Annotated in this window: 42 protein-coding genes, 2 tRNA genes, 1 other RNA gene and 2 pseudogenes; 31 read left to right on the plus strand and 16 right to left on the minus strand. The window is 68.0% G+C overall.

The window, feature by feature from the left end; genetic code table 11:
* Positions 1-83 precede the first annotated feature (83 nt).
* Positions 84-160 (minus strand) — tRNA-Ile (locus KCI33_RS15530).
* A 107-nt stretch (positions 161-267) separates the two neighbouring features.
* Here KCI33_RS15530 and purM point away from each other — a divergent pair.
* The 3 genes from purM to rnd all read left to right on the plus strand — a co-directional run bounded on the left by purM (position 268) and on the right by rnd (position 3,140).
* The gene (purM, locus tag KCI33_RS15535) at positions 268-1,314 is read left to right on the plus strand and encodes a phosphoribosylformylglycinamidine cyclo-ligase (protein WP_212525722.1); all 1,047 of its coding nucleotides are present in this window, start codon (positions 268-270) and stop codon (positions 1,312-1,314) included.
* Positions 1,311-1,904 carry a phosphoribosylglycinamide formyltransferase gene (gene purN / locus KCI33_RS15540; RefSeq protein WP_212525723.1) on the plus strand — a complete coding sequence of 198 codons (594 nt, stop codon included), beginning with the start codon at positions 1,311-1,313 and terminating at the stop codon, positions 1,902-1,904. Before purM ends, purN begins: the two co-directional genes overlap by 4 nt.
* An 84-nt stretch (positions 1,905-1,988) precedes the next feature.
* Positions 1,989-3,140 (plus strand): ribonuclease D, encoded by a 1,152-nt coding sequence (rnd, locus tag KCI33_RS15545; protein WP_212525724.1) that lies wholly within the window; start codon positions 1,989-1,991, stop codon positions 3,138-3,140.
* A 32-nt stretch (positions 3,141-3,172) separates the two neighbouring features.
* Here the strand turns inward: rnd and KCI33_RS15550 are convergent, their stop codons facing one another.
* On the minus strand, positions 3,173-3,649 hold the full coding sequence (locus KCI33_RS15550; RefSeq protein ID WP_212525725.1) for a hypothetical protein: 477 nt from the start codon (positions 3,647-3,649) through the stop codon (positions 3,173-3,175).
* A gap of 128 nt (positions 3,650-3,777) precedes the next feature.
* Between KCI33_RS15550 and KCI33_RS15555 the strand changes: the two genes are divergently transcribed.
* Positions 3,778-4,212: a SufE family protein gene (locus tag KCI33_RS15555; protein ID WP_212525726.1), complete on the plus strand. Its 435-nt coding sequence runs from the start codon at positions 3,778-3,780 to the stop codon at positions 4,210-4,212.
* A 25-nt stretch (positions 4,213-4,237) separates the two neighbouring features.
* On the opposite strand, the gene KCI33_RS15560 is transcribed toward KCI33_RS15555, so the two are convergent.
* Together KCI33_RS15560 and KCI33_RS15565 are read right to left on the minus strand one after the other, a co-directional pair.
* Positions 4,238-4,885, minus strand: coding sequence for a DUF1638 domain-containing protein (locus tag KCI33_RS15560; protein ID WP_212525727.1), 648 nt, complete (start codon positions 4,883-4,885; stop codon positions 4,238-4,240).
* A gap of 3 nt (positions 4,886-4,888) precedes the next feature.
* On the minus strand, positions 4,889-5,482 hold the full coding sequence (locus tag KCI33_RS15565) for a hypothetical protein (protein ID WP_212525728.1): 594 nt from the start codon (positions 5,480-5,482) through the stop codon (positions 4,889-4,891).
* Positions 5,483-5,577: 95 nt separating this feature from the next.
* Between KCI33_RS15565 and KCI33_RS15570 the strand changes: the two genes are divergently transcribed.
* Positions 5,578-6,042, plus strand: a complete 465-nt coding sequence (locus tag KCI33_RS15570) for a cupin domain-containing protein (protein ID WP_249139102.1) — start codon at positions 5,578-5,580, stop codon at positions 6,040-6,042.
* 12 nt (positions 6,043-6,054) lie between these two features.
* Here KCI33_RS15570 and KCI33_RS15575 read toward each other — a convergent pair whose 3' ends face one another.
* The 3 genes from KCI33_RS15575 to KCI33_RS15585 all read right to left on the minus strand — a co-directional run bounded on the left by KCI33_RS15575 (position 6,055) and on the right by KCI33_RS15585 (position 8,403).
* The gene (locus tag KCI33_RS15575) at positions 6,055-6,759 is read right to left on the minus strand and encodes a B12-binding domain-containing protein (protein WP_212525730.1); all 705 of its coding nucleotides are present in this window, start codon (positions 6,757-6,759) and stop codon (positions 6,055-6,057) included.
* Between the two features lie 143 nt (positions 6,760-6,902).
* Positions 6,903-7,916 (minus strand): betaine--homocysteine S-methyltransferase, encoded by a 1,014-nt coding sequence (bmt, locus tag KCI33_RS15580; RefSeq protein ID WP_212525731.1) that lies wholly within the window; start codon positions 7,914-7,916, stop codon positions 6,903-6,905.
* A 172-nt stretch (positions 7,917-8,088) separates the two neighbouring features.
* Complete coding sequence (locus KCI33_RS15585; RefSeq protein WP_212525732.1) at positions 8,089-8,403, minus strand: DUF1476 domain-containing protein; 315 nt, start codon at positions 8,401-8,403, stop codon at positions 8,089-8,091.
* A 204-nt stretch (positions 8,404-8,607) separates the two neighbouring features.
* On the opposite strand from KCI33_RS15585, the gene purC reads away from it, so the two are divergent.
* The 10 genes from purC (at position 8,608) to KCI33_RS15635 (ending at position 21,305) form a co-directional block, all read left to right on the plus strand.
* Positions 8,608-9,369 carry a phosphoribosylaminoimidazolesuccinocarboxamide synthase gene (gene purC / locus KCI33_RS15590; RefSeq protein ID WP_212525733.1) on the plus strand — a complete coding sequence of 254 codons (762 nt, stop codon included), beginning with the start codon at positions 8,608-8,610 and terminating at the stop codon, positions 9,367-9,369.
* Positions 9,370-9,486: 117 nt separating this feature from the next.
* Positions 9,487-9,726, plus strand: coding sequence for a phosphoribosylformylglycinamidine synthase subunit PurS (gene purS / locus KCI33_RS15595; RefSeq protein ID WP_212525734.1), 240 nt, complete (start codon positions 9,487-9,489; stop codon positions 9,724-9,726).
* Positions 9,727-9,730: 4 nt separating this feature from the next.
* The gene (locus KCI33_RS15600; protein WP_212525735.1) at positions 9,731-10,771 is read left to right on the plus strand and encodes a zinc-dependent alcohol dehydrogenase family protein; all 1,041 of its coding nucleotides are present in this window, start codon (positions 9,731-9,733) and stop codon (positions 10,769-10,771) included.
* 14 nt (positions 10,772-10,785) lie between these two features.
* On the plus strand, positions 10,786-11,454 hold the full coding sequence (purQ, locus tag KCI33_RS15605; RefSeq protein ID WP_212525736.1) for a phosphoribosylformylglycinamidine synthase subunit PurQ: 669 nt from the start codon (positions 10,786-10,788) through the stop codon (positions 11,452-11,454).
* A 45-nt stretch (positions 11,455-11,499) separates the two neighbouring features.
* Positions 11,500-13,266: an ATP-binding protein gene (locus tag KCI33_RS15610; protein ID WP_212525737.1), complete on the plus strand. Its 1,767-nt coding sequence runs from the start codon at positions 11,500-11,502 to the stop codon at positions 13,264-13,266.
* Between the two features lie 31 nt (positions 13,267-13,297).
* Positions 13,298-14,629, plus strand: a complete 1,332-nt coding sequence (locus tag KCI33_RS15615; protein WP_212525738.1) for a sigma-54 dependent transcriptional regulator — start codon at positions 13,298-13,300, stop codon at positions 14,627-14,629.
* A gap of 424 nt (positions 14,630-15,053) precedes the next feature.
* On the plus strand, positions 15,054-17,795 hold the full coding sequence (locus KCI33_RS15620; RefSeq protein WP_212525739.1) for a ribonuclease E/G: 2,742 nt from the start codon (positions 15,054-15,056) through the stop codon (positions 17,793-17,795).
* A gap of 136 nt (positions 17,796-17,931) precedes the next feature.
* Entirely contained in the window at positions 17,932-18,690 is a 759-nt protein-coding gene (locus tag KCI33_RS15625; RefSeq protein ID WP_212525740.1) for a cytochrome c biogenesis protein CcdA, read from the plus strand.
* A 60-nt stretch (positions 18,691-18,750) separates the two neighbouring features.
* Entirely contained in the window at positions 18,751-19,962 is a 1,212-nt protein-coding gene (locus KCI33_RS15630; protein ID WP_212525741.1) for a hypothetical protein, read from the plus strand.
* Complete coding sequence (locus tag KCI33_RS15635) at positions 19,959-21,305, plus strand: cytochrome P450 (RefSeq protein ID WP_212525742.1); 1,347 nt, start codon at positions 19,959-19,961, stop codon at positions 21,303-21,305. Before KCI33_RS15630 ends, KCI33_RS15635 begins: the two co-directional genes overlap by 4 nt.
* Positions 21,306-21,330: 25 nt before the next feature.
* Here KCI33_RS15635 and KCI33_RS15640 read toward each other — a convergent pair whose 3' ends face one another.
* The 7 genes from KCI33_RS15640 to KCI33_RS15670 all read right to left on the minus strand — a co-directional run bounded on the left by KCI33_RS15640 (position 21,331) and on the right by KCI33_RS15670 (position 26,276).
* Positions 21,331-21,570: a ribbon-helix-helix domain-containing protein gene (locus tag KCI33_RS15640; protein ID WP_212525743.1), complete on the minus strand. Its 240-nt coding sequence runs from the start codon at positions 21,568-21,570 to the stop codon at positions 21,331-21,333.
* On the minus strand, positions 21,567-21,746 hold the full coding sequence (locus KCI33_RS15645) for a DUF4169 family protein (protein ID WP_212525744.1): 180 nt from the start codon (positions 21,744-21,746) through the stop codon (positions 21,567-21,569). The genes KCI33_RS15640 and KCI33_RS15645 overlap by 4 nt, the downstream gene beginning before the upstream one ends.
* On the minus strand, positions 21,746-23,140 hold the full coding sequence (gene fumC / locus KCI33_RS15650; protein WP_212525745.1) for a class II fumarate hydratase: 1,395 nt from the start codon (positions 23,138-23,140) through the stop codon (positions 21,746-21,748). The genes KCI33_RS15645 and fumC overlap by 1 nt, the downstream gene beginning before the upstream one ends.
* Positions 23,141-23,222: 82 nt before the next feature.
* A complete protein-coding gene (locus KCI33_RS15655; protein WP_212525746.1) occupies positions 23,223-23,687 on the minus strand; it encodes a ClpXP protease specificity-enhancing factor SspB in 465 nt (154 codons plus the stop codon).
* An 86-nt stretch (positions 23,688-23,773) separates the two neighbouring features.
* A complete protein-coding gene (gene chrA / locus KCI33_RS15660; RefSeq protein ID WP_212525747.1) occupies positions 23,774-25,030 on the minus strand; it encodes a chromate efflux transporter in 1,257 nt (418 codons plus the stop codon).
* Positions 25,031-25,192: 162 nt separating this feature from the next.
* Positions 25,193-25,543, minus strand: a transfer-messenger RNA (tmRNA) gene (ssrA, locus tag KCI33_RS15665).
* Positions 25,536-26,276, minus strand: coding sequence for an FCD domain-containing protein (locus tag KCI33_RS15670; RefSeq protein ID WP_212525748.1), 741 nt, complete (start codon positions 26,274-26,276; stop codon positions 25,536-25,538). The genes ssrA and KCI33_RS15670 overlap by 8 nt, the downstream gene beginning before the upstream one ends.
* An 86-nt stretch (positions 26,277-26,362) precedes the next feature.
* Between KCI33_RS15670 and KCI33_RS15675 the strand changes: the two genes are divergently transcribed.
* The 14 genes from KCI33_RS15675 to KCI33_RS15740 all read left to right on the plus strand — a co-directional run bounded on the left by KCI33_RS15675 (position 26,363) and on the right by KCI33_RS15740 (position 40,307).
* Complete coding sequence (locus tag KCI33_RS15675) at positions 26,363-27,142, plus strand: DUF2182 domain-containing protein (protein ID WP_249139103.1); 780 nt, start codon at positions 26,363-26,365, stop codon at positions 27,140-27,142.
* Positions 27,143-27,153: 11 nt separating this feature from the next.
* A complete protein-coding gene (locus tag KCI33_RS15680) occupies positions 27,154-27,792 on the plus strand; it encodes a DUF1326 domain-containing protein (protein WP_212525749.1) in 639 nt (212 codons plus the stop codon).
* On the plus strand, positions 27,789-28,298 hold the full coding sequence (locus KCI33_RS15685) for a DinB family protein (protein ID WP_212525750.1): 510 nt from the start codon (positions 27,789-27,791) through the stop codon (positions 28,296-28,298). Before KCI33_RS15680 ends, KCI33_RS15685 begins: the two co-directional genes overlap by 4 nt.
* Before the next feature lie 9 nt (positions 28,299-28,307).
* Positions 28,308-29,300, plus strand: coding sequence for an acryloyl-CoA reductase (gene acuI / locus KCI33_RS15690; RefSeq protein WP_212525751.1), 993 nt, complete (start codon positions 28,308-28,310; stop codon positions 29,298-29,300).
* 155 nt (positions 29,301-29,455) lie between these two features.
* Positions 29,456-30,679 (plus strand): aminotransferase class V-fold PLP-dependent enzyme, encoded by a 1,224-nt coding sequence (locus tag KCI33_RS15695; RefSeq protein WP_212525752.1) that lies wholly within the window; start codon positions 29,456-29,458, stop codon positions 30,677-30,679.
* A 37-nt stretch (positions 30,680-30,716) separates the two neighbouring features.
* Positions 30,717-32,138 (plus strand): deoxyribodipyrimidine photo-lyase, encoded by a 1,422-nt coding sequence (locus tag KCI33_RS15700; RefSeq protein ID WP_212525753.1) that lies wholly within the window; start codon positions 30,717-30,719, stop codon positions 32,136-32,138.
* A 74-nt stretch (positions 32,139-32,212) separates the two neighbouring features.
* Positions 32,213-33,430 (plus strand): cyclopropane-fatty-acyl-phospholipid synthase family protein, encoded by a 1,218-nt coding sequence (locus KCI33_RS15705; protein ID WP_212525754.1) that lies wholly within the window; start codon positions 32,213-32,215, stop codon positions 33,428-33,430.
* On the plus strand, positions 33,427-33,873 hold the full coding sequence (locus KCI33_RS15710) for a TrgA family protein (RefSeq protein ID WP_212525755.1): 447 nt from the start codon (positions 33,427-33,429) through the stop codon (positions 33,871-33,873). The genes KCI33_RS15705 and KCI33_RS15710 overlap by 4 nt, the downstream gene beginning before the upstream one ends.
* 6 nt (positions 33,874-33,879) lie before the next feature.
* On the plus strand, positions 33,880-35,007 hold the full coding sequence (locus KCI33_RS15715; protein WP_212525756.1) for an NUDIX domain-containing protein: 1,128 nt from the start codon (positions 33,880-33,882) through the stop codon (positions 35,005-35,007).
* A gap of 49 nt (positions 35,008-35,056) precedes the next feature.
* A complete protein-coding gene (locus KCI33_RS15720) occupies positions 35,057-36,088 on the plus strand; it encodes a cysteine synthase A (RefSeq protein WP_212525757.1) in 1,032 nt (343 codons plus the stop codon).
* Positions 36,085-38,577: a DUF3772 domain-containing protein gene (locus tag KCI33_RS15725; RefSeq protein ID WP_349252217.1), complete on the plus strand. Its 2,493-nt coding sequence runs from the start codon at positions 36,085-36,087 to the stop codon at positions 38,575-38,577. The genes KCI33_RS15720 and KCI33_RS15725 overlap by 4 nt, the downstream gene beginning before the upstream one ends.
* Positions 38,577-39,296 (plus strand): alanyl-tRNA editing protein, encoded by a 720-nt coding sequence (locus tag KCI33_RS15730; RefSeq protein WP_212525758.1) that lies wholly within the window; start codon positions 38,577-38,579, stop codon positions 39,294-39,296. Before KCI33_RS15725 ends, KCI33_RS15730 begins: the two co-directional genes overlap by 1 nt.
* Positions 39,297-39,392: 96 nt before the next feature.
* Positions 39,393-39,482, plus strand: a tRNA-Ser gene (locus KCI33_RS15735).
* A 123-nt stretch (positions 39,483-39,605) separates the two neighbouring features.
* Positions 39,606-40,307 (plus strand): IS6 family transposase, encoded by a 702-nt coding sequence (locus KCI33_RS15740; RefSeq protein WP_212525759.1) that lies wholly within the window; start codon positions 39,606-39,608, stop codon positions 40,305-40,307.
* A gap of 54 nt (positions 40,308-40,361) precedes the next feature.
* On the opposite strand, the pseudogene KCI33_RS15745 reads toward KCI33_RS15740, so the two are convergent.
* A pseudogene (locus tag KCI33_RS15745) lies at positions 40,362-40,820 on the minus strand (recombinase family protein); the annotation flags it as partial.
* Positions 40,821-41,141: 321 nt separating this feature from the next.
* On the opposite strand from KCI33_RS15745, the gene KCI33_RS15750 reads away from it, so the two are divergent.
* Positions 41,142-41,453 carry an XRE family transcriptional regulator gene (locus KCI33_RS15750; protein WP_212525760.1) on the plus strand — a complete coding sequence of 104 codons (312 nt, stop codon included), beginning with the start codon at positions 41,142-41,144 and terminating at the stop codon, positions 41,451-41,453.
* 40 nt (positions 41,454-41,493) lie between these two features.
* Here the strand turns inward: KCI33_RS15750 and KCI33_RS15755 are convergent.
* Positions 41,494-42,039, minus strand: a pseudogene (locus tag KCI33_RS15755) (transposase); the annotation flags it as partial.
* A 373-nt stretch (positions 42,040-42,412) separates the two neighbouring features.
* Here KCI33_RS15755 and KCI33_RS15760 point away from each other — a divergent pair.
* On the plus strand, positions 42,413-44,257 hold the full coding sequence (locus KCI33_RS15760; RefSeq protein ID WP_212525761.1) for an SLC13 family permease: 1,845 nt from the start codon (positions 42,413-42,415) through the stop codon (positions 44,255-44,257).
* The last annotated feature ends 96 nt before the right edge of the window (positions 44,258-44,353 follow it).

Genomic DNA, 44,353 nt, shown 5'->3' on the forward strand with positions numbered 1-44,353 from the left:
GGAATTGCAAGGTGCCCTGCATTGAAATTCGCGCAGGGCACAATTGCGAAAAATCGTGTGAAATCAGCATCATATTTTGGCGGTGGTAGGCCCGGCAGGACTTGAACCCGCAACCAAAGCGTTATGAGCGCTCTGCTCTAACCAATTGAGCTACAGGCCCGCCTGAGCCCCGTGATTAGCAGAGAAAACACCGTCGTCAAGCGCGGGGCGTGGACAGAGCGCATGCTATGGTCTATCGCAGCGCGCAAGATGATCGGGGGAAAAGCGATGAGCGATGGAAAGAACGGGCTGACCTATGCCGATGCGGGCGTGGATATCGACGCGGGCAACGCGCTGGTCGATCGTATCAAGCCGGCGGCGAAACGCACCGCGCGGCCGGGCGTGATGGCGGGCCTGGGCGGCTTCGGCGCCCTGTTCGACCTCAAGGCCGCGGGCTACACCGACCCGGTGCTGGTGGCCGCGACCGATGGCGTGGGCACCAAGCTGCGGATCGCCATCGACACCGGCGAGGTCGGCGGCGTCGGCATCGACCTGGTGGCGATGTGCGTCAACGACCTGGTGTGCCAGGGGGCGGAGCCGCTCTTCTTTCTCGACTATTTCGCCACCGGCAAGCTGTCGGTGGACGAGGCCGCCCGCGTGATCGAGGGCATCGCCGAGGGCTGCGCGCAATCGGGCTGCGCCCTGATCGGCGGCGAGACCGCCGAGATGCCGGGGATGTATCACGACGGCGATTTCGACCTCGCCGGTTTCGCCGTGGGCGCGATGGAACGCGGCGGCGAACTGCCGGCCGATGTCGCCGAGGGCGACGTGTTGCTCGGGCTGGCCTCGAACGGGGTGCATTCCAACGGCTATTCGCTGGTCCGCAAGGTGGTGGAGATGACCGGCCTCGGTTGGGACGCCGACTGCCCCTGGGCCGAGGGGAGCCTCGGCGCGAACCTGCTGACGCCGACGCGGCTTTACGTCAAGCCGGCGCTGGCGGCGGTGCGGGCGGGCGGCGTGCATGCGCTGGCCCATATCACCGGCGGCGGTCTGACCGAAAACCTGCCGCGGGTGCTGCCCGAAGACCTGGGCGCCGATATCGACCTGTCCGCGTGGGAGCTGCCGCCGGTCTTCCGCTGGCTGGCCGAGACCGCCGGCATGGCCGAGGCCGAGCTGCTGAAGACCTTCAATTCGGGCATCGGCATGGTGCTGGCCGTGGCGGCCGACCGGGCCGAAGACATCGCCGCGCTGCTGCGCGAAGAGGGCGAGACCGTCACCCGCATCGGCACCGTCACCGCGGGCGCGGGCATGCGCTACGAGGGCAAGCTGCTGTGAGCAGGCGCGTCGCGATCCTGATCTCGGGCGGCGGCTCGAACATGGTGGCGCTGGCCGAGAGCATGACCGGCGACCACCCGGCGCGCCCGGTGCTGGTGCTGTCGAACGACCCCGCGGCGGGCGGGCTGGAGAAGGCGCGCGCGATGGGCATCCCCACCGCGGCGGTCGATCACAAGCCCTTCGGCCGCGACCGCGCGGCGTTCGAGGCCGCGCTGAACGCCGAGCTGGAGAAGGCCGCGCCGGATATCATCTGCCTTGCCGGATTCATGCGGATCCTGACGCCGGGGTTCATCTCCAAATGGCAGGGGAGGATGCTGAACATCCACCCCTCGCTCCTGCCCAGATACAAGGGTCTCAACACCCATGCCCGCGCGATCGAGGCGGGCGACGCCGAGGCCGGCTGCACCGTGCACGAGGTCACTGCCGAGCTCGACGACGGGCCGATCCTGGGCCAGGCGCGCGTGCCGATCGAGCCGGGCGACACCCCCGAGACCCTCGCCGCGCGCGTCCTGCCCATGGAGCACCGGCTCTATCCGGCGGTGCTGCGCCGTTTCGCCGAGGGCGACAGAACGCCGGTGATGCTGCCCTGAGCCCTTTCCTTTCGTGGCGTGATTGCCTATGACATGCCGATCGGGCCCCCAGAAGGCCCCTTCCGGACAGTAAGACGGGCCTGAATGAGAACGCTGACCAAGACCGAAGAGCTGGCCGCTTTTTGCGAACAGGCGAAAGCCGGCCCCTATGTCACCGTCGATACCGAGTTCCTGCGCGAACGCACTTATTACGCCAAGCTTTGCCTCGTGCAGCTCGCGCTGCCGGGCGAGGGCGAGGCGGTGCTGGTCGATCCGCTGGTGGATGACCTGTCGTGGGAGCCGCTCTACGACCTCTTCCGCGACACCAATGTGGTCAAGGTGTTCCACGCGGCGCGGCAGGATCTGGAAATCTTCTTCACCGAAGGCAACGTCTTTCCCGAGCCGCTGTTCGACACCCAGGTCGCGGCGATGGTCTGCGGCTTCGGCGAGCAGGTCGGCTACGAGACGCTGGTGCGAAAGATCGCCAAGGCGCCGCTGGACAAGACCTCGCGCTTCACCGACTGGTCGCGCCGCCCGCTGACCGACGCGCAGAAGACCTACGCCATCGCCGATGTCACCCATCTGCGGGTGATCTACGAATTCCTCGACGCCGAGCTGGAAAAGAACGGCCGCCAGAAATGGCTGGGTGAGGAACTGGCCGTGCTGACCGATCCGGCGACCTATGTGGTCAAGCCGTCGGAGGCATGGAAACGAGTCAAGACGCGCACCCATTCGGGCAAGTTCCTGGCCCTGGTGCAGGAACTGGCGCGGTTCCGCGAGGGCTATGCCCAGGCGCGCAACATTCCGCGCAACCGCGTGTTCAAGGACGACGCGCTGCTTGAGCTCGCCTCGACCAAACCCGCGAATCTGCAGGAGCTGAGCCGTTCGCGGCTGCTGCTGCGCGAGGCGCGCCGGGGCGAGATCGCCGAGGGCATCCTGGCCGCGGTCCAGACCGCGCGCGAGATGCCCGCCGACAAATACCCCCGCGCCGACAACAGCCGCGAGAAGCTGCAGGTCAACCCCGCGCTGGCCGACCTGCTGCGCGTGCTGCTGAAGGCCAAGGCCGAGAATTCCGGCGTCGCGCAGAAGCTGATCGCCACCGCCGCCGATCTCGACGCGATCGCCGGGGGCGAGCGCGACGTGATGGCGCTGAAGGGCTGGCGGGCCGAGGTGTTCGGCAATGACGCGCTGCGCCTGTGCAACGGCGAGCTTGCGCTCTGCGCCCGCGGCAGTAGCGTGCAGGTGGTCGAGCTGTAAGGCCGCGCCGGCTCAGTTCAGTTCAGTTCAACTCAGTTCCGGCGGCTGGTCCGCTGGTTCTGCGCGCCGCGCACCACGATCGTGCGCACCGCCTGAAGATCCTGCTGCGACAGGAACAGCCCCGCCGTGATCTCGCGCGAGGGCTGGGCGCCCTGCGGGGTGGCCTCCAGCGGCTGGTAGGCGCGGAAGCTCAGCACCAGAACGCCCTTGTCGTCTGGCCGGCCGTCATTCTCGGCCACCAGCGCCGCCTTCCAGTAGCCCTGGCGCGGCGGCAGGCCCATTGCATGCACGATCGCGCCGGTCGGAACAGGCTCCACCCGCATCTCCAGAACCTGCTCGACCAGCGGCCGCGGATCGGCGGGCTGCGCGCCCGGCGTCACCGTGGCCGCCACCTGCTGCTCGGTCGAGCGGCCGAACCAGTTGAACGGGTTGAGCCGCGAGTCGCGGACCGGGCCGCAGGCGCCGAGCAGGAGGGCAGCGGAGAGAACGGCAAGAAGCGGTTTGCGCATGGGACTACCTCGAATTGCCTCTTCGGGTTAGCTGAAAGCGCGCGGCTTGAAAACCCGTCACGGGGCCGGTCTGGACCTTTCGCGCGCGAGGCCCTAGGTCAGGGACGGAACAGAACTGAGGTAGGTGCATGGCCCGGGAAACCTTTGAAGAGATCGTAGAGACGTTCGACTTCCTCGACGACTGGGAGGACCGCTATCGCCATGTCATCGACATGGGCAAGGCCATGCAGCCGCTGGAGGATGCCTTCCGCGTGCCCGCCACCAAGGTCGAGGGCTGCGCCAGCCAGGTCTGGCTGGTGCCGCAGATCGAGGGGCAGGGGCCGCAGGCCGTCCTCACCTTCCGCGGCGACAGCGACGCAATGATCGTGCGCGGGCTGATCGCGGTGCTGGTCGCGCTTTACAGCGGGCTGAGCGTGAGCGAGGTGCTGAAGGTCGACGCGCCCGCCGAGCTGGCCCGGCTGGGGCTGCACGATCACCTTTCGGCGCAGCGCTCCAACGGGCTGCGCGCGATGGTGGAGCGGATCCGCGAAACCGCGGCCGCGGCGGCGGGCCAGGTGTCCTGAGAAAGACGCTTGGCGGAATTCTTGTTCAAGGGGTTTGCGCCCAGTCCCGCAGCGTGGTCTCCAGGTCGCCATAGCCGGTGAAGCGGCGCGCGTAGGCGAGGCCCAGCCGGCGCGCGCAGTCGCGCGCCTTGTCGTCGAGGTCGGGCCGGTCGGTCTGGGCGAGATAGACCAGCGTCTCGTAATTGCCGAAATACATCTCCAGCAGCTCCGGGTGGCGGTCCAGCCCCAGCGGTTTCCACACGAAGGCATCGAACTGGCGCACCAGGAAATCGGTCAGGTAGAAGCTGGTGGTCTCCTCCCGCGCGGCGAAGGCGGCGTTGCCCTCGAAGAAGGAGTAGCAGTGCGGGCCCTCGACCATCTCCACGCCCAGCTCGGCGCAGAGGCGCTGCAATGCGCCGCCGGTGCCGCAATCGGCATAGACGACATGGATGGAGTCGTAGCGGCCGCGCTGCGTCTCGACCGCCGCGCGCACGGCTGGCGCGATGCGTTCGGGGTGGTTGTGCAGGATCGCGGGCAGGCATTGCAGGGTGATGTGATCCCAGCCATTGGCCCGGATCAGCGCCAGGATCTCATGCGCCAGCGCGCCGCAGGCCAGCAGCAGGACGCGGCCCCGCGCGCCCTCGGGGGCGAGGCCCTGTTCCGTCAGCGTTCGGTCGTCGGGCGGTCTTTGCATGGCTCAGGCGGGTCCTAGATATCGGTCGAGAAGCGCATCGGCGATGGCCAGCACCGTTGCGCGGGCGCGATCGGCATCGGCGCCGGCCACGTCGCGCAGGGCGATGACCGCCTCGATACCAGTGGCCGTGGCCAGCGCAAGCACAAGTTCACGGGTGGCCTCGGCGCCCAGGGCTGGGCGGGCCTCCTCCAGTGCGGCCTCGAACATCGCGATGCGCCTGGCACCGCGCAGCGTGCCAGGGCGCCTGTCCGCGACCGAGGCGTCCAGCACCCTGGCCAGGAACCGCCGGAAAGCGGCCTCGTGCGCAAGGGCGAGGTCGAGGGTGTAGAGGCTGACCGCGCGCACCTTTTCGCGCGCGCCTGAGGCGCCGGCCACGACCTCCGCATAGGGCTTCACCTCCAGCGCCAGCCCCGCCTCCAGCGCCAGTGCGGCCGGGTCCGAATAGTAGCGATAGGCGGTGGCCTTGGAGATGCCGCTTTCGGCCGCGGCGGCGGTGACGGTCACGCTCTCGCCGCGCGCGATCAGGGCGCGCGCGCCTTCGAGGATCGCCTCGCGGGTGCGGGCCTTCTGGGCGCGGCGGTCGTGGGTCTGCGTCATGGGGGCTCCTTGGAGGGCTTTCATGATACACTTGTCTCATGGTGAGACTTAAGTATCATAATCTCCCGACTCGGGTCATTCAAGGGAGAAACATGATGCCGACGGAACGGGCCAGAACATATGACGTCCTGGGAATCCTGATGCGCTTCCACGCCTTTCCGGAAGAGGTTCAGGGCAAATATTGCCTCGTGGAGGCCGTCGTGCCCCCCGGGCGGGGCGCGCCGCCGAACCACCATGCCGGCGAGACGGAGGCGTTCTTCGTGCTCGACGGCGCGATCGAGTTCATGGTGGACGGTGAGTTGCGCCGGGCGGGGGCGGGGACCCATGTCGCGATCCCGGACGGCGCGGTCCACGCCTTCACCTCGATCGGCGACCGGCCCGCGCGGGTGCTGATCCTGAACGCGCCGGGCCGGATGCACGACGCGTTCTTCACCGGGATCGGCACGGTCCTGCCGGAGGAGACCGCAGCGCCGCCGGCGCCCGCCGGCCCGCCCGATCTGGTTCATGTTCTGCAGGTCGCCGAGGCGGCGGGCATGACCATCCTGCCGCCGCCCGGCTGAGGCGCGGCGGGCTCAGCCCGCCGCCATCTGGTTGTGCTTGCGCGCGATGAAGTCCTTGGCGGTCTCGACCGCCACCGCAGCGTCGCGGCAATAGGCGTCGGCGCCGATCGCGCGGCCGAATTCCTCGTTCAGCGGCGCGCCGCCGACCAGCACGATGTAATCGTCGCGCTTGCCCTGTTCGGCCAGCGTGTCGATCACCACCTTCATGTAGGGCATGGTGGTGGTCAGCAGCGCCGACATGCCCAGGATGTCGGCCTGTTCGGCCTCCAGCGCTTCGAGATAGGCCTCCACGGCGTTGTTGATGCCGAGGTCCACGATCTCGAAGCCCGCGCCCTCCATCATCATCGCCACGAGGTTCTTGCCGATGTCGTGGATGTCGCCCTTGACGGTGCCGATCACCATCTTGCCCATGCGCGGCGCGCCGGTTTCGGCCAGCAGCGGCTTGAGGATCGCCATGCCGCCCTTCATCGCGTTGGCCGCCAGCAGCACCTCGGGCACGAAGAGGATGCCGTCTCGGAAATCGTTGCCGACGATGGTCATGCCGCCCACCAGCGCCTCGGTCAGCACCTTGTAGGGGGTCCAGCCGCGGCCGAGCAGGATCTCGACGCCTTCCTCGATCTCCTCCTTGAGCCCGTCATAGAGGTCGTCGTGCATCTGCTGGACCAGCTCGTCATCCGGCAGTTCGGAAAGGATGATGTCGTCGTCTTCCTCGGCCATGTCCCAATTCTCCTACGGGGCGCGCGCGCACGCATGGGCGGTCGCACGGTGTTCAGCGTTATTTGGTCGGAATGCCGCACCCGCGGTTGGCGGATTGCGACAGGGCCCGCGCCGGTTCCGACCTGCGGGCGTGTTTGGCGGGCTCAGCTCCGGCGGCGGCGGCGCGGGCGGCCGGCGGCGGCGGCGTCCTCGCCCAACCCGTCGGAGGCCGACGAGAACCCGCCCAGCTTTTCGGCGATGGTCTCCAGCGTCGGGCGGTCGCCGCGCGGGCGGGTTTCCAGCGCCTCGCGCATGGCCCTCAGGTGTTCGGGCGTGGTGCCGCAGCAGCCGCCGATGATGGTGGCGCCGCAATCGCGCGCCAGCACCGCGTAATCGGCCATCAGCTCCGGCGTGCCGTCATAATGGATGTGACCGTGCACATATTTCGGGATGCCGGCGTTGCCCTTGGCGATGATCGGCCGCTCGGTGCCCGAGGCGGCGAAGCCCAGGATGGTACGCAGCAGGTCGGCCGCGCCGACGCCGCAATTGGCGCCGAAGGCGACCGGCGGGTAGGCCAGTTTCTCGACCATCTCCACCATCGCGGCCGAGGTCACGCCCATCATGGTGCGCCCGGCGGTGTCGAAGCTCATGGTGCCGCACCAGGGCATGCCGGCGAGCTGCGCGGCCTCGGCGCCGGCCCGGAATTCCTCGGGGGCCGAGATCGTCTCCAGCCACAGCACGTCGGCGCCGCCCTCTTTCAGCCCCTCGGCCTGCTCGTGGAAGATCTCCACCGCCGACGCATGGCTGAGCGCGCCGATCGGCTCCATGATCTCGCCGGTGGGGCCCATCGAGCCCGCCACCACCACGCTGCGGCCCGAGGCGTCGGCGACCTCGCGGCCCAGCTCGGCCGAGATTCGCGACAATTCGCGCGCCCGCTTTTCTGCGCTGTGCAGCTTCAGCCGCGCGGCGTTGCCGCCGAAGCTGTTGGTCAGGAACAGGTCCGAGCCCGCCTCGACCGCGCCGCGGTAAAGCGCGCGGATCTTGTCGGGCTCCTGCTCGTTCCACAACTCCGGCGCGTCGCCCGAGCTGAGCCCCATGTTGAACAGGTTGGTGCCGGTCGCGCCGTCGGCCATCAGCCAGTCGCGGGTTTCCAGAAGGCGGGACAGGGCGTTGGTCATCGGGGTCGTCCTTTCGGGATCTCGAGGGCGCGGGCGCCGGTTTGCGCGTCAGGTGCCAGAAACCGGCCGCCTGCGCAAATTCATTCTGGTCATAATGATGTTGAGGCAGGGCGTAGAAATACAAGAGGCGCGCCCGGGGCCGGACGCGCCTCGACCGTGTTTTCCCGAGGGATCAGGCCTCTTTGACAAGCTGCTCCTTGGCCAGCGCCAGGAACTCGACCATCTTGGTGCGGATCGTGGTCTCGTCGGCCTTGCCGCCCAGATCGCCGGAAACCTTGCGGAACACGTCCTCGTGGCCGGCTTCCTCGAAATCCGCGTGGATCACTTCCTTGGCATAGGCGTCGGCCTCGGCGCCGGTCTTGCCCATCAGCTCGGCCGCCCACAGGCCCAGCAGCTTGTTGGCGCGGGCCTGCGCCTTGAACTGCATCTCCTGGTCATGGGCGAACTTGTTCTCAAACGCGTTTTCGCGATCATCGAAGGTGGTCATCGGCCGTGGCCCTCCTGTTTCCATTCGGGGCGGTTTTACGCAATTGCGAAGGCGCTGCCTAGGGGGCTGCGTCCATTGGGGGGCCATTTTGCCGCCGTTACCGCTGCCAGCGCCGGCCACCTTGCCCTGAACCCTGCCATGGAATAAGAGAAACGCCAGAACGGGCGGGGCGAAGCGGCCCTGGGCCCATGGATCGGAGACCTCATGGCACGTCGCAAGAAGATTTACGAAGGCAAGGCGAAGATTCTGTATGAAGGCCCCGAGCCGGGAACCCTCGTGCAGTATTTCAAGGACGACGCCACCGCCTTCAACGCCGAAAAGAAGGCCACGATCGAAGGCAAGGGCGTGCTGAACAACCGGCTGTCCGAGTTCTTCATGACCGGCCTAAACCAGATCGGGGTGCCCACGCATTTCCTGAAACGGCTGAACATGCGCGAACAGCTGGTGCGCTCGGTCGAGATCATCCCGCTTGAGGTGATCGTGCGCAACTTTGCCGCGGGCTCGATGGCCAAGCGCCTCGGGCTGGAAGAGGGCCAGCCGCTGCCGCGCCCGATCGTGGAATATTCCTACAAGGATGACGCGCTGGGCGACCCGCTGGTGCCCGAGGAATACATCATCGCGTTTGGCTGGGCCTCACAGCAGGATCTCGACGACATCGTGGCGCTGGCGCTGCGGGTCAACGACTTCCTCTCGGGGGTGATGTATGGCGTCGGAATCAAGCTGATCGACTTCAAGATCGAGATCGGCCGGGTCTACGACGGCGATTTCATGCGTCTCGTGGTCGCCGATGAGATCAGCCCCGACAGCTGCCGCCTTTGGGACATGAAGACCGGGCGCAAGCTGGACAAGGACGTGTTCCGCCGCGATCTCGGCAATCTCGCCGAAGCCTATACCGAGGTCGCCCGGCGGCTGGGCGTGATGCCCTCGAACGTGACCCCGGCCAGCAAGCCCACGCTGATCAATTGAAAGGATGGGCCGCGTTTTCGGGTGGTTTCCAATACCCCCCGGGTCGGACGTGGCCGTAAACGACCCATCGGGTCCCGTTCAGATGCGACGGATGATAACGGATAAGGAACTCTGCCCATGAAAGCCCGTGTTCATGTCATGCTGAAAGACGGCGTTCTCGACCCCCAGGGCGAAGCCGTGCGCCACGCGCTCGGCACGCTCGGTTTCGAGGGCGTCGAGGGCGTGCGCCAGGGCAAGGTGATCGAACTCGACCTGGCCGAGAGCGACGCCGGCAAGGCCAAGGAAGCGGTGACCGAGATGTGCGAGAAGCTGCTCGCCAACACGGTGATCGAGAGCTACTCGGTCGAGCTGGTCTGAGCCGATGCGCGCGGCCCTTCTGACCGGATGGCGCCAGCCGCTGGAGCTGACCCGGGTCGATGACCCGGACTGCCCGGCGGGTGGCGTGGTGCTGCGGCTTCTGGCCTGCGGCGTATGCCGGTCGGACTGGCACGCCTGGACCGGCGGCGACCCGGTGCCGCTGCCGCATATCCCGGGCCACGAATATTGCGGCGTGGTCGAGGAGGTCGGCGCCGGCGTCACCCGCTGGAAGGTCGGCGACCGCGTGATCGCGCCCTTCATCCTGGCCTGCGGCCATTGCCCCGACTGCGCCGCCGGCCACCAGACGATCTGCGCGCAGCAGGAGCTGCCGGGCTTCACCCGCGCCGGCGCCTTTGCCGAACTGATCGCCGTGCCCTATGCCGACACCAACCTCACCGCGCTGCCCGCGGGGATGGACCCGGCGCTGGCCGCCGCGCTCGGCTGCCGCGTGACCACCGCCTGGCAGGCGCTGACCGGCCGCGCCGGGCTGCGCGCGGGCGAATGGCTGGCCGTCTTCGGCGGCGGCGGGGTGGGGCTGTCGGCGATGCTGCTGGGCCGGGCGCTGGGCGCGCGGGTGGTCGTCGTCGACGTGGTCGACGAGAAACTGGACCACGCAAGGGGGCTCGGCGCCGATGCCGCGGTGAACGCCGCGACCTGCGACGCCGCCGAAGCCGTGCGCGAGATCACCGGCGGCGGCGCCGATGTGGCCATCGAGGCGCTGGGCATTCCCGCCACCACGGTCGGCGCGCTGAAATCCCTGCGCAAGCTCGGCCGCATGGTGCAGGTCGGCATGCCCGCCGGCGAGCACTGCACGATGGAAATCCCGATGGATGCCGTCTATTCGGGCCAGCTGGCCGTCTATGGCACCCGCGGAATGCCCGCCTGGCGCTACCCGAGCCTGCTGTCGCTGATCGACGGCGGCCATGTCGATCTGACCCCGCTGATCGCCCGGCGCGTGGCGCTTTCCGACGCCTCGGCCGAGCTTGCCGCCTTCGACCGGCCGGCGCCTCCGGGCGTGGCCGTCATCACCGATTTTTCCGCCTGAAAGGACGTAACCCCATGAAAGCCGCCGTTCTCGTCTTCCCCGGCTCCAACTGCGACCGCGACCTCGCCGTGGCCTGCCGCAACGCAGGGATGCAGGTGAACATGGTCTGGCACAAGGACAGCACGCTGCCCGAGGGCACCGATCTGGTGGCCATCCCCGGCGGGTTCTCCTTCGGCGACTACCTGCGCTGCGGCGCCATCGCGGCGCGCTCGCCCATCACCCGCGCGGTGATCGAGCACGCGAACCGCGGCGGCTTCGTGCTGGGCATCTGCAACGGCTTCCAGGTGCTGACCGAGACCGGCCTGCTGCCCGGCGCGCTGATGCGCAATGCCGGGATCAAGTTCATCTGCAAGACGCTGGACCTGATCGTCGAGACCAGCGACAGCGCCTTCACCGCCGGCTATCGCAAGGGCCAGCGCATCGCCATTCCGGTGGCCCATCACGACGGCAACTACACCGCCAGCGACGACCTGGTGGCCCGCCTGCGCGACGAGGACCGGATCGCCTTCACCTATGCCGAGAACCCCAACGGCTCGACCGCCGATATCGCCGGCGTGCTGTCGGAAAACCGCCGGGTGCTGGGCATGATGCCCCACCCCGAGCGCATGGCCGAAGCGGCGCATGGCGGCACCGACGGGGCGGCCATGTTCCGCTCATTGGCCGATGCGATGGCCTCGGCCTGAGCGTGACCGCTTGAGCCGCGGCGGCCGGGCGCCTATTTTCTGGCAATGACCGGCGCCAGACCTCCCGCTTCTTCCAGTCCCGTGCCGCGCAACGGCGCGGGCTGGCGCGTGCGCATCGCCGTGATGACGTTGATCTGCGTGGCCGTGGCGACGGTGTGGGTCACCAACAGCTGGCTGACCGAGCGCTTCACCGAAAGCACCCGCAACCGCGCCCAGGTGCGGCTGGCGCTCTATTCGGGCAATGTGGTCAGCGAATTGCAGCGCGCCTCGGTGGTGCCGCTGCTGCTGTCGCGCGATCCCACGCTGATCGGGGCGCTGAACGCGGGGGACTACTCGAAAAGCTCGCAGCGGCTGATCTCCTATCTCGAGGAGATCGGCGCGGCCTCGCTGCTGCTGCTGGACCGCGATGGCCGGGTGGTGGCCGCCACCGACCGCAGCCTGCTGGGCGCGCAGCACGGCAAGATGGCCTATTTCATCGAGGCGCAGCGCGCCAACGACACAGTGTTCATCACCTCCGAGACCGAGGCCGGGGGGATCGAGTTCACCTATTCCCGCCGGATGATGAGCGACCGCGAGCCGATCGGCGTGATCGTGGTCGAGGTCGATCTTCAGAAATTCGAGCGCAGCTGGGCCGGCATCGCCGACGCCGTGCTGATCACCGATTCCGAGGGCAAGATCATCCTCGCGACCGAGCCGCGCTGGCGGCGCCTGACCATCGAGCAGGCGCTCGAGGAGCGCTCGGCGCCGTCGGCGATCTCGCGCGCGATCCAGGCCACCGCCGACTGGGGCGTGCTGCCGCCGGACGCCTACATCATGGGCGAGGGGGTGATGCGGAACGAGGCGCGCATTCCCTTCCAGGGCTGGCGCATTACCTCCTTCACCACCTATTCCTCGGTGCGCGAGCGGGTGAACGGCGTGCTGGCGCTGGAGATCATGGGCTTCGCCATGCTGCTGGCGCTCAGCTTCTACCTGCTCAGCCGCCGGGCGCTGTCGCGGTCGATCCTGTTCCAGCGCGAATCGGCCGAGCTGCGGCGCCTGAACGCCCGTCTGCAGCGCGAGATCGCCGAGCGCGAGAAGGTCGAGAAGAACCTTGAGGTGGCCGAGCAGACCCTGGCGCAAAGCTCGAAACTGGCCGCGCTGGGCGAAATGTCGGCCGCCGTCAGCCACGAGCTCAACCAGCCGCTCGCGGCGATGAAGACCTACCTGGCGGGCGCGCGGCTGCTGCTGCAGCGCAAGCGCCCCGAGGAGGCGCTGTCGTCCTTCCAGCGGATTGACGATTTGATCGAGCGCATGGGCGCCATTACCCGGCAGCTGAAAAGCTACGCCCGCAAGGGCGGCGAGGCGTTCGAGCCGCTGGACATGCGGGTCAGCGTCTCGTCGGCGCTGTCGATGATGGAGCCGCAGCTCAAGCAGCGCCATGTCACCATCAACCGCGTCCTGCCGCCGGATCCGGTGCCGGTGATGGCCGACCGGATCCGGCTGGAGCAGGTGATCATCAATCTTCTGCGCAACGCGCTGGATGCCACCAAGGACACCGAGGACGCGCAGATCGACCTGATCCTGTCGGCCGGCGAGACCGCCACGCTGACCGTGCGCGACAACGGCCACGGGATCGACGACCTGGAATCGTTGTTCGAGCCCTTCTACACCACCAAGCCGCCGGGCGACGGGGTGGGGCTGGGGCTGGCGATCTCCTCGTCGATCGTGGCCGATCTGGGCGGGCGGCTGACGGCCCGCAACGCCGCCGGCGGCGGCGCGGTGTTCGAGGTCCAGCTGCCTATCCTCGGCGAGGAAACCGCGGCGGCAGAGTGACGGAAGAACAAGAAAGAAAAGAGGTAAACCGATGAGCCGGACCATGAAGATCGCCATCGTCGACGACGAACAGGACATGCGCCAGTCGATCAGCCAGTGGCTGGCGCTGAGCGGCTTCGACACCGAGACCTTCGCCTCGGCCGAGGAGGCGCTGAAGGTGCTCGGGGCCGATTACCCGGGCATCGTGGTCAGCGACATCAAGATGCCGGGCATGGACGGGATGACATTCCTCAAGCGGTTGATGAGCGTCGACAGCTCGCTGCCGGTGATCATGATCACCGGCCACGGCGACGTGCCCATGGCGGTGGAGGCGATGCGGATCGGGGCCTATGACTTCCTTGAAAAGCCCTTCAACCCCGACCGCATGACCGAACTGGCCAAGCGCGCCAGCCAGACCCGCCGGCTGACCCTGGACAACCGCGCGCTGCGGCGCGAGCTGTCCGACGGCACGGTGCTGATGAAGAAACTGATCGGCAGCTCGCCGGTGATGGAGCGTCTGCGCGAGGACATCCTCGATCTCGGCCAGGCCGACGGCCATGTGCTGATCGACGGCGAGACCGGCACCGGCAAGACCCTGATCGCGCACGCGCTGCACGCGGTCGGCCCGCGCGCCGGGCGCAAGTTCGTGGCGCTGTCCTGCGCCGCCTTCGACGAGGACACGCTGGGGGCGAAGCTGTTCGGGCCCGCGGCCGAGGACGGCGGCCTGCCGCTGGTCGAGGAGGCGCGCGGCGGCACGCTGTGCCTGGAGGATATCGAGGCGCTGCCGCAGGCGCTGCAGGCGCGTCTGCTGACCTTCATCAACGACCAGGGCATCCCGCCCGAGACCCGGATCATCGGCGTGTCCAACCTGCAGGAGCAGGACAAGACCTGCGAGGACATGCTGCGCCCCGACCTCTATTACCGGCTGGCCGCGATGAAGATCACGCCGCCGCCGCTGCGCAGCCGCGGAGAGGACATCCTGACGCTGTTCACCCGCATGTCCGAGCAGTTCGCCGAGGAGTACGGCTGCGACGCGCCCGAGATCAGCGCCCAGGAGGCCGCGCAGCTGCTGCAGGCGCCCTGGCCGGGCAACGTGCGCCAGCTGATCAACGTGGCCGAGCGCGCGGTGCTGCAGAACCGCCGCGGCACCGGCTCGATCGCGTCGCTGCTGATGTCCGACAACGAGGAGACCCAGCCGGTGATGACCACCGAGGGCAAGCCGCTGAAGGAATATGTCGAGGCGTTCGAGCGCATGCTGATCGACAACACCATGCGCCGGCACAAGGGCTCGATCGTGTCGGTGATGGAGGAGCTCTGCCTGCCGCGCCGCACGCTGAACGAGAAAATGGCCAAATACGGGCTGTCGCGCGCCGATTATCTCTGAGCGGGCAGGGCGGTCCTCGCCCGGCCGGCGGGGGCGAAAAAGGCATTGTCATTCCCCCGCGTCTGCCCTTAAGGTCGATGAATGGCGGTGCGCGCGTATGTCCGCGCCCCCATGAGTTGAGTTTTTCTGTGTCCGGCCCCGCACCGGCGATGCGCCAAGGGCGGCGCGGACCAGACCGATCCGGCCAAGATGGCCAGCAAGACAGCCCGCACCGATTCAAAAGGACGGGCGATAACAACGGATGCCGGCATCGGCATCGGAGACAAACCGCGATGGAACGCGTGCGCAGTGACAGGCATCAAGCAGGCAGGCCCCCGGCCGCCCCTGACTGCCACCTTGCGCATCCCCACGCCCAAACAAGACACCACCCGCAACGTCCCCGCCCGCCAGGGCCCGGGCGATTGCCGCGGTGCAAAGAGACACAATGGCTAAGAAAATGCTCATCGATGCCACCCACGCGGAGGAATGCCGCGTCGTGGTGGTTGACGGAACCAAGGTCGAAGATTTCGATTTCGAAAGTGCGAACAAGCGGCAGCTCGCCGGCAATATCTACCTGGCAAAGGTAACAAGGGTCGAACCCTCGCTGCAGGCGGCCTTCGTCGATTACGGCGGCAACCGCCACGGCTTCCTCGCGTTCTCGGAAATCCACCCCGACTATTACCAGATCCCGGTCGCCGACCGCGAGGCGCTGCTCGCCGAAGAGCGCGCCTATGCCGAGGCGATGGACGAGGATGAGACGAAGGAGCCCAAGAAGAAGCGGTCCCGTTCGCGCTCCCGCACGCGCTCCAAGACCGCGGCCGACAAACCCGCGGCCGAGGGCGTGACCGAGGCCACCGCCGCCGAAGAGGGCGCGGTGGAAGCCGCGGCGACGGCCGAACCGGCCCCCGAAACCGTGGGCGCCGAACCGGCAAGCGAGGCCGGGGCCGAAGTCGCGACCGAGGCCAAAGCCGAGGTCGTGGCGCCCGAGACCGCGCCGGAGGCCGAAGAGGCCCCCGCCGGGGAGGCCGCCGAGGACGAGCAGCCCGCCGACGCGGGCGACGCGGACACGGGCAGGACCATGCCCATGGCCATCGACAGCAACGACCCGGTGGTCTCCAAGGCGCCCGGCGAACCGGCCGGCGTGGCGGATGCCCCCGAGGCCGCCGAGGACACGCTGGCGCCGGTGTCGATCCCCGGCATGGATGTCATCGACCTCGATGACGAGGACGAGGCGGCCGACGAGGTCGATCACCTCTCCGATGCCGCGAGCCGCGACGACGAGATCGAGGATGTCGCCGACGAGGACGTGAGCGAGGAAATCCGCGTGCGCAAGCCGCGCCCGCGCCGCTACAAGATCCAGGAGGTCATCAAGGTCCGCCAGATCATGCTGGTGCAGGTCGTCAAGGAAGAGCGCGGCAACAAGGGTGCGGCGCTGACCACCTACCTGTCGCTGGCCGGACGCTACTGCGTGCTGATGCCCAACACCGCCCGTGGCGGCGGCATCTCGCGCAAGATCACCAATGCCACCGACCGCAAGAAGCTGAAAGAGATCGCCTCGGAACTGTCGGTGCCCGAGGGCGCGGGGCTGATCATCCGCACCGCCGGCGCCAAGCGCACCAAGTCCGAGGTCAAGCGCGACTACGAATATCTCCAGCGCCTGTGGGAGCAGATCCGCGAGCTGACGCTGAAATCCATCGCGCCCGCGCCGATCTACGAAGAAGGCAACCTGATCAAGCGCTCGATCCGCGATCTCTACAGCAAGGACATCGACGAGGTGCTGGTCGAGGGCGCCGAGGGCTATCGCGTGGCCAAGGACTTCATGAAGATGATCATGCCGTCCCACGCCAAGAACGTGAAGCATTACACCGACCCGACCCCGCTGTTCGCCCGCTACCAGGTCGAAAGCTACCTGAACTCGATGTTCAACCCGACGGTGCAGCTGAAATCCGGCGGCTACATCGTGATCGGCGTGACCGAGGCGCTGGTGGCGATCGACGTGAACTCCGGCCGTGCCACCAAGGAGGGCTCGATCGAGGAGACCGCGCTCAAGACCAACCTGGAGGCCGCCGAGGAGGTTGCCCGCCAGCTGCGTCTGCGCGACCTGGCCGGCCTGATCGTGATCGACTTCATCGACATGGAGGAGCGTCGGAACAACGCCGCCGTCGAGAAGCGCCTGAAGGACAAGCTGAAGGACGACCGCGCGCGCATCCAGGTCGGCCGCATCTCGGGCTTCGGCCTGCTGGAGATGAGCCGCCAGCGCCTGCGCCCGGGCATGATCGAGGCCACGACCCAGCCCTGCCCGCACTGCCACGGCACCGGGCTGATCCGCTCGAACGAGAGCCTGGCGCTGGCCATCCTGCGCCAGCTTGAGGAAGAGGGGGTCAGGGGCCGCTCCAAGGAGCTGCTGCTCAAGGCGCCGGTGGCGGTGGCCAACTACCTGATCAACCAGAAACGCGAGCATATCGCGCAGATCGAGGCGCGCTTCGGCCTGTCGGTGCGGGTCGAGGCAGACCCGGCGCTGATCAGCCCCGATTTCACGATCGAGAAGTTCAAGACCGCGACCCGCGCCGTGCCGGAACTGGCCGCGCCGGTGATCTCGGTCGATACCTCCGAGATGCCCGAGATCGCCGAGATCGAGGAGCCCGAGGAGGCCCCGGCGAAACCCGCCGAGGAGGCCGCCGAAGAGGGGGCCGCGCCCAAGAAGCGCCGCCGCCGCCGCCGCCGCAAGAAGGGCGGAGCGAACGGTGAGGGCGGCAATGGCGAGGCCGGCGCCGAGGAATCCGCGGTCGAGGTAGAGGCCGAGGCTGAAACGCCGGAGGAGGCCCCCGCAGAGGCCGAAGAGGCCGCGGAGGCCCCCAAGAAGAAGCGCACCCGCACGCGGAGCCGGTCGAAGAAGGCCGAGGTGACCGAGGCCCCGGCCGAGGCCGTGGAAGCCGAGGCCGCCGCCCCGGAAACGGCCGAGGCGCAGCCGCCTGTGGCCGAACCCGAGGTCGCCGCCGAACCCGAGGTCGCGGAACCGCAGCCCGAACCCGCCCCCGAGGCGGAGGCGGCGCCGGAGCCCGAACCCGCCGCACCCGAGGCGGAGGAAGCCCCGCAGGCCGCGCCGGAACCCGAGCCGGCCGCCGCGGCGGAGGAAGAGTCCTCCTCCAAGCCAAAGAAACGCGGCTGGTGGTCTCTGGCACGCTGATCGGAACGCCGGGCCCTGCGCCCGGCGTTTTCCTTTCCCGCCGGCGCGCCGTGACACCCTGTCCACGCCATTGTGAGGCCCCGTGCCGTGGACGCCGCGCGCCGCATTCGCTATGTCGCGGAAAAGGGGGACGCATATGTTCGGAATAGAGCTGATCGACGCGGGGCTGCTGCCCGCCATGACCGTGGCGCTGATCGCGGGGCTGCTGAGCTTTCTCAGCCCCTGCGTGCTGCCGATCGTGCCGCCCTACCTGGCCTATATGAGCGGCATCTCCATGGCCGAGCTGACCGACGCCGGCGCGCGCCGCGCGCGCCGCCGGGCGGTGCTGACGGCGCTGTTCTTCGTTCTGGGCCTGTCCACGGTGTTCCTGTTCCTCGGGTTCACCGCCTCGGCCTTCGGCGCGTTCTTCCTGCAGAACCAGAACATGTTCAACATCGTCGCGGGGCTCGTGGTGATGGTCTTCGGCGCGCATTTCGTGGGCGCCATCCGCATCCCCTTCCTGCTGCGCGAGGCGCGGATCGACGCGGGCGATCGCGGCGGCTCGGCCTTCGGGGCCTATCTGCTGGGGCTGGCCTTCGCCTTTGGCTGGACGCCCTGCATCGGCCCGCAGCTCGGCGCGATCCTGTCCATCGCGGCCTCCGAGGCGTCCGTGACGCGCGGCACGGTTCTGCTGGCGATCTACGCCGCCGGCCTCGGCATCCCGTTCCTTCTGGTCGCCGCCTTCTTCCCCAGCCTCACCGGAGTGATGGGCTGGATGAAACGGCACATGGAGCAGATCGAGCGCATCATGGGCCTGCTGCTGTGGACCATCGGCCTGCTGATGCTGACGGGGGGCTTCTCCAGCTTCTCCTACTGGCTGCTGGAGATGTTCCCGGCGCTAGGCGCCCTCGGCTAGAGCGGCTTACCTTCGGCGAAATCGCCCGCTATGGTTCCGGGGAAACCGGATCGGCGGGCGATGACAGGCAGAGATGGGAAAAAGGTGAGGCGGCGCCGGGTGTTCTACATTCCCGGCTATGACCCGATTCACCCCCGCCGCTACCGCGAGCTTTACCGCAAGGAGGGCGCGGCGCAGGCCGCCGTCTCGGGCCACGAGATCGCGCTCAGGCCGAAAACCGGTGGCGGCCCCTATGGCTGGCACGTCGCGGCGCGGATCGAGGGCGCGCCGGTCGAGACCGATTTCGAGGTTCTGGTCTGGTCGGATATCGTGCGCGACAGCATGGCGCCGGGGATCGGCGCGACCTACCTTCAGCTTGCGCGCACCGCGTGGATCTACATCGCCTCCGGCGCGTTGCCGCGGCTGGTGCGGCTGCGCCAGGGACCGGTGATCGCGGCCTTCTACCCGGTGCTGATGCTGCTGGGGCAGCTGGCGCTGGCGCTGCTGGTCGCGCGCGGAGCGGGGGCGGCGCTGGCGCTGAGCGGGGTGCCCTTCGTGGGATGGCTGGGGCTGGCGCTGGCCTGGCCGGTGCTGGCGTGGTTCCGCAGGCACGACAACCGGCTCTACGCCTATTACCTGATGCATGATTATGCCTTCTCGGCGCGCTGGCGCGGCGCCAATCCACCGGCGCTGGAGGCGCGGCTGGAGGCGTTCCGCGACACCGTGGCCGAGGCCCTGCGCGGGGAGGTGGACGAGGTGCTGGTCGTCGGCCACAGCTCCGGCGCGCACCTGGCGGTGTCGGTGCTGGCCGATCTGATCCGCGCGGGCGCGGCGCCAAAGGGCGGCCCGGCGCTGTCGCTGCTGACGCTGGGGCAGGTGGTGCCCATGGTCTCCTTCCTGCCGCAGGCGGGGCGGCTGCGCGCCGATCTGGCCTATCTGTCCGCGCGCGACGAGATCGCCTGGGTCGATGTCACCGCCCCCGGCGATGGCTGCGCCTTCGCGCTCTGCGATCCGGTCAGCGTCTCGGGCGTGGCGCCGAAGGGCAAGCGCTGGCCGCTGGTGATCTCGGCGGCGTTCACCCGCACGCTGAGCCCCGCGCGCTGGCAGGAGCTGCGCTGGCGCTTCTTCCGGCTGCATTTCCAGTATCTTTGCGCCTTCGACCGGCCCGGCGATTACGACTATTTCCGGGTCACGGCGGGGCCGATGACGCTGGGCGCGCGCTATGCCGGGCGGGCGCCGTCGAAAAGCCGGATCGAGACGCCGCTCTCGCCCTACAGATCGGTGGCGCCATGACGCGCCCGCCGAAGCCGCCCGCGCGCCCCGACAAGGTGTCGCTGCTGCGCTACCTGCGGCTGTTCCGCAAGGACATCCTCTCGGCCCAGCCGGAAAAGCTCTACCGCGCCCGCATGGCGGAGTTCCGCACGCCCTTCTTCCGCTCCTATCTCGTCAACCAGCCCGACCTGATCGAACTGGTGCTGAAAGAGCGCCCGATGGATTTCCCCAAGTCCGGCCGGGTGGGCGAGGGGCTGCGCCCGCTGCTCGGCAACTCGGTCTTTCTGACCAACGGCGCGACCTGGGCGCGCCAGCGCCGCATCATCGACCCCGCCTTCGAGGGCGGGCGGCTGCGCGACACCTTCCCGGCCATGGTCGCGGCGGGGCAGGCGGCGGCGGCGCGGCTGCGCGAGGGCGTGGTGGAGATCGAGGAACAGACCAGCCACGCCGCGGCCGACGTGATCTTTCGCACGCTGTTCTCGATCCCCATCGAGCACGAGATCGCGGCGCAGGTGTTCAGCCAGTTCCGCGCCTATCAGCGCAGTCAGCCGATCCTGAATCTCGCCGCCTTCGTGCCGCTGCCGCGCTGGATGCCGCGCTTTCACCGGCACTCGACCCGGGCCACGGCGCGGGCGATCCGGCGGCTGATCACGGATCTGACCGCGGCGCGCCAGGCCGAGATCGATGCAGGCGCCGCGCCCGACGACCTGGCGACCAAGATCATGACCACCGCCGACCCCGAGACCGGCGCGCGGTTCGACACGCAGGAGATGGTCGATCAGGTGGCGATCTTCTTTCTGGCCGGGCACGAGACATCGGCCTCGGCGCTGGCCTGGGCGCTCTACCTGCTGGCGCTTTACCCGCAGGCGCAGGAACGGGTCGCCCAGGAGGCCGCCGCGCTGCCTGAAACGCCAGCGTTTTCAGATATGTCCGGTCTGAAGTTCACGCGTGACGTGTTCCGCGAGGCGCTGCGCCTCTACCCGCCGGTTCCGATGCTGGTGCGCGAGGCCACGCGGGCCGAACGCTTCCGCGACCGGGACATCGCGCCGGGCAGCCAGATCGTGCTGAGCCCGTGGCACCTGCATCGCCACGCCCGGCTGTGGGAGTGGCCCGACGATTTCGACCCCGACCGTTTCGCCACCCGGAATGGAAAATCCTGCCTGCGCGAGGCTTTCATCCCCTTCTCGGCCGGGCCGCGGGTCTGCACCGGGGCGGGCTTCGCGATGGTCGAGGGGCCGCTCTTGCTGGCCATGCTGCTGCGGCGCTGGCGGCTTGAGACGGTGCCGGACCGCGATCCGGTGCCGGTGGCGCATCTGACCGTGCGGTCGCGGGACGGGATCTGGCTGCGACTGACGCCGAGGTGATGCGAATTTTCCCCGAAAATTCGTTTCAAAATTCCTGCGGAATTTTGGCGCCGTCGCGGTAGTGGTTCAGCACATAGACCCGGATGGCCGAGGCGAGGCCGCGATCCACCCCACGCGCCTCGTCGATTTCGGCGGCCAGCGCGTTGATCGGGATGTCCTTTTCGGCGGCGATCGCGCGGAAGGCCTGCCAGAATTCCGGCTCCAGAGAGACGCTGGTGCGGTGGCCGCGCAGGGTCAGCGAATGTTTCTCGGGGCGTGTGCTCATTCGGGCTCGCGCCTGTGCGCCTCCCAGGTCGCGCGGGCCTTGTCCTCGGCCCGCGCCTCGCTTTCCTTCTGCGCCTTGGTGCGGCCGAATTTCGCCGCGTTCGCATCCCCCTCCGCGCGCTTTTGCGCCCGTTCGCGGGCCTTGCGTGCCGCGCGGAGGTTGATGGGCTTGCTCATCAGTCCCTGGGCCCGATCATCTGCTCGGGCCGGACCACCGCGTCAAAGGTGGCCTCGTCCACGAAGCCGAGCCTGATCGCCTCTTCCTTCAGCGTCGTGCCGTTCTTGTGCGCGGTCTTGGCGACCTTGGTGGCGTTGTCGTAGCCGATGGTGGGCGCCAGCGCGGTGACCAGCATCAGCGACTCGTGCAGCAGCTTTTCGATGCGCGGCTCGTTGGCCTCGATGCCCGCGACCATGTTGTCGGTGAAGGCCGAGGCCGAGTCGCCCAGCAGTTGCATCGACTGCAGCACGTTGTAGCTCATCATCGGGTTGTAGACGTTGAGCTCGAAATGGCCCTGGCTGCCGGCGAAGCCGATCGCCGCGTCATTGCCCATGACATGGGCGCAGACCATGGTCAGCGCCTCGGCCTGGGTGGGGTTCACCTTGCCCGGCATGATCGAGGAGCCCGGTTCGTTCTCGGGCAGGATCAGCTCGCCCAGCCCGCAGCGCGGCCCCGAGCCCAGAAGGCGGATGTCGTTGGCGATCTTGAACAGCGAGGCGGCGATGGTTTTCAGCGCGCCCGAGAACATCACCATGGCGTCATGGGCGGCCAGCGCCTCGAACTTGTTGGGGGCGGTGACGAAGGGCAGGCCGGTGATCTCGGCCATGTTGGCCGCGACCGTCTCGGCCCAGCCTTTTTTCGTGTTCAGCCCGGTGCCGACCGCGGTGCCGCCCTGCGCCAGCTCGTAGATGTCGCCGAGCGCCGATTCCACCCGCTCGATGCCCTTTTTCACCTGATGCGCGTAGCCCGAGAATTCCTGGCCCAGCGTCAGCGGCGTCGCGTCCTGGGTATGGGTGCGACCGATCTTGATGATGTCCTTGAACGCGTCAGCCTTCGCGGCCAGCGCGGCATGCAGCTTCTCCAGGCCGGGCAGCAGCACGTCGCGCGCCTGCATGGCGATGGCGATATGCATCGCGGTGGGGAAGGTGTCGTTCGACGACTGCCCCATGTTGCAGTGGTCGTTGGGGTGCACCGGGTCCTTGGAGCCGATCACGCCGCCGAGGATCTCGATCGCGCGGTTGGCGATCACCTCGTTGGCGTTCATGTTCGACTGCGTGCCCGAGCCGGTCTGCCAGACCACCAGCGGGAAGTTGTCGTCGAACCTGCCCGCGACGACCTCGGCCGCGGCCTGAACGATGGCCTTGCCGCGCGTCTCGTCCAGGGTTCCCAGCGCCATGTTGGCCTGCGCGCAGGCCTGCTTGATCACGCCCAGCGCGCGCACGATGGCGACCGGCTGCTTTTCCCAGCCGATCGGGAAATTGAGGATCGAGCGCTGCGTCTGCGCCCCCCAATACTTGTCGGCGGGAACCTCGAGCGGGCCGAAGCTGTCGGTCTCGGTGCGGGTCTGGGTCATGCGGGCCTCCTGCGGAATACGATTGTATGCGAAATACAGGGGCGGCGGGGGCAAGACAACGCCCCGCGTGCGCTAACGGGCGCTACTTGCGGAAAGAATCCAGGCTGACGACCTCGGCATCGTGCTGCTCGGGTTCGGCCTCGGCAAGTTCCAGCTCGTCCTCGTCGAGATCCTCTTCGTCCTCGTCGTCGAATTCCTGTGTCTCGAAACGCAGGCCGAACTCCACCGAGGGGTCGACGAAGGTGCGAATCGCGTCATAGGGGATGAAGAGCGGTTCCGGGCTGTCGCCGAAATTCAGCGTGATCGAGAACGCGTCCTCGCCCACCTCGAGGTTTTCGTACCAGTGCTGGACGACCACGGTCATTTCTTCGGGGTAGCGCTCGCGCAGCCAGTCGGCGATCGCCACCTCGGGGTGGGTGGTGTCGAAGGTGATGAAGAAGTGATGCTGTCCGGGCAGGCCGTGCGCAGCGACGTCCGACAGAACCTGCCGGATCAGCCCGCGCATCGCGTTGTGCATCAGTCTTCCGTATTCGATCCCGTGCGACATGGGCAGCCTCGATTGCCGTATTCGCGCTCAGCATAGGGGATTCGGGGATTTATGAAAGGGGGGGCTGCGGGCTAAATCCGCGGTGCCTATCCCAGCTGCCCCAACAGCCCCCCGGCCAGCGCCAGCGCGCCCAGAATGCCGGGCAGAGGCCAGCCCCGCCACAGCAGCAGCGCCGCCAGCCCGGCCAGCGCCAGCGCCCGCGGGTCGAGGCTCGCGCCCTGCGGCACGATCAGGCGCAGCGGCCCGGCCTGCCACAGCCCGACCTCAGCAAAGAAGACATGCGCGGCGAACCAGGCCGAGAGGTTGGCGATCACGCCCACCACCGCCGCCGTTACCGCCGACAGCGCCGCCGAGAGCCGCGGCTGACCCGCCAGCCGGTCGATGTAGGGCGCGCCGGCGAAGATCCACAGGAAGCACGGCACGAAGGTGACCCACAGCGTCACCGCCGCGCCCGCCAGCCCCAGCCACAAACCGCCCGCCTTGAACCCGGCGACGAAGCCCACGAATTCGGTGACCAGGATCAGCGGCCCCGGCGTGGTTTCCGCAAGGCCCAGCCCGTCCATCATCTCGGCCGTGCTCAGCCAACCCTGCTGGGCCACCGCCTCCTGCGTCATGTAGGCCAGCACGGCATAGGCCCCGCCGAAGGTCACCACCGCCAGTTTCGAGAAGAACAGCGCGATCTCGGCCAGCACATCGGGCGCCAGCGCCCAGAGTGCCGCGACCGGCGCCAGCCACAGTGCGGCCCAGAGCGCGATGACCGGCCCGGTCTTCGCGCGCCGCGCCGGCGGTGCGGCGGGGGCGGGCGTGGCGTCGGCGGTGGCGAAACCATAGGCGGCGGCCAGCGCGATGATCACGGGAAAGGGCAGCGAAAGCGCGAAGATGCCGACGAAGGACAGCACCGCGATGACCCAGCGCGCGGGGCTGCGCAGCGCCTTGCCCGACAGCCGGACCAGCGCCTGCAGCACGACGATCACCACCGTCGCCTTGACGCCCAGGAACAGCGCCTGCACCAGCGGCACCGCGCCGAGATGGGCGTAGAACGCGGCCAGCGCCAGCACCACCGCCGCGCCGGGCAGCACGAACAGAAGCCCCGCGATCAGCCCGCCCGCCGCCCCGCGCAGCCGCCAGCCGGCATAGGTCGCCAGCTGCATCGCCTCGGGCCCCGGCAACAGCATGCAGAAGCTCAGTGCGCGCAGGAACTGCTCTTCGCTGAGCCAGGGACGGGCCTCGACCAATTCGCGGTGCATCAGTGCGATCTGGGCGGCCGGGCCGCCGAAGGACAGCAGTCCGATGCGGCCGAAGACGCGGAAGAGATCGGAGAGCGGGGGCGAGGTCTGATCCATGGCGATGTGGGATCAGAGCTGACAGGGTTTTGCAACAGGGATGCGACGCGCAGACGGGGTCCGCCCCTGAAAATCGGGCCGGCACGGACCTGGCGCGCGGGCGCGGCCGTTCGCATGAATTGCGCGAACAGTGTGATGTAACTATCTGATAATGTGTGGTGAAGTGCAGGCTTCTGTTGCCAGGTGCCTGCGAACCCCGCCAGGCCTTGCTAGAGGACTGGGCTTTAGATTTCGGTCTGGTTACCGCTTACGCGGCAACTGCAACCGGAGCACGATTGTCGTTGGCAATTATGCTTAGCGAACCGATAACGGTGGTATCTCACCGGGACAAAGCTAACACCTTTAGACGTTCGTCGATCCTGTTTCGGCCCCATGATCCCCCAACGCGGGATGTTTGGTGGAGCCGCCGGGTACCGCCCCCGGGTCCGATCCGCTTATTACGAGCGCGTTTATGTCCATAGTCCCCGAGGGGACAGGGTGAACATAGGGCGGCGCGCGGCGCGGTTCAAGCCTCTTGCGTGCGGCGGGTGCGTTTGGCGGCCACGTCCCGGCCGAGCCGGATCGTGTAGGCGCAGAGCGCCTGGAGCGCGGCCTCCGCGGCGGCGGCGTCGCGGGCCTCCAGCGCATCGGCCAGCGCGCCGTGCCGCGCGATGATCTCGGTCCGGTCGCGTGCGGTGAAGGTGATCATGTTCATCAATGGCTGCATTGCCTCAACAGCGCCCGCCAAGTGGTATGAAAGAACGGGGTTTTCTGCCGCGTCCACCAATGCCCGGTGGAACGCCACGTCGGACGCGCAGAAGCTTTCGTCCGACAGCCCGGGCTGGCCCTGGCGGTGGATCTCGGCGCGCATGGCGGCCAGGTGATCGGCGCTGCGCCGCTGCGCCGCCAGCGGCGCGCAGGCGCGTTCCAGCGCATAGCGCGCCTCGCAGGCGGTTTCGAAACTGACGGCGTTCATCGACAGCAGCAGGGTCGAGGTGGTGATCTGCTGGCCATAGGCCTCTTCGTAGCGCAGCCGGTTGACAAAGGCCCCGCCCGAGGCGCCGCGCTGGGTGCGGATCAGGCTTTGCGCCGCCAGCCGTTTCAACGCCTCGCGCACGGTTGGCCGCGAGACGCCGAATTTGTCGGCCAGTTCCGATTCCGAGGGCAGGCGTTCGTCCACGATCAACTGGCCGGCCACGATCGCGTCGCGGATCGCCCCGGCGATCTGGGCCGACAGGTCCCGCGCGGCGTCGAGTTCGGTTTTCATGCGCGTGGCTCCGCTGTGACCAGAAATCATTTGTCAGACATTTAAATGTATGACAATCCTGAATCGACTCACCCCTGGGAGGAAGGATGCCGCTGTCCACGCGTATTCGCGCCATGCGGGCGCCGCATTGGCTGCTGGTATTCGGCCTGATTGTTGTTGGCTGGACAGTGCTTTACGCGATGTCCTTGCCATCGGACTTGAGGGCGGCTGGGCGGCTTTACGGGGCGGAGTTCTGGCGCGCCATCTGCACCGTTACCCCGGATGCCGCGGGCTATGGAAAGCTGACGCTGATGTGGTCGGCGATGGCCGCGGCGATGATGTTGCCCACCTTGCTGCCGGCGCTGGCCACCTATGAGGACCTCGCCGCCAGCGGCGCCGCCTCCGGGCGCGGCATGCTGGCACTGGTGGCGGGCTATCTGGCGGTCTGGCTGGGTTTCTCGGCGCTGGCGGCGGGGGTGCAGATGGGTCTGACCGGCGCGGGACTGGTGACGCCTCTGGGCGAGAGCGCAGCGCGCTGGTTCAGCGCGGCGCTGCTGGCCGGCGCGGGCGCCTACCAGTTCACCGCGCTGAAGGCGGCCTGCCTTTCGCAATGCCGGCAGCCGCTCACCTTTTTCATGCAATACTGGCGCCCCGGGCCGGGCCGCGCCGCGGCGATGGGCCTGCGGCTGGGCGCGGTCTGCCTGGGTTGTTGCTGGGCTCTGATGGCGCTGGCCTTCGTGGGCGGCACGATGAACCTGGCCTGGATGGGGCTGGCGACGGTGCTCATGGTCTTCGAGAAACTGCCCGGGCTGGGCCGCGTGCTGACACGGCCGCTGGGCGCGGCATTGATCGGGGCGGCGGGGCTGACCGCCGCGGGCTTGATTTGAGGGAGGAAAACATGCCGAACGACATGACCCTGGGCACCGTGCCCTGGACGATCCGGGGCGAGCTGATCCTGAACTGCAACTGCACGGTGTTCTGTCCCTGCGTGGTGTCGCTGGGCAAGCACCCGCCAACCGAGGATTACTGCCAGGCCTGGGCCGGCGTGCGGATCGACGAGGGGCAGTATGGCGACGTGGATCTGTCGGGCCTCAATGTCGGGCTGATCCTGGAGATCCCCGGCTTGATGGCGCGCGGCAACTGGAAGGCCGCCGCCTATATCGACGAGCGCGCCTCGGACGCCGCCTATGACGCGCTGCTGGCGATCTTCTCCGGGGCTGCCAAGGGCACGACGGGACTGTTCTCGATGCTGATCAGCGAGTTCCTCGGCGCCGAGCGCGCGCCGGTGCTGTTCGAGACCGAGGGCAAGACGCGGCGCCTGATGGTGGGCAAGGCGATCAAGGGCGAGGTCGTGCCGGTCTCCGGCGCCGATCCGGACAGCGACATCGTGGTCCGAAACACGCACTACTGGATGGGCCCCGACATCACCGTGGCCACCGCCAACCAGGGACGGGTCCGGGCGCATGGCCGGGTGTGGGATTTCGACGGCCGCTCGGCCGAGATCTGCCAGATCGACTGGGCGGGACCGGGGCGATGATCACCCGCGCCTATGTCCGCACCATGTCGCGCTACAACCGCTGGCAGAACAGGCAGGTTCTGGCGGCCTGCGACACGCTCACCCCGCAGGCGCTGACCGAGGATCGCGGCGCCTTCTTCGGCTCCATCCTCGGCACGCTGAGCCACCTGATGTGGGGCGACGCGCTCTGGATGAGCCGCTTCGACAGCTGGGACAAGCCGCATGTGGGGATCGCGGGCAGCGCGCGTTTCGTGCCCGACTGGCCCACGCTGCGCCGCCTCCGCCCCGAGGCCGATGCCCGGATCGCCGCCTGGGCCGACGCCCTGCCCGAGGACGGGCTGGCCGGCGATCTGGCCTGGTTTTCCGGCGCTGCGGGGCGCGAGGTGAGCATGCCGCTGACGCTGTGCGTCACACATTTCTTCAACCACCAGACCCATCATCGCGGACAGGTGCACGCCATGCTGACCGCCGCGGGCGCGCGCCCCGGCGACACCGACCTGTTCCTGATGCCTGACAGCGAAACCTGAGGAGACACCATGTTCAACGCATTGATCGTCGAGAAGGACGAGGACGGCAAGACCCACGCCGGCGTGCAGCAAATCGATGAGGATCGCCTGCCCGAGGGCGAGGTGACCGTGGCGGTGGAGTATTCCACCGTGAACTACAAGGACGGGCTGTGCATCGGGCCGGGCGGCGGGCTGGTGCGCCATTACCCGCATGTGCCGGGGATCGATTTCGCGGGAACGGTGGAGGCGTCGGAGGATGCCCGCTACAGGCCCGGCGACAAGGTGGTTCTGACCGGCTGGCGCGTGGGCGAGGTGCATTGGGGCGGCTATGCCCAGAAGGCGCGGGTGAAGGCCGACTGGCTGGTGCCTCTGCCCGGCGGTCTGAGCACGCGGCAGGCGATGGCGGTGGGCACCGCCGGCTTCACCGCGATGTTGTCGGTGATGGCGCTGGAGGATCACGGGCTGAAACCCGGCGACGGGCCGGTGCTGGTGACCGGCGCCGCGGGCGGCGTGGGCTCGGTCGCCACCGCAATTCTGGCCAGGCTCGGCCATGAGGTGGCGGCGGTGACAGGGCGGCCGGAGACGGCGGAGTATCTGACCGCTCTCGGCGCCTCGCGGATCGTGCCGCGCGAGGAACTGACCGAGGTCACCCGCAAGCCGCTGGAGCCGGAAACCTGGGCGGGTTGCGTCGACGCGGTGGCGGGCGCCATGCTGGGCCGGGTGCTGAAGCAGATGAAATACGGCACCTCCGTCGCCGCCGTGGGGCTCGCCGGCGGCGCCGCGATCGAGGGCGCGCTGATCACCCCCTTCATCCTGCGCGGCGTGAACCTCCTGGGCATCGACAGCGTGATGCAGCCCTATGAGAACCGGGTGCGCGCCTGGGAGAGGATCGCGCGCGACCTGCCCCTCGACAGGCTGGAGGCGATGATCCGGCCCGCAACCCTGTCCGATCTGCCGGGGCTGGGCGCGGATATCCTGAAGGGGCGGGTGCAGGGGCGCGTGGTGGTCGACGTGAACGCCTGAACCGGGGCGAAATCCGACTGCGCGCCCGCGCCGCCCGGTTGCCCGGGCGGCGCCGTTGTTTTGGCTATGGCCTTTTGGCCGCGGGCGGTGTGATCTGCCGGGAGGCCGTTGGTGTTTTTCAGGCCGGATCTGCGCCGGGAAAAAAAAAGGATATCATGGAACTGGATATTGAATGGGTGCGGGCCCAGTTTCCCGCCTTTGCCGAGTCCTCGCTGCGGGGCCAGGCGTTTTTCGAGAATGCGGGCGGGTCCTACACCTGCGCGCCGGTGATCGACCGGCTGACGCGGTTCTACCGCAGCCGCAAGGTGCAGCCCTATGCGCCCTATGAGGCCAGCCGCCTGGCGGGCGAGGAGATGGACGAGGCGCGCGCGCGGCTTGCCGCCATGCTGGGGGTGGAGACGGATGAACTCAGCTTCGGCCCCTCGACCACGCAGAACACCTATGTGCTGGCGCAGGCGTTCCGGCAGTGGATGAAACCGGGCGAGGCGATCGTGGTCACCAACCAGGATCACGAGGCCAACACCGGCCCCTGGCGGCGGCTGGCCGATGAGGGGATCGAGATCCGCGAATGGCGGATAGACCCCGAGACCGGGCATCTCGACCCCGCCGATCTGGAAAACCTGCTGGACGAGAAGGTGCGGCTGGTCTGCTTCCCGCATTGCTCCAACGTGGTGGGCGAGATCAACGATGTGGCCGCGATCTGCGCCATCGCGCAGTCGGCGGGGGCCTTCACCTGCGTCGACGGGGTGTCCTACGCGCCGCATGGCTGCCCCAACGTCGGGCGGCTGGGGGCCGACATCTACCTGTTCTCGGCCTACAAGACCTACGGGCCGCATCAGGGGATCATGGTGATCCGGCGCGCCCTGGGCGAGGCGCTGCCGAACCAGGGGCATTATTTCAACGCCGGCACCCTCTACAAGCGGTTCACGCCGGCCGGGCCGGATCACGCTCAGGTGGCGGCCAGCGCCGGCATCGCCGATTACTGGGACGCGCTCTACGCCCACCATATCGGCGGCGAGGCCGCACCGGCCGCGCGCGCCGAGGCGGTGCACGACCTGATGCGCGGGCATGAGATGAGGCTGTTGCAGCCGCTCTTGGATTTCGTCTCGGCGAAGAACTCGGTCCGCCTGCTGGGCCCCGCGCGGGCCGCCGGGCGCGCGCCCACCGTGGCCCTGGCCCTGCGCGGCCCTGCGGAGCCGGTGGCGGCGATGCTGGCGGAGAGCGGCATCATGGCCGGGGGCGGCGATTTCTACGCTGTGCGGGCGTTGCAGGCGCAGGGGGTGGACCCGGATCAGGGGGTGCTGCGGCTGAGCTTCGTGCATTACACCACCGCCGAGGAGGTTGACCGGCTGATGGACGCGCTAGATCAGCACCTGTGACAGGCCCCGGCAGCGGGCCGGCAGACAGGGGCAGGGCATGGCCGACGACAGACCGATCATCCTGTGGTTTCGCCGCGATCTGCGGCTGGCCGACCATCCGGCGCTGGCCGAGGCGGCGCAAAGCGGCCGGCCGGTGATCCCGCTGTTCATCCTCGACGAGGTGGCGGAGGGGCACGGCGCTGCGCCGAAATGGCGGCTGGGGCTGGGCGTGGAGCATTTCGCCGCGCGGCTGGAGGCGCTGGGCAGCCGGCTGATCCTGCGCCGGGGCCGCGCGCTGGAGGTGCTGCGCGAGGTGATCGCCGCGACCGGGGCAGGGGCGGTTTACTGGTCGCGCCTTTATGACCCGCAGGCGGTCGCCCGCGACACGGGCGTGAAAGCGGCCCTGAAAGAGCAGGGGATCGAGGCGCGCAGTTTCGCCGGCCACCTGCTGTTCGAGCCGTGGACGGTGGAGACCGGGCAGGGCGGCTATTACCGCGTCTACACGCCCTTCTGGAAGGCGGTGCAGGGCCGCGACCCAGGCGCGCCGCTGCCCGCGCCCACCCGCCTGCGCGCGCCGCAAGGCTGGCCCGACAGCGATGCATCGGCGGACTGGCGCATGGGCGCCGCCATGCAGCGCGGCGCAAGTGTCGTGGCCCGGCATGTGCGCGTGGGCGAGCAGGCGGCGCAGGAGCGGCTGGCGGCGTTCCTCGACGGTCCGGTGCATGACTATGCGGCGGCGCGTGATTTCCCCGCCCGGCCCGCCACCTCGCGCCTGTCGGAGAACCTGACCTATGGCGAGATCGGTCCGCGCGCGATCTGGCACGCCGCGCAGCGCGCCCGGCAGGAGGGCGGCCGGGGCGCCGAGACCTTCCTGAAAGAGCTGGTCTGGCGCGAGTTCGCCTATCACCTGATCCACCATTCGCCGCAGATCGCCAGCCGCAACTGGCGCGACGGCTGGGAGCGCTTTCCCTGGTCCGCCGACGCGGACGCGCCGCAGGTGCTGGCCTGGAAACAGGGGCGCACCGGCGTCGAATTCGTCGATGCCGCCATGCGCGAGATGTATGTGACCGGCACCATGCACAACCGCGCCCGCATGATCGCGGCCTCCTACCTGACCAAGCACCTGTTGGTGCATTGGCGCATCGGGCAGCGCTGGTTCGAGGAGTGCCTGATCGACTGGGACCCGGCCGCCAACGCGCTGGGCTGGCAATGGGTGGCGGGCTGCGGCCCCGATGCCGCGCCCTATTTCCGCGTCTTCAACCCCGACACCCAGGCCGCGAAATTCGACAAGTCCCGCGCCTATCGCGACGCCTGGATCGCCGAGGGCCGCCGCCGGCCCGCCGACACCGCGCTGAGCTTTTTCCGCGCCGTCCCGCGCAGCTGGGGCATCCGCCCCGAAGACCCATACCCGGCGCCGGTGGTCGGGCTGGCCGAGGGGCGCGCGCGGGCGCTCGCGGCCTATCGGGATCGCGATTTCTGACCGCGCGCGCGGCTGGGCATTGCCCGGTTGGCGCCCGTCTGCAAAACTCAGGAAAAAGACAGGGAGAACGGGGGATGATCCTGACCGACACCGGGGGGCAGAAGGGCCTTCCGCGCTATTTCGGGGTAGTGTTCGAAAAGGCGTGCGGGATGGCGCACGGGCGGCTCGATTTCGTGCTGCCCGACGGCCGCCGCTTCCGCGCCGAGGGCGCCGCGCCGGGTCCCGTGGCCGAGCTGGTGGTGCATGACCCCGACATCTTCGCCCGGCTGATCCGCGAGGGCGACCTGGGCTTTTGCGAGGCCTATCTGGAACAGGGCTGGTCCACGCCCGACCTGCAGGCCTTCATGGACCTGGTTCATGCCGACAATGATGAGATCTACGACGGCTTCCCCGGCATGGGGCTGGTGCGGGCCTTCGAAAAGCTGCGCTTCTGGCTGCAATCGAACAGCCGGCGGCAGGCGAAAAAGAACATCTCCTACCACTACGACCTGGGCAATGATTTCTACGCGCTGTGGCTGGACGACAGCATGACCTATTCCTCGGCCCTGTTCCGCACCGGGCAGGAGACGCTGGAGGCCGCGCAGCGGCGGAAATACGCCTCCATGGTCGATCAGATGGGCGTGCGCGCGGGCGAGCATGTGCTGGAGATCGGCTGCGGCTGGGGCGGTTTCGCCGAATATGCCGCCGCAGAGCGCGGGCTGCGTGTGACCGGGCTGACCATCAGCCAGGCCCAGCACGACTACGCCGTGGAGCGCATCGCGCGCGCCGGGCTGTCGGACCGGGTGGAGATCAGGTTGCAGGATTACCGCGACGCGCGCGGCAGCTATGACGGCATCGCCTCCATCGAGATGTTCGAGGCGGTGGGCGAGAAATACTGGCCCGCCTATTTCGCCACCCTGCGCGACCGGCTCAAACCCGGCAGGAACGCCACGCTGCAGATCATCACCGTGCAGGACCGGCGCTTTGACATCTACCGCGAAAGCGTGGATTTCATTCAGAAATTCATATTTCCCGGAGGCATGCTGCCCAGCCCCGCCGTGCTGCGCGAGGAGGTGCGGCGCGCAGGGCTCGCCGTGAAACATTCCATCGAATTCGGCGACAGCTATTCGCAGACGCTGCGCCGCTGGCACGACAGCTTCAACGCGAAATGGGATCAGGTCGCCGCGCTAGGCTTCGACGCGCGGTTCCGGCGGATGTGGAATTTCTATCTCACCTCTTGCGCCGCCACCTTCCACAGCGGAAACTGCGACGTGACCCAGATCACCGTCACAAGGCCAATCCGAGCTTCATGATGCCGACCGCCGCGCGCCTGTTCGCCGCCCTTGCCTATGCCGTCGTGGCCTTCGCCGCGTCGGAACGATTCAAGCCGCTGCTGCCGGAGGGGCTGGACACCGGCTATCTCAGCGAGATCAACGCGGCAATCGGGCTTCTGTCCGGCTGGTTCGTGATGGGGCGGCTGGCGGGCGACGGCTATTTGCGGGCGGTGACGCATGGCGTCCGCACCACCGCGGTGCTGGCCTTCTATGTGCTGCTGGCCCATTCGGTGCGCGAGATGTTCCGGCTGTCGATGCGGATGCGCTACGACGGGCCGTTGGAGGCGGTCGTCGGCGTCTTCGAGGTGGCGATGGATTACGGGCGGATGATCGTCACCGCGCCGGAGGTGATGGGCATCCTGCTGCTGGGCGGGGTGCTGGCGGCCTGGGTGGCGGAATTCGCGGCCCGGCGCTGGAATTGAGGTTTCATGACGTCTTTGTTTCTTTACGGCACGTTGCGGTATCTGCCGTTGCTGGAGCTTGTGCTCGGTCACGGGCTTGAGGGGGGGGAGATCACCCCGGCCCGGCTGGCCGGCTACGGCGTCTTCTGGGCCGGGGAGGAGTGCTATCCCCTGATCGTGGAGCGCCCGGGCGCGGCGGCCGAAGGGCTGCTGGTGGCGGGGCTGGCGGAGGCGGATCTCGCGCGGCTCGATTTCTACGAGGGCGGCTTCGGCTATGCGCTGAGCCCGGTCAGCGTGGAGACCGCCGCGGGACCGCGCGCGGCGCAGGTCTATCTGCCGCCCGCCGGCGGGCCGGAGCCGGGCGCGGCCTGGGATCTCGGCGACTGGGCCGCGCGCTGGGGCGCGTTGACCCTGCTCGCGGCCGAGGAGGTGATGTGGGCCCATGGCCGCCGCCCGGCCGAGGCCGTCGTGCGGCGCTTTCCCTCGATCCGGGCGCGGGCGCAGTCGCGGCTGAACGCGCGCCGTGGCGGTCCGGCCACCCTGCGCCGCGACACCCGCCCCGGCGATGTCGAGATCCTGGAGCGGCGCGAGCCCTACGCGAACTTCTTCGCGGTCGAGGATTACACCGTCCGCTACCGCCAGTTCGACGGCAGCATGGGCCCCGCGATCCACCGCAGCGCCTTCGTCTCCTGCGACGCGGCGACGGTGCTGCCCTATGACCCGGTGCGCGATCGGCTGCTGCTGATCGAGCAGTTCCGCGCCGGCCCCCTCGCGCGCGGCGACGCGCAATGCTGGTCGCTTGAGGCGATCGCGGGCCGGATCGACCCCGGCGAGACCCCCGAGGAGACCCTGCGCCGCGAGGCGTTGGAGGAGGCGGGGCTGGAACTGGGCGCGCTGCTGCGCTGCCACGGCTACTACCCCTCGCCGGGCGCCAAGACGGAATACATCTATTCCTACCTCGCGCTGACCGATCTGCCGGACAGCGCCGCGGGCCTCGGCGGGCTGATGCACGAGGGCGAGGACATCCGCGTCCACCTGGTGTCTTACGACCGCGCGCTGGCGCTTCTGGAGAGCGGCGAGATCGAGAACGCGCCGCTGGTGCTGTCGCTGCTGTGGCTGGCGCTGAACCGCGATCGGCTGCGCGCGGGCGCTTGAGTTCACCCCGGCCCGGCGGTAGCAAGAGGGTCAAACAGCGGAGGACGCCATGGACATGCGCGACGATCTGGCCGGCTTGATCGGCAACACCCCCCTGGTCCGGCTCAAGGGGCCGTCCGAGGCCACCGGCTGCGAGATCTACGGCAAGGCCGAGTTCATGAACCCCGGCCAGTCGGTCAAGGACCGCGCCGCGCTCTACATCATCCGCGACGCGGTGGCGCGCGGCGCGCTGCGCCCGGGCGGCACCATCGTCGAGGGCACGGCGGGCAATACCGGCATCGGCCTGGCGCTGGTCGGCTCCTCGATGGGCTACCGCACTGTGATCGTGATCCCCGAGACGCAGAGCCAGGAAAAGAAGGACATGCTGCGCCTCGCCGGGGCCGAACTGGTCGAGGTTCCCGCCGCGCCCTACCGCAACCCCAACAATTTCGTCCGCTATTCCGAGCGCCTGGCGCAGCGCCTGGCGCAGTCCGAACCCAACGGCGCGGTCTGGGCCAACCAGTTCGACAATGTGGCCAACCGCCAGTCGCATATCGAGACCACCGGCCCCGAGATCTGGGAGCAGACCGACGGCAAGGTGGACGGTTTCGTCTGCGCGGTGGGTTCGGGCGGCACGCTGGCGGGCGTGGCGATGGCGCTTCAGCCCAGGGGGGTGAAGATCGGCCTCGCCGACCCCGAGGGCGCGGCGCTGCACAGCTACTACACCACCGGCGAGTTGAAGGCCGAAGGCGGTTCCATCACCGAGGGCATCGGGCAGGTGCGGATCACCGCGAACCTCGAAGGGTTCACCCCCGACATGTCCTGGACCATCCCGGATTCCGAGGCGCTGCCGATCGTCTTCGAGCTGCTGGCCGAAGAGGGGCTCTGCCTCGGCGGCTCGTCGGGGATCAACGTGGCCGGCGCGATGCGGATGGCGCGCGAGATGGGGCCGGGCCACACCATCGTGACCGTGCTGTGCGATTACGGCACGCGCTACCAGTCGAAACTGTTCAACCCCGCCTTCCTGAAGGAAAAGGACCTGCCGGTGCCGGCCTGGCTGGACGCCCCCGCCCGCGCCCTGCCGGAGGTATATGAGCCGTGAGACCCCTGCATCTCCTCGCCGCGCTGATCGTGATGGCCGCGCTGGCGCTGGCCGCGCCGCAGGGCGCGCTGGCGCAAATCGCCCCTGCCGCCAGCAGCACGGGCGGCGCGGCCGGCTCGCAACGCGCCGAGGGGATCGACTACGCCGCCTGGGAGGCCACCGCCAAGCGCGCCGAAGAGGCGATCGGGACCGGCCGCGCCTCCAACGCCGCGATGGAGCAGCTGCGCGCCGAGTTGGTGGGCTGGCGCAGCCAGTTCCTGGCCGGGCAGGGGGTCAACAGCGCCCGCATCGCCACCGTGCGCGAGCAGATAGCGGCGCTGGGCCCCGCGCCGGCGGAAGGCGCGACCGAGCCCGCCGAGATCGCCGCGCGCCGGGCCGAACTGACCACCCAGCTTGAGGAATTGCGGGCGCCGGCGTTCAAGGCCGAGGAGGCCTATCGCCGCGCCGACGGCCTGATCGGCGAGATCGACGGGCTGATCCGCGCCCGCCAGGCCAGCGAGCTGCTGCAACTCGGCCCCTCGCCGCTGAACCCGGCGCATTGGATGCAGGGCTGGGAGAAGCTGAGCGGCAGCCTGCGCGCGCTGGCCAACGCGGTTGCCACGGACTGGCGCAACGATCTGCGCCGCGCCGAGTTCCGCAACAACCTGCCCGTGGTGGTGCTGTTCGTTCTGTTCGGGCTGGTGCTGCTGCTGCGCGGGCGGCGCTGGACGGTGCGCTTCACCAGCTGGCTCTACGAACGCAACGCGGGCCATTCGCGTCAGGTTCTGGCCTCTCTGATGTCGCTGAGCCAGGTGATCCTTCCCTTCATCGGGCTGATGGCGCTGGTGCAGGCGGCGCGCCAGACCGGGCTGCTGGGCCTGCGCGCCAGCCAGATGGTCGATCTGATCCCGGGGTTCGGCCTGACCATCCTTATCGCCGCCTGGCTGGCCGGGCGGGTGTTCCCCCGCTACGAGACGACCCGCCCGGTGCTGGAACTCGATGCCGCGCAACGCGCGCAGGCGCGTTTCGCGGTGGTCGGGCTCGGCCTGCTGACCGCGCTGCGCCAGCCGCTGGCCGAGATGGCGGCCTTCGACAGCTACGGCCCCGAGGCCCTGGCCGTTCTGCGCTTCCCGCTGCTGGTGGCGGCCGGGCTGCTGCTGTTCCGCCTGGCCCGGATGATGACCGCGCAAGGCGGCGGCGAGGAGGATCTGCGCCCCTATCGCAATTCCATCCTGCGCCAGCTCGGGCGCGCGGTGATGGGGGTTTCGGTGATCGGGCCGGTCCTGGCCGCCGTGGGCTATTCGCAGGCGGCCGATTTCATCGTCTTCCCCACGGCCATCACGATGGGCCTGCTGGGGGTGGTGGCGCTGCTGCAGCGCTTCGTGACCGATCTCTATGTGTTGGCCATGGGCGGAAACGAAGAGGCGCGCGAGACCCTGCCGCCGATCCTGCTCGGCTTTGCCGTGGCGATGACGGCGGTGCCGGTGGCGGCGCTGATCTGGGGCGCGCGCCCGGCCGACCTGACCGAAATCTGGGCGCGTTTCACCGAGGGGGTCGTGATCGGCGACACGCGGATTTCGCCCAGCAATTTCATCGCCTTCGCGGTGATCTTCGGGATCGGCTACACCGCCACCCGGCTGTTGCAGGGGGCGCTGCGCAACTCGGTCCTGCCGAAGACCCGGATCGACGCGGGCGGGCAGAACGCGATGGTGGTGGGCACCGGCTATGTCGGCGTGGTGCTGGCGGCGGTGGTGGCGATCACCGCGGCGGGCATCGACCTCAGCTCGCTCGCGATCGTCGCCGGCGCGCTGTCGGTCGGCATCGGCTTCGGCCTGCAGAACATCGTGTCGAATTTCGTCTCCGGCATCATCCTGCTGATCGAACGCCCGGTCACCGAGGGCGACTGGATCGAGGTCGGCGGCGTGATGGGCACGGTGCGCAACATCTCGGTGCGCTCGACCCGGATCGAGACCTTCGATCGCACCGACGTGATCGTGCCCAACGCCGACCTGATCTCGGGCGCGGTGACCAACTGGACGAAATCCAGCACCATGGGGCGCATCATCCTAAAGGTCGGCGTGGCCTATGGCACCGACACCCGCCGGGTCGAGCAGATCCTGCGCGAGGTAGGCGAGGCGCACCCGCTGGTCATGGTCAACCCGGCGCCGTCGGTGGTGTTCCAGGGCTTCGGCGCGGATGCGCTGGATTTCGAGCTGCGGGTGGTGCTGAGCGACATCAATTACGGGCTGAGCGTGCGCACCGAGCTGAATCACGAGATCGCGCGCCGCTTCGCCGAGGAGGGGATCGAGATCCCCTTCGCGCAGCGCGACATCTGGCTGCGCAACCCCGAGGCGCTGTCGGGGCGCGCCGCCGCCGGCCCCGCGTCGGCCGCGCCCGCAGCCCCCGACGCGCCGCAGGCCCCGCAGCCGCCGGCAGAGCCAAAGCCGCGCCAGGCCGGGCACGATATCGACCTTGAAGAGCCCCGCGCCGAAGGAGAGGACCCCCGCTGATGACCACGCCGCTGTTCCGAGACGATGCCTATCTGCGCGAAGCGCCCGCCCGCGTCGCCGCCCACACGCCCGAGGGCGGCGTTGTGCTCGACGCCTCGGTCTTCTACCCGCAGGGCGGCGGCCAGCCCGGAGACAGCGGCAGCCTGCGCTGGGAGGGCGGCGCGCTGGCGATCGCGACCGCGGTCAAGGGCGGGGGCGACGACATCGTTCTCCTCCCGGCCGAGCCGAGCCCGCTGCCCCCGGTGGGCGCGGAGGTCACCCAGATCCTCGATTTCGGCCGCCGTCACGCGCATATGCGCGTGCACACGGCGCTGCACCTGCTGTCGGTGGTGATTCCGCTGCCGGTCACAGGCGGCGCGATCGGAGAGGAGAAGGGGCGTCTCGATTTCGACATGCCCGACGCGCCCGAGGACAAGCAGGCGCTGGAGGATGCGCTGAACGCGCTGATCGCCCGCGACCTGGAGGTCACCACGGAGTGGATCACCGACGCGGAGCTCGCGGCCAATCCGGGCCTGGTCAAGACCATGTCGGTCAAGCCGCCGATGGGCGCGGGCAGGGTGCGGCTGGTGCGCATCGGCACCGCGCAGGAGCAGGTGGACCTGCAGCCCTGCGGCGGCACCCATGTCGCCCGCACCGGCGAGATCGGCCCGGTGCGGCTGGGCAAGATCGAGAAGAAGGGCAAGCAGAACCGCCGCGTCAGCGTGGTGCTGGCGGGCTGATCCCGGCGCGGCCGGCCGCGTCCCGCAAACAACCGGCATTCGGGGTGCAAAACGCCCTTGCGTCTCCTCCGCATTCAGCGCTAAACCCACCGCCACGGAGAGGTGGCCGAGTGGTCGAAGGCGCACGCCTGGAAAGTGTGTAGGCGGGAAACCGTCTCCAGGGTTCGAATCCCTGTCTCTCCGCCAGCCACCCCTGTCTCAATTCAGTTATGCCTTTTGCCTTGGAATTGTGCCGCAATTCCGCGGGCTGGCTCTGTCAGAGCAAACCGGCTTGAGACGGGCAGGGGACACACTTAGCGTGTGGGGATGATGAGACGCAGCCCCTTCCGCTACTTCAAAACGTCGCCCGAGATCATCCGGCTCGCCGTGATGCTCTATGTCCGGTTCCCGCTGTCGCTTCGCAACGTCGAGGATCTGCTGCACGAGCGCGGCATCGACGTAAGCCATGAGACGGTCCGATACTGGTGGCACCGGTTCGGTCCGATGTTCGCGGCCGAGATCCGCAGGCGTCGCATCGAAGGCATGCGGTCGAGCCACTGGCGATGGCATCTCGATGAGACGTTCGTGAAGATCAATGGTGAAATGCATTACCTGTGGCGGGCGGCGGATCACGAAGGTGAGGTTCTGGAAAGCTTCGTCACGAAGCGACGGGATCGCAAAGCGGCATTGAAATTCCTAAGAAAAGCGATGCGTAAGCATGGCCAGCCTGAAGTGATCGTCACGGACCGGCTTCGGTCCTACGGTGCCGCTCTGAAGGAGATAGGTGCAGGCGATCGGCAGGACACTGGCCGGTGGTTGAACAACAGGGCGGAGAATTCGCACCTGCCGTTCCGAAGGCGAGAACGCGCAATGCTGCGGTTTCGGCGCATGCGAAGTCTTCAGAAATTCGCCGCCGTCCATTCCTCCGTCTACAACCACTTCAACCAGGAGCGCAGCCTTTACAGCCGGGACATTTTCAAGACGAACCGCACCGTCGCTCTCGCCGAGTGGCGCGGTCTCTGCGCTGCATAAGGGACAGCCTCACTGTCCTAGATGAGACCGGTTCGAATTCGTCTGACAGCACCCGCGGCTGTACTCGCCGGCAATGACCCGCTTGACGGTCTTCAGGAGGTTGGAGCCGATGCTGCCGTCGTTCTCGAACTGCTCGCCGCAGTAGTGGACCCGGATCCCCGCGCGGGAACAGACGTGCTCGTGATAGGCGCCTTCGTCGGCATCCTGAAACCGGCCCCACCGGCTGACGTCATAGACAAGGATCGCCTTGAAATCAGCGTGCCCTGACCGGACCTCGGCCATCAGGGTCTGCAAGGCCTCGCGGCCGTCCAGCCGGAGGCCGGATCGCCCCGAGTCCTCGAACACGCGCAGGATCTGCAACCCGCGGGCGGCGGCATAGCTGCGGATGACGTCCAGCTGGTTCTCGGTCGAGTATTTCTGGTGATCGGTCGACATGCGGATGTAGGCGAGGGCGGGCACGTCCGGCTCGGATGCGCCGTCGCCAGTCTCCCTGCTATCCCTGTGACCTCTCATTCGCCCGGCTCCGGTTCAGTGCTCGGCAACCCGGCCAGGGCCGTTCTGGCCGAGACCATTGCCTCGGCGATCATTCGACCATGGGGGCGCCGGAAAGTCGTTTCCGGAAAAGGGAAATTCCTTTCCGTCTCGGCCCACATTGCGGGGCGCTCTTGGTATTCGTTTGCCCGCGCACCCGAGCGTCTGCGTTGCCGTTTCGCAGTTCATGTCCGTCACCTTCAAATGAATGGGCGGCTCCGACGGGCGGCCAAACGGGTCCGCCTCGGGAACAGATTGATTCTGCCGTTTTCATGGCTCTTCAGAGATTTAGCGGAGAGAAACATGAAGATGCCGGTGAAGATGGGCACAGTTGTGCCGAAGATGGGCACAGTTCTGCACCTGGACGACGTGCCGACCGATTATCGTGCCGCCATAGCCATGGCCCTGCACGCCGAACTCGGCTCGACCCACCGGGCGGTCAAATCCGCCATGCGATGGACGGGCGCCAGCGAGCGGACCGTGAAATACTGGTTCGCGGGCGAGCGGGGACCGAGCGGCGAACACTTGATCGCTCTTGCACGGCATTCGGATGCCGTGCTGCTCGTGTTTCTGATGATGGCCGACCGACGTGTGGATGAGGGCGAAGGCGAATGAGCGGTGCCCTGGTCCTTTGGAGGGGTAACCGTTGTTCCGGTCACACCTTGCTGGCGTAGTTCCAGGGCAGCAGGTTTTCGACCCGGCTCTGCATGTGGCCGCCCGCGATGGCGCTGAGGGTGGCGGCCAGCCAGGCATGAGGATCGACGGCGTTGAGCTTGCAGGTCTCGATCAGCGAGGCGATGACGGCCCAGTTCTCCGCCCCGGCATCGTGACCGGCGAAGAGAGCGATCTTCCTGTTCAGGGCGATGGGGCGGATGCTCCGCGCGACGGTGTTGTTGTCGATCTCGATCCGGCCATCGGTCAGGAACAGGCAGAGGCCGTCCCAGTATTTGGCGATGTATTTCAGCGCCTCGCCCTGGGGCGATTTCGTCGCGACGCGGGCGCGGTGGCGGGTGAGCCAGGCTTCCAGTTCGGCGACGATTGGTGCGGGGCGTTCCTGTCGCGCCGCGAGACGGGCTGCGGGATCACTCCCCCGGATTTCGGCCTCGACGCGATAGAGCTCGCCGATACGTTTCACACCAGCTTCGGCGATCGGCGCCGGGCCGGTGCGCGTGATCTCGACCAGCTTGCACCGGGCATGAGCGGAGCGACGCCATGGCCCTGCAGCAACCCGAGGACGGCTTCGTCCGCATCCCGAAAGAGAGACGGTCTTGGCGCGTGCGGCACAGGAGTGAGACGGATCGGCAAACCGTTCAGGCAAGTTTCGCCCTCTGAACTCGAACCGTAAACGCAGTTCTCGGGCTGTCCGCCAAAGCTTGCGACCTGTCGGAAAGACCCGCAGATGCCTTCTGGTTGACGGGGCAGGTGTCGTGGCAGTACTGCTAGAGTGTCGGGAGGCCGCCACCAAGCCCTACAAAACCTTTATTCGTTCGGACAAGTCTAAGGCGGAACCCGGTCTACAAATCCCGTGACATCGCCGCAGTACCGGTTGACCCACGGGTGACCTGAAGCCCGCAATGCTGATTGGTCACGATAGGGGCTTCGAAGCAGGTCCCATTCCAGGAACGGAGAATGCGGTGATCGACCTCATATCCGGCTATGAACCCTATCTTGCGCTTGCGCTCGTTCTCCTCCTGTTCGCAGGGTTCCTGTCCGAGCGCTTCGATCCGGACGTGACGGCCGCAGGGGCGGCGGCGCTGTTCGTCGTCTTCGGCTTTGTTCCCACCGATGAAGTTCTGGCGGCATTCGCCAATCCCGCGCCAATCACGATCGCAGCAATGTTCATAATCAGTGGCGCGCTGGTTCGGACCGGGCTTCTCGACGCACTCGCGAACCGGGTCGTCGCCGCCGCCAGCAACAGGCCGATAGCGGGCACGGCGGCGTTCCTCCTGGCCACGCTCCTCGCTTCAGGGCTGATGAACAACACGCCGGTCGTCATTGTCCTGATTCCTGTGGCCATCCGCTTGGCGGCGAGCCTAAACCTTGCTGCAACACGCCTGCTGATCCCGTTGTCATACATGGCGGTTCTGGGGGGGACCTGCACACTCATCGGCACGTCGACCAACTTGCTGGTGGACGGTGTGGCTCAGGAGTCCGGAATCGAGCCGTTCTCAATCCTAGAAATTACACCAGTCGGTTTGGTTGCTGCGGCCACCGGTGGGCTCGCCCTGCTGATACTGGCGCCCATACTCCTGCCGGATCGAAGGGATCGTGCAGACCCCGGAGATGAGGGAGAGGCGACGTTCTTGACCGAGTTGCGCCCCAGCGAGGGTTACGGAGGTCTTGGAAAGACGATCGGCCAGATTGGCGACATGAACCGGCGGGGCGTGGAGGTGATCGGCATCCGTGCGCAGACGAGCGTCAAACCCGAAGGCCTGAGCGAGCACGTCCTCGAGATCGGTGACAGGATTATCGCCAAGGTGGCGACGTCTGAACTCCTGACCCTTCGAAATCTCAAAGGCCTGGATGTCGGACTGAGGCAGGGACCAACTGCCGAGGATGCCTCCGATCTTGTGGTCGCCGAAGCTATCGTGACATTGTCGGGCCGGAGCCGCAGGGTGCGCATCGCACAGCTTGCTATGGGCCATCGCTATGGAATGCGTGTGCTGGGCGCTCATCGCCATGGTGAGGCTCTCGGGCCCGACCTGTCGACCGCGCTCCTGCGACCGGCGGACAAGCTGTTGCTGGAAGGGACCTCCGAAGGGTTTGCCCGCATGACCGAGGCGGGCGATCTTGCAGCGATCACGGTGGCCGGGGGACGCGCCTTCCGCCGCCGCAAGGCGCCGTTCGCTTTCTTCGCACTCATCTCGGTCGTAGCTCTCGCGGCGACCGGAGTTGCCGAAATCAGCGTGCTCGCCCTGATTGCTGTAGCTGCAATTCTCGCGTTTCGATGCATAGACAATGACGAGGCGTGGACATCGATCGACGCCGGTGTCCTCGTGCTCATCTTCTCGATGCTGATCGTAGGGAGAGGGTTGCAGAATTCCGGGGCTGTCGGCCTCATGGTTGAGGCCGTCGCACCAGCGCTGGAAGGGCTATCACCGCTTGTGGCGCTCGCCGCGATCTACGTGTTGTCATCAGTGTTGACCGAAGCTGTCACCAACAACGCTGTGGCCGTCGTAGTGACACCGCTTGCGATCGGTCTTGCCGAACACCTCGGGGCGGACCCGCGGCCGTTCATCGTTGCGGTGATGTTTGGGGCGAGCGCGAGCTTTGCGACCCCGGTCGGCTACCAGACCAATACCTTGGTATATGGCGCGGGGAACTACAGGTTTTCCGACTTTCTTAGGATCGGGATTCCGATGAACGCGGTCGTTGGCGCAGCAGTGGTCGGGGCAATTCCCATATTCTTCCCATTCTAGGGTCAGGACCCATAAACCTGCTTGAGGCTGCCCGGTCTGCGTGATTCAAGCTCCCAAACAGAGGGGGCATCATGAGCGGGCATTTCTGGCTGACAG

Origin of the sequence: Actibacterium sp. MT2.3-13A, assembly GCF_018139985.1 — a bacterium.
Classification (GTDB): domain Bacteria; phylum Pseudomonadota; class Alphaproteobacteria; order Rhodobacterales; family Rhodobacteraceae; genus JAGSOU01.

What these genes read in the sequence shown, in the direction of transcription:
- purM (WP_212525722.1), top strand. Translation starts at nt 268, where the DNA reads ATGAGCGATGGAAAGAACGGGCTGACCTATGCCGATGCGGGCGTGGAT.
- rnd (WP_212525724.1), top strand. Translation starts at nt 1,989, where the DNA reads ATGAGAACGCTGACCAAGACCGAAGAGCTGGCCGCTTTTTGCGAACAG.
- KCI33_RS15550 (WP_212525725.1), bottom strand. Translation starts at nt 3,649, where the DNA reads ATGCGCAAACCGCTTCTTGCCGTTCTCTCCGCTGCCCTCCTGCTCGGC.
- KCI33_RS15555 (WP_212525726.1), top strand. Translation starts at nt 3,778, where the DNA reads ATGGCCCGGGAAACCTTTGAAGAGATCGTAGAGACGTTCGACTTCCTC.
- KCI33_RS15560 (WP_212525727.1), bottom strand. Translation starts at nt 4,885, where the DNA reads ATGCAAAGACCGCCCGACGACCGAACGCTGACGGAACAGGGCCTCGCC.
- KCI33_RS15565 (WP_212525728.1), bottom strand. Translation starts at nt 5,482, where the DNA reads ATGACGCAGACCCACGACCGCCGCGCCCAGAAGGCCCGCACCCGCGAG.
- KCI33_RS15570 (WP_249139102.1), top strand. Translation starts at nt 5,578, where the DNA reads ATGCCGACGGAACGGGCCAGAACATATGACGTCCTGGGAATCCTGATG.
- KCI33_RS15575 (WP_212525730.1), bottom strand. Translation starts at nt 6,759, where the DNA reads ATGGCCGAGGAAGACGACGACATCATCCTTTCCGAACTGCCGGATGAC.
- bmt (WP_212525731.1), bottom strand. Translation starts at nt 7,916, where the DNA reads ATGACCAACGCCCTGTCCCGCCTTCTGGAAACCCGCGACTGGCTGATG.
- KCI33_RS15585 (WP_212525732.1), bottom strand. Translation starts at nt 8,403, where the DNA reads ATGACCACCTTCGATGATCGCGAAAACGCGTTTGAGAACAAGTTCGCC.
- purC (WP_212525733.1), top strand. Translation starts at nt 8,608, where the DNA reads ATGGCACGTCGCAAGAAGATTTACGAAGGCAAGGCGAAGATTCTGTAT.
- purS (WP_212525734.1), top strand. Translation starts at nt 9,487, where the DNA reads ATGAAAGCCCGTGTTCATGTCATGCTGAAAGACGGCGTTCTCGACCCC.
- KCI33_RS15600 (WP_212525735.1), top strand. Translation starts at nt 9,731, where the DNA reads ATGCGCGCGGCCCTTCTGACCGGATGGCGCCAGCCGCTGGAGCTGACC.
- purQ (WP_212525736.1), top strand. Translation starts at nt 10,786, where the DNA reads ATGAAAGCCGCCGTTCTCGTCTTCCCCGGCTCCAACTGCGACCGCGAC.
- KCI33_RS15610 (WP_212525737.1), top strand. Translation starts at nt 11,500, where the DNA reads ATGACCGGCGCCAGACCTCCCGCTTCTTCCAGTCCCGTGCCGCGCAAC.
- KCI33_RS15615 (WP_212525738.1), top strand. Translation starts at nt 13,298, where the DNA reads ATGAGCCGGACCATGAAGATCGCCATCGTCGACGACGAACAGGACATG.
- KCI33_RS15620 (WP_212525739.1), top strand. Translation starts at nt 15,054, where the DNA reads ATGGCTAAGAAAATGCTCATCGATGCCACCCACGCGGAGGAATGCCGC.
- KCI33_RS15625 (WP_212525740.1), top strand. Translation starts at nt 17,932, where the DNA reads ATGTTCGGAATAGAGCTGATCGACGCGGGGCTGCTGCCCGCCATGACC.
- KCI33_RS15630 (WP_212525741.1), top strand. Translation starts at nt 18,751, where the DNA reads ATGACAGGCAGAGATGGGAAAAAGGTGAGGCGGCGCCGGGTGTTCTAC.
- KCI33_RS15635 (WP_212525742.1), top strand. Translation starts at nt 19,959, where the DNA reads ATGACGCGCCCGCCGAAGCCGCCCGCGCGCCCCGACAAGGTGTCGCTG.
- KCI33_RS15640 (WP_212525743.1), bottom strand. Translation starts at nt 21,570, where the DNA reads ATGAGCACACGCCCCGAGAAACATTCGCTGACCCTGCGCGGCCACCGC.
- KCI33_RS15645 (WP_212525744.1), bottom strand. Translation starts at nt 21,746, where the DNA reads ATGAGCAAGCCCATCAACCTCCGCGCGGCACGCAAGGCCCGCGAACGG.
- fumC (WP_212525745.1), bottom strand. Translation starts at nt 23,140, where the DNA reads ATGACCCAGACCCGCACCGAGACCGACAGCTTCGGCCCGCTCGAGGTT.
- KCI33_RS15655 (WP_212525746.1), bottom strand. Translation starts at nt 23,687, where the DNA reads ATGTCGCACGGGATCGAATACGGAAGACTGATGCACAACGCGATGCGC.
- chrA (WP_212525747.1), bottom strand. Translation starts at nt 25,030, where the DNA reads ATGGATCAGACCTCGCCCCCGCTCTCCGATCTCTTCCGCGTCTTCGGC.
- KCI33_RS15670 (WP_212525748.1), bottom strand. Translation starts at nt 26,276, where the DNA reads ATGAAAACCGAACTCGACGCCGCGCGGGACCTGTCGGCCCAGATCGCC.
- KCI33_RS15675 (WP_249139103.1), top strand. Translation starts at nt 26,363, where the DNA reads ATGCCGCTGTCCACGCGTATTCGCGCCATGCGGGCGCCGCATTGGCTG.
- KCI33_RS15680 (WP_212525749.1), top strand. Translation starts at nt 27,154, where the DNA reads ATGCCGAACGACATGACCCTGGGCACCGTGCCCTGGACGATCCGGGGC.
- KCI33_RS15685 (WP_212525750.1), top strand. Translation starts at nt 27,789, where the DNA reads ATGATCACCCGCGCCTATGTCCGCACCATGTCGCGCTACAACCGCTGG.
- acuI (WP_212525751.1), top strand. Translation starts at nt 28,308, where the DNA reads ATGTTCAACGCATTGATCGTCGAGAAGGACGAGGACGGCAAGACCCAC.
- KCI33_RS15695 (WP_212525752.1), top strand. Translation starts at nt 29,456, where the DNA reads ATGGAACTGGATATTGAATGGGTGCGGGCCCAGTTTCCCGCCTTTGCC.
- KCI33_RS15700 (WP_212525753.1), top strand. Translation starts at nt 30,717, where the DNA reads ATGGCCGACGACAGACCGATCATCCTGTGGTTTCGCCGCGATCTGCGG.
- KCI33_RS15705 (WP_212525754.1), top strand. Translation starts at nt 32,213, where the DNA reads ATGATCCTGACCGACACCGGGGGGCAGAAGGGCCTTCCGCGCTATTTC.
- KCI33_RS15710 (WP_212525755.1), top strand. Translation starts at nt 33,427, where the DNA reads ATGATGCCGACCGCCGCGCGCCTGTTCGCCGCCCTTGCCTATGCCGTC.
- KCI33_RS15715 (WP_212525756.1), top strand. Translation starts at nt 33,880, where the DNA reads ATGACGTCTTTGTTTCTTTACGGCACGTTGCGGTATCTGCCGTTGCTG.
- KCI33_RS15720 (WP_212525757.1), top strand. Translation starts at nt 35,057, where the DNA reads ATGGACATGCGCGACGATCTGGCCGGCTTGATCGGCAACACCCCCCTG.
- KCI33_RS15730 (WP_212525758.1), top strand. Translation starts at nt 38,577, where the DNA reads ATGACCACGCCGCTGTTCCGAGACGATGCCTATCTGCGCGAAGCGCCC.
- KCI33_RS15740 (WP_212525759.1), top strand. Translation starts at nt 39,606, where the DNA reads ATGAGACGCAGCCCCTTCCGCTACTTCAAAACGTCGCCCGAGATCATC.
- KCI33_RS15750 (WP_212525760.1), top strand. Translation starts at nt 41,142, where the DNA reads ATGAAGATGCCGGTGAAGATGGGCACAGTTGTGCCGAAGATGGGCACA.
- KCI33_RS15760 (WP_212525761.1), top strand. Translation starts at nt 42,413, where the DNA reads ATGCTGATTGGTCACGATAGGGGCTTCGAAGCAGGTCCCATTCCAGGA.